The following is a 55,536-nucleotide window of genomic DNA, read 5'->3' as shown; positions in this document are numbered from 1 at the left end:
ATCCTTGGGCTGGCGGTCACGTGGCGTCCGCGGTGTCCGGCCCGTGCGGAGGAGGGTGGCCGCCTGGGTGACAGTTGCCTGCGCCGATATAATCGGTGTTACGCCAACCGTTGCGATTACGCAATTGTATTGCGACGGCCTCATCACTGACGGCGTCACCACTTCTGAGGCGGGGGTCCTGCGGATGAGTCTGAGCACCACACTGGGGATCGACGCGCCGATCGTCCTCGGCCCGTTCGGCGGTCTGTCCTCCGTCGCCCTGACCGCGGCCGTGAGCGAGGCCGGTGGCCTCGGCTCCTACGGTCTGTACGGCTACGACGGGGCGCGCATCCGCGTGGTCGCGGCGGAGCTGCGGAAGGTCACCGGCCGTCCGGTCGCGCTCAACCTGTGGCTGCCGCACCGGGAGGCCGGCGAGCACGACACGCTCGACCGCGGAGAGTTCGACCGGGCCGTCGCCGGGATGGCCGAGCTCTTCGCGCAGGCCGGGGTGCGGCCTCCCGAGTGGCCGGTCGCACCGCTGCCCGACTTCGACGAGCAGGTGGAGGCTGCGCTCGACGCGCGGCCGGCCGCGCTCAGCTTCGTCTTCGGCGTCCCGTCGCCTGCGGTGGTCGAGGAGGCCCACAAGCGCGGCATCGTCGTGATCGGCGCGGCGACCACGGTCGCGGAGGCCCGCGCCCTGGAGGCGGGGGGAGTCGACGCGATCGTCGCGTCCGGCGCCGAGGCCGCGGGGCACCGGCCGTCGTTCCTGCTGGAGCCCGAGCGCAGCATCGTGGGCGGCCTGTCGCTGATCCCCCAGGTGGTCGACGCGGTGAGCGTCCCCGTGATCGCGGCCGGGGGCATCGCCGACCGGCGTGGGGTGGCCGCGGCGTTCGCGCTGGGGGCGTCCGGCGTGCAGGTGGGGACGGCCTTCCTGGCGACGGCGCAGTCCGCGGCGCCCGCCGTCCACCGCGAGCGGATCCGCGCGGCGCTGCCCGCCGACACGGTGCTGACCCGGGCGATGAGCGGCCGGCTCGCACGCGGCCTCCCGAACCTCGCCGTCCGGGCGATCGAGAGCAGCGGGGCCGGGGCGACCTTCCCGCTGCAGAACATCCTCACCGGCGTGTTCCGCCGCGCCGCGTCGGCGGCCGAGCGGCCAGAGCTGCTGTCGCTGTGGATGGGGCAGAGCGCCGGGCTCTCCCGCTTCGATGACGCCGCAGACGTGTTCGCCGAGCTTGCGGCGGGGGTGCCGGATGACGCACGCTGAGCCGTCCCGCACGCACCGCGTCGTGCGCCCGCCCATCCTCTACGCGGGCACGCCTGTCATCCTGCTCGCTTCGGTGAACGACGACGGCAGTCCCAACCTCGCGCCCGCGTCGTCCTACTGGGCGCTCGGGCAGATGCTCGCGCTCGGGCTCGAGACGGAGGGGCACACGCTCGCGAACCTCGAGGACCGGCCGCAGCTGACCGTCAGCTTCCCGTCGCCGCCGCTCTGGCCGGCGGTGGAGCGCATCGCCGACCTCACCGGACGTCGGGAGGTCCCCGCGGCGAAGGCCGGACGGTACACGCACCACGCCGACAAGTTCGCCGCCGCGGGGCTCACGCCGCAGGCCTCCGACCTGGTCGGGCCGCCGCGGGTGGCCGAGTGCCTGCTCCAGCTCGAGGCCGAGGTGCGGCGGATCATGCCGGGCGTCACAGGGGAGTACGCCATCGCCGAGGCGGAGGTCGTGCGCGTGCACGCCGACCGGCGGATCGTCGCGGACGGCGACCACATCGACCCGTTGGCGTGGGAGCCGATCGTGTACAGCTTCCGGCACTATTTCGGGATCGGGCAGCCGTTGGGGGCGCGCGGGGGTGCACCGGCGGCGACCGCGCCCGTGGCGACCGACGCCGCGTCGGCCTTCGACGTGGACGCCTGGGAGCTCTGGGAAGTCGGCGGCGACTCCGCCTGCTGGCTCGCCTCCGTCTGCCCGGAGTGCGGGGCGATGCGCGAGGGGGACGGTCCGTGCCCGCGCTGCGACGCGGAACCGCCGGACTGATTCCTAGATCCCGGCGGCGCCCGGGAGCAGCAGCGTGAACCGGCCGTCCGCGCTCGGCAGGTCGCCCGCCGCCAGCGCGAACGCGCGGAAGGAGGCCGCGGCCGCGTTCCGCTCGCCCGGCTCCATCCCCGCGAGCACCTCGGCGAGGGCCGAGCGCCGGTGGCCGATCACGCGCTCGACGAGCGCGCTGCCCTCCGGGGTGAGCGCCACGCGCACGAAGCGCCGGTCTTCCGGATCCTCGGTCCGCGTGACCAGCCCCAGCCGGACGAGCTTCTCGCAGGTGCGGGTCGCGTTGGACGCGTGCACGCCGAGCTCGGCTGCCACGCCGCCGAGGGTCTGCGGTCCACGGGTGGCGACCATCACGAGCACCCGGAGCTGCGGCGAGGTGACGATGTCCTCGACTTCGGACACCGACCGGGCGGCGACCCGCATCATCACGTCGGCCGCCTGGAGGGCCGCGTCGACGTCGTCCGCGTGCTGTTCTTCGTGGTCCACCCTCCAGTTCTACCGTGCATCGCGGCGCGCGCGCACCAGTGCGCGCGTGGGGGCCGGTCGCGAGCGGTCCTGAATCCGACGTGCGAACACGCTCCGAGTGCCCGGCGACCCCTACCGGACGGGTTGCGATTGCGGGACAATTGCGCTATCGCAACTAAGGAGGCGATCGTCATGGTCGAAGCACAGGACCGCGACGTGGTCGAAGGCCGGTACACCCAGGCCCAGCCCGAGACGGCCGAAGGGCGCGTCGTCCACGGTCAGTACACCGAAGGAGAGGGGCACCTCGGCCCCGACACCGAGGTCGTCGGAGCCTACGTGGGCTCCGAGCGCGAGGGGAGACCGCCCCTCGTGCGCAGCACCCACCAGCGGAGTGGAAACTATCCGAAGGCGGAGCACGAGGAGGCCGACGCGACCGCTGCGTCCGACGGGAAGGGGTAGCCGCCAGGGCGGAGCGCCCTGCCACCTTCAGTGGGGCGTTCCGTCCCCGCGCGCCCCGGGGCGCTAGGCCCGCCCCGACTTCACGCTCACCACCCCGTCGATGCGGCCCAGCTCAGCGAGGAGGCGGTCGGCCTCCTTCCGCGTGCCCCGGATGTGCACGGCGAGCTCCAGATCCCGGTCGGGGCGCCGGCGGAGGTCCTCCACGCTCGTGTGAAGGTTGTCCGCGGCCAGTCGGTCCATCACCGCGCCGAGCGGTGCGCCGGACGCGTCGACGCGCACCACGAGCCGGCTCTCCCCGCGCTGCCGGATCAGTCGCTCGGCGGTCGGCAGTGTGCCGAGCGCGACGAGGTGGAGGGCCGTCCCGGCGAGAGCGAGCAGGGGCAGACCCGCGCCGCACGCCATGCCGACGGCGGCGGTCATCCAGATCGACGCCGCCGTGGTGAGGCCGACCACGTTGCCGCGGTTCACGAAGATCACGCCGGCGCCGACGAACCCGATGCCGGTCACGACCTGCGCCGCGATGCGCGCCGGGTCGGTCGCCGGCAGGCCGAACGTGGTGAAGCCGAATGCCGACACCAGCGTGAACAGCGCGGACCCGAGCCCGACGAGGATGTGCGTGCGCAATCCGGCGCTCTTGAACTGGCGTTCGCGCTCCACACCGATGACGGCCGATAGCACGAAGGCGAGCAGCAGCGCCACGAGTTGCGGCACGAGCGCGCCGGAGGGCAGCCAGCCGCTCATGCTGCGCTCCCGGTCCGTGCCTGCTCCTGCTCGGGGACCCTCCCGCTCATGGGCGGAGTCTAGGAGGGCGCGGCCTCCGTGGCACCCCCTGGCGCCCCGCCCGGCTGCGACCGCCGTCGCACGAACACCAGCAGGCACAGGTGCACAACCGCCAGCGCGCTCGCCACCCCGACCGCCGCCAGCCAGCTCGCCGGGGTGGTCCCCGTGCTGAACAGCAGCCCGAGCACCGTGGTCGCCACGATCGCGCCCACGTAGCGCGAGGTCTGGAAGATTCCCGCGGCGACGCCCGCGTCCTGTGGTCGGGCAGCGGCGTAGAGCGCCTGGTTCATCCCGATGCTCACCACGCAATAGGGGATGCCGAGCGCGGCCGTGATCAGCAGCACCACCCACGGCGCCGTCGTCGCGGCCGCGAACCCGAGCAGCACCGCGCCCACGATCAGGGCCGCGGCGCCGGTGAGCAAGGTGGGGCGCAGCCCGACGCCCTCGATCGCCCGCGCGGCAAGGGGAGTGACCGCGATCGTCACGGCCGCCAGCGGGAACATCAGCAGACCGGTCACCCCCGCCGAGTACCCCGCGTGCTCCTGGAGGTACTGGGGGAGGCCGAAGAACGCCGAGTAGTACACCGTGTTGAACACCGCGAAGCAGAGGTAGACCATCAGCAGCCGGTGGTTCGCGCCGAGCAGCCGCAGGTCGAGGAACGGGTGCGCTGTACGCAGCTCGCGCCACACGAACAGTGCGCCGGCGATCGGCACCAGGGGGAGCAGCCACCAGAGCGGCTGCGGCCGCAGGTCGAGCAGGAACACCAGCAGCGCGGTCAGCGTCGCGATGAAGAGGAGGATGCCCGGCACATCCGACTCCGCCACCACCCGGCGCAGCGGAACACGCTCACGCGGCGCGTCGCGGGGCGCGAAGAACCGGACCCCCAGGAAGGCGAGCACCGCGAGCGGGACGTTGACCCAGAAGATCGCCTGCCAGCCGAGGAAGGTGACCAGTGCGCCGCCGAGCACCGGTCCGATCGCGGCGCCCGAGGTGTTGGCGATCTGGATGCGACCGAGCAGCCGCGGCGTCCCGACGCGGGTGCGCGCCGAGACCGTCCGGAGCATCGCGATCGCCGACGGGAACGCGGTCGCCGTCCCGATCGCGAGCGCGACCCGGCCGACGCAGACCGCGGCGAACGACGACGAGAACGGGGTGAGAGCGCACGCGAGCACGACCACCAGCATCCCGAACAAGAACAGCCGGCGCGGCCCGAACCGGTCGGCGAAGCGCCCCATCAGCGGCTGTCCCGCGGCGGAGGCCAGGTAGAAGGACGTGATCACCCAGGTCACCGTCGTCACCGTCACCTGGAAGTCGCGCTGCAGCGGCACCAGCGCCACGGCGATCATGGACGAGTTGAGCGGGTTGAGCAGCGTTCCGAGGCTGAGGGAGGCCACCGCCCAGCCCGTGCGGGCGTTGTCGGGCGGTGCGTCGGTCACCCGTCCACCCTACGCGCGGCGCGGGTGGCGTCCTGCGCGGTGCGGCGTCCCTCGCTCCTGCTCGCGCCGCCTCAGTCGTCGAGGTCGGCCGTGGTGAGCGGGATCGTGGAACGGTACGGGTAGGCGGGCATGGACGAGAACTGCTCGTCGTCGTCCAGTTCGTAGACGTCGTAGGCGAGCGCGCCGGCGAAGAGGGTGGCGACGCGGATCTCGCCCGGCGGACACCCTCCGATCAGGGGCACGACCACGACGCTGTCCAGGGTGCGGCGGTCCTCGTAGAGGAGCGCCGCTTTGATGGTTCGCGTGAGAGCGTCCATGACCAGACGCTACGCCGCGCCGGGGCGACATCTTGACGACGCGCGGGCGGACGGCGAAAGTGAGAATCGGAGGAAACGCCCGAGAGGACACCGATGGGAACGCTGATCTACGACGGAGCCGACGGCTTCACCTTCGACGACCGGGTGCTCGCCCACCTGCAGGCGGTGATCGCCACGAAGCTGCGCCGGCGCGAGGGATTCCTGCTCATCTGGGCGGATCGCACGGGCGGCACCGAGCCGACCCTCCGCTCGATCTGGCTCGACCCGTCGATCAGCCTCCAGTTCGCGTTCACGCACAACACGCTCCCGGAGCTCAACCGGGAGTGGCTGGCGATCCTCACCGAGAAGGCGAACGGCAACGGCGGCCTGATGCTGGAGGACGAGCTCCGCGCCGAGATCCGCCAGGAAGTCCCCGAGGGGACGTATCGCGGGTCGCGCGCGAAGAAGCAGGCCGACTGAGATGGGCAAACTGATCTACGGCGCCGGACGCGAGTACGAGTTCGACGACAGGACGCTCTCGCACGTCAAGATCGCGCTGGTCACCAAGCTGCGCCGCCACGAGAGCTTCCTGCTGAACTGGGAGGTCCCGGTCGAGCAGGGCGGCGGCCGGATGAGCCTCTGGATCAGCCGCGAGATCCCGCTGGCCTTCGTGTTCAACGGCTCCCGGCCGCCCGCGCTCAACGAGCGCTGGATGGAGGCGCTGCTGCAGACGAGCCAGCGCACCGGGGGAATGGTGATCATGCCGGAGGACTCGGTGGAGGGCGGGGGGCCGGTCTAGGCGTGAGGGGCCGCTGAGCGCCCGCTGCGAGACAGCCCCGAAGGCCGCCAACCGGCCTACCATCGAAGCATGGACAAGGTGGAGGGCCGGCTCGGCACTCGCGCCGAGCGAGCGGCCGAATGGCTGGACGCCAAGCTGCTCCCGGTCCTCGGTCCGCCTCCGCTGGGCCCCTACGACCAGGAGGCACCGAGGACGGAAGCCGCGACGTGCCCGCTGTGCGGCAGCCGGATCGACGAGCACGGGATCGAACGGGACCACGGTCACGCGTTCCTGATCTGCCCGGCGCCCGCGCGCACGCAACTGCAGGTCGAATAGGCGACCGGTTATGAGCGCTTACGGCGCGGCCGCGAGCGTCAGGGGGAGGTGCGCGCCGCGCGGGGCGGCGGGGCCAGCAGGAGGGGGATCACCCCGTACGCGAAGGCGGCGAACAGGAGAAGGATCCACGCGCCGAGGACGGCCTGGTACGGGTCGCCGGCGTGGAGGGTCAACCAGGTCGACACCAGCCATTGGGCCGCGGCGATCGCGGAGACGCTGCCGGTCGCGAGGAGGACGAGGCGGGTCGCGAGCGCCGGGAGCCGCGGGAGCATAGCCGCGGCCGCGCCGAGGAGCGCGGCGATCGCCGAGACCGCGAACGTCGCCGCGAAGAACTCGTGCGTCGGCGTCGCTCGGTCGGCGGGTCCGCTCGACGACCAGTGCGTGCCGACGGCCTCCGGGAGGTCGGCGCCCCACGCCGCGCGGAACCAGAGGGCGAGAGCGGCCGGGGCGAGCACCGTCGCCGCGGCCGCGACGCGTCTCGCGGTCCCCTCGGACATGCCGCCTCCTCCCGTCTGAGAGACCCCGAGCCTCCCTTCGGCGAAACTACCAGCCGCCGGCCCTGCGCCTCCCCGGCCCGCGGGCATAGGCTCGCCCCATGCGGCACGGTTACGAGTCCCCCCAGGAGCCCGTCGGTCTGAATCCCGTGTTCTCACGGCCTGGGGAAGCGACCGAGTTCGCGCGGTTCACGCTCCCGGACGGGGAGTCGCTGCCGGAGACGGCGTTCCAGGTGGTGCACGACGAGGCGATGCTCGACGGGAACGCGCGGCTGAACCTGGCGACCTTCGTCGGCACCTGGATGGAGGATCAGGCCGGGCGGCTGTACTCCGAGGCGGTCGACAAGAACATCGTCGACAAGGACGAGTACCCGCAGACCGCCGCCATCGAGACGCGGTGCTGGCGGATGCTCGCCGGGCTGTGGAACGCGCCGGATCCCGAGCGGTCGATCGGGACCTCCACCATCGGGTCCTCGGAGGCGTGCATGCTCGGCGGCCTCGCGCTCAAACGGCGCTGGCAGCAGCGGCGGCGCGCGGCCGGGCTGTCGACCGAGAAACCCAACCTCGTGATGAGCGCCGCCGTGCAGGTGTGCTGGGAGAAGTTCTGCAACTACTTCGAGGTGGAGCCGCGGTTCGTCCCCATCTCGCTCGACCACAGGACGCTCGACGGCGAAGGGCTCGAAAGGTACGTGGACGAGAACACCATCGGCGTCGTCGCGATCATGGGCGTCACCTACACCGGGATGTACGAGCCGGTGCAGGCCATCAGTGACGCGCTCGACGCGATCCAGAAGAAGACGGGGCTGGACGTCCCCATCCACGTCGACGGCGCGTCCGGGGCGATGGTCGCGCCGTTCATCCAGCCCGACATCGTCTGGGATTTCCGGCTGGAGCGAGTGGCCTCCATCAACACGTCCGGGCACAAGTACGGGCTCGTCTATCCCGGGATCGGCTGGGTGGTGTGGCGGGAGGCCGACCTGCTTCCGGAGGAGTTGATCTTCAAGGTCAGCTACCTCGGCGGCTCGATGCCCACGTTCGGGCTCAACTTCTCGCGTCCGGGCGCCCAGGTGCTGTTGCAGTACTACCAGTTCCTGCGGCTCGGGTTCGACGGCTACAGGCGCGTGCAGACGGCCTCCCGGGACGTCGCACGCTACCTGGCCGACGAGGTGCGGTCGCTGGGGCGCTTCGACATCTGGACGGACGGCAGCGACATCCCGGTCGCGGCCTGGCAGCTGAAGGCCGGCCACGACGCGCCCTGGACGCTCTACGACCTGTCGATGCGGCTGCGGACGCGCGGCTGGCTGGTGCCCGCCTATCCGATGCCGGAGGCGCTCACCGATGTGACGGTGCAGCGCGCGGTGGTGCGCAACGGGCTCAGCCGCGACCTGGCGGGCGGCCTGTCGGACGCGATCCGGACGAGCGTGCAGGAGCTGGACGAGCTGAAGGCGCCGATGCCGGGGCCGGACCGGGTGGCATTCCACCACTGAGCGGCCCGCGCGCGCGTCACGGCAGCAGCGCGATCTTCCCTCCCGGGTGTCCCTCGGCGAGGAAGCGCAGCGCCTCCGGCGCCTCTGCGAGCTGGTAGGTGCGCGCGATCGGGACCTGCAGCCGTCCCTCGGCGGCGAGCGCCAGCAGTTTCGGCCGGACCGCGTCGCGGAAGGCGGCGCTCTCGGGCTGCGCTCCGAAGATCGCGTGGAAGCCCTCCTTCTCAGCACGTCCGGAGGCGACGATCGTGACGATGCGGTCGCGGTCCTCCACCAGCTCGAGCGAGACGTCGATCGCCTCGTCGGTGCCGACTGTGTCGAGCGCGGCGGCGATCGGGCCCTGCGCGGCGTCCCGCACCCGGTCGGCGAGGCCGGGACCGTAGGCGACGGGGATGCCGCCGAACCGCCGCACCCGCGCGAAGCTGCCCTCGCTCGCGGTGCCGATGACGTGCGCGCCGAGTTCGGCGGCCTGCTGCAGGACGCTCACGCCGACCGCGCCGGACGCGCCGTGCACCAGGATGGTGTCCCCGGCGCCCACGTGCGTGACGTCGAGCATCTGCGCCGCCGTCGCGCCGGCCAGCATCAGGTTGGCGGCCTCCTCGTCGGAGAGCGCCGCCGGCTTGGCGAAGACGTCGGCAGCCGGGACCGTGACCTCTGTCGCGTAGCCGCCTTGGATGCGGAACGCGACCACGGCGTCACCGGGCGCGCCGCCGCCCGAGGCGAGCTCGGTGCCGGGGCCGAGCTCCACCAGCTCGCCCGCCAGCTCGTAGCCGATCGGGACCGGCAGCTCCAGGCCGGGACGGGGTCCGGCGACGTGCTTGTAGTCCGCCGGGTTGACACCGGCGGCATGCACCCGGATCCTTGCCTCGCCCGGTCCCGGACGGGGGACCTCCCGCTCGGCGAACGTCCACGTGTCGGGGGAACCCCACTGCTCTGCCAACCACACTCGTGCCATGCCGCCCAGTCAACGCGTGGAGTCTGGGTGGAGGCTCCGTGTGGCGGGCGCGGTCAGGACGCGGGCGCGTGTGGGCGGCTGCGGGTGAACCAGGCTGCGCCGCGGCCGACCCAGAGCGGCAGCGCGATGGCGACCGCGAGTCCCATCGAGAGGATGCCGGCGACGGGCTGGGTGGTGAGCGCCGTGAACACGCCGACCCCGAGGTGCACCACGCTCGCCAGGAGCACGATCACGCGCGCGAGGTCCGCGCCGCGGAAGACACCGAATCCGACTGCGAGGTACGCGACGGCGACGATCAGGTAGCCGATAGTGGAGACCAGGATGTTGCCGGTCTCGTTGGCGGGGAGGACGCCGCGGATGGCCGCGAGGATGATCAGCAGCACGCTGAGGATCAGCTCCACCGTCCCGACCAGCCAGCAGAGGACTGCGACCGCCGTCACGACGCCGGGACGGTTCTCGCCGGTCATGACGCCGAGACCGTGTCGGTGGCCTTGCCGCTGTGCCGGGCGCGGCGCGACCGGGTGGGCGCGAGCCGGAGCACCTGGGCGGTGGAGCTGTCGTCGAGCTCGACCAGGTAGTTGCGCGACTTGATGAAGTCGCTGAACGACCGGTAGCCGAGCGCCTTCTCGCTGAACGACGGATCCATGCGTTTCATCTGGCTCTTCACCGACGAGGAGTGCAGCCACTCTGTGTCGTCCTTCTCGTGGCCGAGCTGCATCGCGCGGGCGAGGAGGCGGGTGGCGACGACCTGCGGGTCCTCTGTGGTCTCCTCCTCGGCCTCCGGCTCGGTGGTCGCGGCCTTGCGCTTGCGGGCGGGACGCTTCGCAGGCTCGGCGGCGTCGGCGGGCTGTTCGGTGGCCGCGCTTTCGGCTGCGGTCGTCGCCGAGCGGCCGGAACGGCCCCGGGACGTGCCCGCGGGGGCGGCCTCCGGAGCCGCGTCGGTCTCTGCCGCGTCGGTCTCCAGCGCGTCGGTCTCCGCGGCGGCGGTCTCCGCGGCGGCGACGTCGGTCTCGGCCGCCTCGTCGCGGGCGATGCCGGGGAGATCGTCGTAGCTGACGAACTCGTCGCACGCGGCCGCGAGAGAGCGCGCGGTCGACCCGGCGACGCCGATGCCGATCACGTACCGGCCCAGGCGCTTGATCCGCTGCGCCAGCGGGATGTAGTCGGAGTCGCCCGCCACGATCACGACGTGGGTGAGTTCGGGGAGCCGGAAGAGGTCCTCCACGGCGTCGACCGCCAGCCGGATGTCGGCGCCGTTCTTGGCGTAGGCCGCGGCCGGGAACAGCTGCACCAGGTCGACGGCGCGGCCGACCAGCTGGCCGCGGTACTCGGCGTTCACGGCGGCGGACCAGTCGGCGTAGGCGCGGGTGAGCACCAGGGTGCCGAACGACGACGCGAAGTCGATGACCGCGCCGAGGTCGACCCGCGCCTCCGCGAGCTTCGCGACGAAGGCCGGTTTGGGCTGCGTGCCCGACTTCTGCCGGTCGCGCATGAACGAGCCGCGGCCGTGCACCTGGTCGTAACGGGAGATGACGATGTTGTCGAAGTCGATATAGACCGCGACGCGGCCGTCCCCGGGTTCGCTCATGCTGTCACGATATCCCGCCGCCCGGCTCCGGCCCCAGTCGCCATGTCGGCAACGGAGGACTTCGGCGGCGACACGCCGGAGAAACGCAGCGAACGGAGGAGATCGGGGTGCGCGGCGGGCGGAAGTCCTCTGTTAGCGACGGGCTGGGGGTGGGCGGCGAGGTCGGGCACGCGTGGCTGACGGAGGAGATCGGGCCTGGGGACGGCCCGATCTCCTCCGGTGGCTGCTTTGCGGCGGCGTGGCGAGCGGAGTCTCTTCCGCTCGCCACGCGAGTCAGCGGGTGTGGCGGTCGGCGACGGTGAGCGCGGCGTCGATCGCGGCGAGGCCGCGGCGCAGCTCATCCTCCTCGATCACCAGCGGAGGGGCGATGTGGATGCGGTTGAAGTGCGTGAACGGCCAGACGCCCGCCGCCTTGCACGCCGCCGCGACCTCGCCCATCGGGGCCGCGTCCGCGCCTGCGGCGTTGAACGGCACCAGCGGCTCGCGCGTCTCGCGGTCGCGCACCAGCTCCAGCGCCCAGAACAGGCCGCGGCCGCGGACCTCGCCGAGCGACGGGTGCCGGTCGAGCCAAGCGGTGACCTCGGGCTCCACGACGCGCTCGCCGAGGTCGCGGACACGCTCCAGGATGCCGTCGCGCTCGAACACGTCGAACGTCGCGACGCCCGCCGCGCAGGCCAGCGGGTGGCCGGAGTAGGTGAGGCCGCCCTGGAACGAGACGTCGTCGAAGAACGACGCGATCGCGTCCGAGATGACAACGCCGCCGAGCGGGACGTAGCCGGAGTTGACGCCCTTCGCGAAGGTGATCAGGTCGGGCACCACGTCGAACGCGTCCACAGCGAACCACTCGCCGACCCGGCCGAAACCGACCATCACCTCGTCGGCGATGTAGACGATCCCGTACTTGTCGCACAGGGCCCGCACGCCGGCGAGGTAGCCGGGCGGCGGCACCAGCACGCCGTTGGTGCCCACGATCGTCTCGATGATGATCGCGGCGACGGTGGCCGCGCCCTCCAGGACGATGACGCTCTCGAGGTGCTCCAGCGCGCGCTGCGTCTCCTCCTCCGGGGTGGTGGAGTGGAACGCCGAGCGGTACAGGTACGGGCCGAAGAAGTGCGCCACGGACGGGTCGCTCGGCTCGTTCGCCCACCGCCGCGGGTCGCCGGTCAGCGAGATCGCCGTCGCGGTGCCGCCGTGGTACGAGCGGTACATGGACAGCACCTTGCGCCGTCCGGTGACGCGGCGCGCCATCCGCACGGCGTACTCGTTCGCGTCGGCGCCGCCGTTGGTGAAGAACACCCGGTTCAGGGTGCCCGGCGCCACCCGGGCGATCCGGCGGGCCAGCTCCCCGCGCACGTCGTTCGCCATCGACGGCTGGATGGTCGCGAGGCGACCGGCCTGCTGCTGGATCGCGGCGACGAGGTCGGGGTGCTGGTGGCCCAGGTTGAGGTTGACCAGCTGCGAACTGAAGTCGAGGTACGCGTTGCCCTGGTAGTCCCAGAACGTGGAGCCTTCCCCCGCGGCGACCGGCAGCGGGTCGATCTGCGCCTGCGCGCTCCAGGAGTGGAAGACGTGGCTGCGGTCGTCGCTGCGCACCTGGGTCTCGGCGTCGGCGTCCCCGAAGGAGTGCGAGACGCCACGGCGGTCGGTGAAGCCGGTGCGGACGGTGGTGTCGATGGTGTCGGTCATATCGGTGACTTCTCTCGAGATGCTCAGGAGTTGCCGGGGAACGCCAGCTCGATCTTCGAGTGGACCGGGTCGGGCCAGCGCGTCGTCACGACCTTGCTGCGCGTGTAGAAGTGGAACGACTCGGGGCCGTAGATGTGCGAGTCGCCGAACAGCGAGTTCTTCCAACCGCCGAACGAGTAGGCGCCGATCGGCACCGGGATCGGGACGTTGATCCCGACCATGCCGACCTCCACGTCGAACTCGAACTGCCGGGCGGCGCCGCCGTCGCGGGTGAACAGTGCGACGCCGTTGCCGTACGGGTTGGCGTTGACGAGCGCGACCGCCTCCTCGAAGGTGTCGACGCGGACGACCGAGAGCACCGGTCCGAAGATCTCGTCGTCGTAGACCGCGGTGCCCGGCTTCACGTGGTCGACCAGGCTCACGCCGACGAAGAAGCCATCGGTGTCGAACCGCTGCGCCGTCCCGTCGACGACGACCGTCGCGCCCTGCTCCGCGGCCTTCGCCACGTAGGAGGCGACCTTGTCGCGGTGCTCGCGGGTGATGAGCGGGCCCATCTCGCTGGCCGGGTCGGTGCCCGGGCCGATCGCGAGGGAGCCGAGGCGGCGCTGGATGGCCGGGACGAGCCGGTCGCCCGCCTCGCCGACCGCGACCAGGACGCTGACCGCCATGCAGCGCTCGCCCGCGGAGCCGTAGGCGGCCGAGACGGCGGCGTCGGCCGCGGCCTCGATGTCGGCGTCCTCCAGGACGACCATGTGGTTCTTCGCGCCGCCGAGGGCCTGCACGCGCTTGCCGTTGGCCGCGGCGCGCTGGTAGATCGAGCGGGCGATCGGCGTGGAGCCGACGAAGGAGACGGCAGCGACGTCGGGGGAGTCGAGCAGCGTGTCGACGGCCTCCTTGTCGCCGTGCACGACGTTCAGCACGCCGGCCGGGAGGCCCGCCTCGGCGAACAGCTTCGCCAGGTAGACCGAGGCCGACGGGTCCTTCTCGCTGGGCTTGAGGACGACGGTGTTTCCGCACGCGATCGCGCTCGCGACCATCCACAGCGGCACCATGACCGGGAAGTTGAACGGCGTGATGCAGGCGACGACGCCGACCGGCTGCTTGACGCTGTGCACGTCGATGCCGGTGGACACCTGCTCGCTGTACTCGCCCTTGAGCTTGTCGATCAGGCCGGACGCGAACTCGACGTTCTCGAGGCCGCGGGCGATCTCGCCTGCGGCGTCGGACAGCACCTTGCCGTGCTCGCTCGTCACGATCGCGGCGAGCTCGCCGCGGCGCTCGGTGAGGAGGTGGCGGAGACGGAACATCACGTCGGCCCGCTTGGTCAGGCTTGTGGCGCGCCAGCCGGGCAGCGCGGCCTTCGCCGCGGCGATCGCGGCTTCGGTCTCTGCGGCGCTGGCGAGCACGACGTCGTGCTGCCGCACGCCGGTCGCGGGGTCGAAGACGGGGCCGAGGCGGGCCGGGTCGCCGGACTCCTCGCCGTTCACGAAGTGGCGGATGAGGGCCACGGGATCCTCCTGGAGGTGCTGCGCCGGACGGATTGCCCGGCGGGGAAGTAGGCTTGCATTCCCCATGATCACAGAGCGGAGGGGCGAACGATGAGGCCAGATCGTCGGGCGTTCGGGCAAGACGACACAGTTCGTCCGGGCGCGGAGCGGATGGTCCTGCCGACCGTGCGCGAGGTGCTGCGGATGGACCCGGTGGCCGACGCGCTGCCGGAGGTCGTCGCCGGCGAGGACGGCCTCGACACGCTCGTCCGCTGGGTGCACGTCGCCGAGACCGCGGACGTGGCGCGGCTGGTCTCCGGGGGTGAGCTGCTGCTGGCGACCGGGCTCGGCTGGCCGCGCGACGTCCGCGCGCTGCGGGCTCTCGGCCGCGACCTCGTCGAGGCCCGGATCGCCGGTCTCGTGCTCGAACTGGGCGAGCGCCTGCCCGAGGCGCCGGCGCCGCTGGTGGAGGAGTTCCGCGCGGCCGGGCTGCCCTTCGTGGTCCTGCACCGCGAGGCGCGCTTCGTCGCGGTCACCGAGGCCGTGCACGCGCGGATCATCGACGACCAGTCCGTCGCGCTCCGGGCGAGGGACGAGATCCGGGAGCTGTTCACCGGGCTCAGCCTGCGCGGCAGTCCGGCCGACTTCATCGTGGCGCAGGCGGCGCGCGTGCTGGGCTGCCCGGTGGTGCTGGAGGACACCGGCCACCAGGTGCTCGTCGCCGAGAACGTCGGCGACGGCGAGGCCGAGCTGGAGCGCTGGGAGCAGCGCTCGCGGGCCGCGCATCGGGGCGCCGGGGAACCGGGCTGGACGCTGACGCCGGTGGAGGCGCGCGGGATGCGCTGGGGCCATCTGGTCGCACTCCCGGGCGAGCCGCACCCGGCCGGCCGGTCGAGCGTGCTGGAGCAGGCGGCCGTCGCCCTGGCGCTGAGCCGGCTGGCCGACCGCGACGAGGAGGAGTGGACGCGCCGCAGCCACGACGCGCTGCTGCGCGCGCTGCTCGGCCGGCGATTCGCGGGCGACGGCGGCATGGCCGCGCGGTTCGAGGCGTCCGGCTTCCCGGTCGCCGAACGGATGCTGGCCGGTGTGGCGGTGCGCACCCGGTCGGGGCGGGTCGAGGCGGACGCGGCGGCTCGGGCACTGGAGGCGGCGCGCGCGGCAGGAGCGGAGTCCATCGCGGCGCCGCATCCCGCCGCTCCCGGGCTCCTCGTGGTGGCCGTGTCGTCCCGGCCGGGGCGGCCGGGCGCCGACGCGGTCGCCGACGCGCTCGCCGGAGGGGACGCGGCGGTCGTCGGGGTCGGTTCGGACGCGCACGGGATCCCCGGGCTGCTGTCGTCGGTGGAGGAGGCCGTCGAGCTGACCGGCCGTGGCGGCGGCGGCAGGGGCAAGCACGCCGTCGTGCAGCGCGCGGAGAGCCGGCCGCTGCTGCGGTTGGTGACGGCGTTCGGCGACGACCCGCGGCTGCAGGAGTACGCCGAGCGGATGCTGCGCCCGCTGATCGAGTACGACCTCGCCAACGACGGCGACCTGATCGAGGTGCTGCGGGCGTATCTCAGTCACCCGGGCAACCGCACGCGCGCCGCCGCCGCGAGTCACCTGTCCCGGTCGGTCTTCTACCAGCGCATCGCGCTCATCGAGGACCTGCTGGGGCTCGACCTCGACGACGGCGAAACCGTCGGCGCGCTGCACGCCGCCGTGCTCGCGCGCCGCGTCCGGCGCTGAGCCCCGCGCGATTCGGCACGAATGTCGCGTTTCGCCGCGTCATTCCCCGCATTCGGCACGAATCGCGTGGGGCGTGACGCAGGCTGAACCGCGTCAGTCCGCGGTACTCTTTCCCCGATCGGCCGTCTGGAGCGGCCGGCGGCGCGAGAGGAGCACGACGTGGGGTCAGCCGCCCGGGTGACGATCGGCGGCCTCGCCGACCGGCTGGGCCTGTCCAAGGCGTCGGTGTCGTACGCGCTCAACGGCCAGCCCGGTGTGAGCGAGGAGACGCGGCGGCGCGTGCTCGACCTCGCCGACGAGCTCGGCTGGCATCCCAGCTCCAGTGCCCGTGCACTCTCCCGCGCCCGTTCCGACGCGATCGGCATCGTGCTGCGCCGCGATCCCGGACTGCTCGGCACCGAGCCGTACTACATGAGCCTGCTGGCCGGGGTGGAGGCCGAGCTCGCCGAGAGCGGGCAGTCCCTGCTGCTGCGGATGGTCGGCACCTCGGACGGACAAGACCTGGCGGCCTACCGCCGCTGGAGCGCCGAGCAGCGCGTGGACGGCGTGATGCTCTTCGACATCGTCGTGGGCGACCCGCGGCCGGCCCTTCTCGACGAGCTCGGGCTGGCGTTCGTGCTGCACGGCAACGACGAGAGCCTCGCGCCGGGGCGCGTGCTGCTCTACGACGCGCGGGGCGACGCGCGCATCCTGGTCGACCATCTGCACGCGCTCGGCCACCGTCGCATCCTGCACCTGCAGGGCCCGGCGGATCTCGAGCACGAGCGGGACCGGGCCGACGCGATCGCGCGGTTCGCCGCCGAGCTCGGGATGGAGGCGGCCTCCGAGCCGTCCGAGTACTCCATGGAGGCCGGCGAGCGCATCGCCGCCGCGCACGCGGGCGACCCGTCGCTGACCGCGCTGGTCGCCTCCAGCGACCTCCTCGCGCTCGGCGCGCAGGCTGCCCTCGGCCGCGCGGGCCGCGACGACGTGGCCCTGGTGAGCTGGGACGACTCCCTGATCTGCCGCCTCGGCTCCCGCCCGCTGACCGCGCTGGCGCGGTTCCCGGAGGAGCAGGGCAGGCGTGCCACGCGGATGCTGCTGGACGAGCTCGCGGGCGTCGAGACGGCGACGCGCACCGCGCGCGCCTCCGAGCTGGTCGTGCGCTCGACCAGCGTCCGCGCTGCCGGCTGACCGCCGGCCCCGTCCGCCGACACGCCCGGAAACGTATCCGATATACCCCCAAAACCAGGGGTGTCAACGCTTGAGGTCACTGAACCGGTTCAGTTATAGTCGCCCTGGCGCGACGTGCGCTCCCCGGGGACGGGAGCGGCAGCGCCCATCAAGAGACGAAGGAGTCACAATGAGGAAACGCGTCATCGCCGCCGCAGCGCTGGCGGCCACGATCTCGCTCGTGGCGGCGGGCTGCAGCAGCAACGGTTCGACATCGTCGGCCAGCGGGTCGACCATCACGTACTGGGCGAGTAACCAGGGCACCAGCCTCGACAACGACAAGCAGGTCCTGACGCCGGTGCTCGACGAATTCACCAAGAAGACGGGGGTGAAGGTCAAGCTCGAGGTGATCGGCTGGAACGATCTGCAGACGCGTATCCAGACCGCCGTCACCTCCGGCCAGGGCCCGGACGTCCTGAACATCGGCAACACCTGGGCCGCCTCTCTGCAGGCGACCGGTGCGTTCCTGCCGTTCGGCGACAGCGAGATGAAGGCGATCGGAGGCAGCGACAAGTTCGTGAAGACCGCCCTCGAGACCGGCGGCGCCCCGGGCAAGACCGTGACGAGCGTCCCGCTCTACGGGCTCGCCTACGGCCTGTACTACAACAAGAAGATGTTCTCCGACGCCGGAGTGCAGCCGCCCACCAACTGGGAGGAGCTGGTCGCCGACGCCAAGAAGCTGACGAGCGGCACGCAGTACGCCTTCTCGCTCGCGGCCGGCAGCTACACCGAGAACGCGCACTTCGCGTTCATCAACTCGGCCCAGAACGGCGGCTCCTGGTTCGACAGCAAGGGCAACCCGACGTTCACCAGCCAGGCGAACATCGACGGCGTCAAGCGCTACCTCGACCTGATGCAGACCGACAAGGTCGTCAACACCTCCAACGCCCAGTACGACAACGGCGTCCAGGCGGTGAACGACTTCGCCACGGGCAAGGTCGCGATGATCCTCAGCCAGAACAACGCGGACAGCTCGATCGTCGCCAACGGGATGAAGTCCGACCAGTACGGCGTCGTGCCGTTCCCGTCGCCCCAGGGCGGCAAGCCCGTCGCCAGCCACGTCGCCGGCATCAACCTGTCGATCTTCAAGAACACCAAGAACAAGGACGCCGCGCTCGAGTTCGTCAAGTTCATGACGAGCGAGTCGACCCAGACGACCCTCGGCAAGCCGTACTCCAGCCTGCCGGTGCTGAAGGGCGCCAAGGCGGTCTTCACCGACAACCCGGACGAGGCCGCGACGTTCACGAAGATCTACAACACGATGTCCAAGCCGCTGCCGCTGGTGCCGGCCGAGGACCAGTTCGAGAACACCGTCGGCAAGGCCATGAACGCCATGTTCGCCAAGATCGCCACCGGAGGCACTGTCTCCGACTCCGACATCAAGTCGGCTCTGAGCACGGCTCAGGACCAGGTGAAGCAGTCGATCGGCGGCTGAGGCCGCCACCGCGACGGCCGGGCGGGAGCACCCTCCCGCCCGGCCGCCGCACCCACCGAAGGAGTTCCATGTCGACGACGACATCCGTCCGGACCAGCCCCGCCGAGGCGCCGGCACCGGCCAAGACGCGCCGCAAGCGGCCCAAAGGCTGGTGGCTTCCGCTGGTGCTGCTGGCGCCGGCCATCATCTTCGAGCTGCTCATCCACGTCATCCCGATGCTCACGGGTATCTGGATCAGCTTCCTGCAGCTCACCAAGTTCTTCATCGCCAACTGGAGCGAGGCGCCGTTCGTCGGCCTCAAGAACTACCAGGTCGCGCTGGACATCAACACGTCCATCGGCGCCGGCCTGCTGACCTCGTTCCTCATCACCTGCGGGTTCACGATCCTCGTGGTCGGGCTGTCCTGGGCGCTCGGGATGGCCGCGGCCGTGGCCCTGCAGGGGAGGTTCCGCGGGCGCGGGTTCTTCCGCACCCTCTTCCTCGTGCCCTACGCGCTGCCGCTCTACGCGGGCATCATCACGTGGAAGTTCATGCTCCAGAAGGACACCGGGGCGGTCAACCACTTCCTGTTCGACAACCTCGGCCTGCCGGGGCAGAAGCCGTTCTGGCTGATCGGCGACAACGCCTTCTGGTCGATCGTGATCGTCGCGATCTGGCGGCTCTGGCCGTTCGCCTTCCTGATGCTGATGGCCGGCCTCCAGTCCATCCCGGACGAGGTCTACGAAGCCTCCGCGGTGGACGGCGCCAAGCCGTTCCGGCAGTGGAGGTCGATCACCCTGCCGATGCTGCGGCCGGTCAACGCCGTGCTGCTGCTGGTGATGTTCCTGTGGACGTTCAACGACTTCAACACGCCCTACGTGCTGTTCGGCAACGCGCAACCCGCGGCGGGCGACCTGATCTCGTTCCACATCTACAACGCGTCGTTCCTGACCTGGAACTTCGGCTCGGGAGCCGCGATGAGCGTGCTGCTGCTGATCTTCCTGCTCATCGTGTCCGGCGTCTATCTGATCGTGCTCAACCGGAGGAACCGCCATGCGTGAGACCGTCTCGTCCAAAGTCTTCCGCTGGGTCGTGGTCGTCTTCCTGACCCTGTTCACGGCGGTGCCGCTCTACGTGATGATCACCTCGTCGGTGAAGCCGCTGTCGGACGTGCAGGGCGCGTTCACCTGGTGGCCGACGAACATCACCTTCCAGCCCTTCATCGACATGTGGTCGACGGTGCCGCTGGCGTCGTACTTCGTCAACAGCGTCATCGTCGCCAGCGCAGCGACCGTCCTGAGCCTGATCATCGCCGTGTTCGCCGCCTACGCGGTGTCGCGCTACCGGTTCAAGGGCCGCAGCGTGTTCACCACGACGGTGCTGTCCACGCAGATGTTCCCCGGCGTGCTGTTCCTGCTGCCGCTGTTCCTCATCTTCGTGAACATCAATCAGGCGGTCGGCATCCAGCTGGTCGGCACCCGCTGGGGCCTGGTGATCACCTACCTGACGTTCGCGCTCCCGTTCGCGATCTGGATGCTCGCCGGCTACTTCGACGGCATCCCGCGCGACCTGGACGAGGCGGCGATGGTGGATGGCTCCGGGCCGATGGGCGCGCTCTGGCACGTCGTGCTGCCCGCGGCGAAGCCCGGCCTGATCGCGGTCGCGATCTACTCGTTCATGACCAGCTGGGGCGAAGTGCTGTTCGCCTCGGTGATGACGACGGACGAGAACCGGACGCTCGCGGTCGGCCTGCAGCTCTACTCGACGCAGACCAACGTGTACTGGAACCAGATCATGGCGGCCTCGCTCGTCGTGTCGATCCCGATCGTGGTCGCGTTCCTCATCCTGCAGCGGAGTTTCGTCGCCGGTCTCACCGCCGGCGCCGTCAAGTGACCCGCGGCAGCGCCGGAAACACACTGCCCCCGAAAGGAATCATGGACCGCCCCTCGCCCCTCCTCGCCGTCGACGGAACCCCTGTGGTCTGGCTCGGAGCCAACTTCTGGTCGCGCACCGGCGGCCCGCTCATGTGGAAGCGCTACGACCCGGCGGTCATCCGCCAGGAGCTGCGCGTGCTGGCCGACCACGGCCTGAACATGACGCGGTCGTTCTTCTACTGGCCCGACTTCCACCCCACCCCGGACACGCTCGACGAGGAGTGCCTGGCGAACTTCGCCGACTTCCTGAACGCGCACACCGAGACCGGGATGACGACGGTGCCGACCTTCCTGGTCGGGCACATGTCGGGCGAGAACTGGGATCCGGCGTGGCGGGAGGGGCGCGACCTCTACAGCGACGTCTGGTTCGTCGGGCGGCAGGCCTGGTACGTGCGGGGGCTCACGGCGCGGTTCGCCACGCATCCCGCGGTGGCCGGCTGGCTGCTGACCAACGAGATGCCGATCTACGGCGGGGAGGCGCCGCGCCCGATCGTGGACGCGTGGGCCTCCCTGCTGGTCGATGCCGTGCGCGCGGGAGGCGGCACCCAGCCGGTCGCGGTCGGCGACGGGGCCTGGGGCATCGAGACGACCGGTCACGACAACGGGTTCTCGGTGCGCGACCTCGCGCGGTTCACCGACTTCGTCGGGCCGCACGTCTACCGGATGGAGACCGACCAGACCCGGCAGCACCTGAAGGCGGCGTACATCGCGGAGCTGTCCGCGGTCGGCCTGCCGGTCATCATGGAGGAGTTCGGCCTGACCAGCGACTTCGTCTCGGACGAGGGTGCGGCCTCCTACTACCGGCAACTGCTCTACACGACCCTGCTCGCCGGCGCGACCGGTTGGATGGCCTGGAACAACACCGACTACGACGACCTCGCCGACCAGCGGCCATACTCGCACCACCCGTTCGAGATGCACTTCGGCATCACCGACCGGCACGGGGCGCCGAAGCCGCCGCTGCGCGAGCTGGCGCGCTTCGCCGCGGACCTCGCGGCGATCGACCTCCCGCACGCCAGGCGCACCCCGGTCGATGCCGCGATCGTCGTGCCGTCGCCCCTGGAGGCGGACTACCCGTTCACGAACGAGACCGAGCGCGCCCACATCGTCGCGACCGGCGAGCAGGCGTACGTCGCGGCGCACGAGGCGCACATCCCGGTCGCGGTGATCCGGGAGCGGGAGGACGGCGGCATCCCGGTCGGCTACGGCCTCTACCTGCTGCCGTCGGTCAAGCAGCTGTGCGCGACCTCGTGGCTGCAGCTGGAGGAGTTGGCCCGGGACGGCGCGACGGTGTACGCCTCGTACTCGCACGGCGACAGCGGCGTGCAGCGCGGGCCGTGGTGGACGAACACGGAGGCGCTGTTCGGCGTCCGTCCGGCGAGCGCCTACGGGCTCGCCGAGCCGGTGACCGACGAGGCGGCGACGATCCGGTTCGTCGCGGACTTCGGGTCGTTGCCGGCCGGGACGGTGCTGACGTTCCCCGCCGCAGGGAACGAGAACGGCCGGACCTACCTGCCGGTTCGCGCGACCTCCGGAACCGTCGTCGCGGTGGACGCGCACGGCCGCCCGGCGATCGTGGTCAAGGAGCACGGCGCGGGCCGCGCGGTGCTGTCTACCTACCCGCTGGAGTACTTCGCTTCCGCGCGTGCGCGCGGCAACCCGGAGGAAACGTGGCGGCTCTACGACGCGCTGGCCGCAGTGGCCGACGTGGAGCGGGACGTGCGCCTCGACGACCCGCGGGTGTTCGTCGACACCCTCGTGCACGACGACGGACGGCGCTTCGCCGTGTTCGTGTCGCAGCACGCGTCGCCGGTCACGGTGCGGCCGCAGGTGGCGGGGGAGCTGCGGACGCTGGCGGGCGAGCCGTCGGCCGAGCTTCGGCTCGACCCGTACGGCGTCGCGGTGCGGGAGGTCGTACTGGACTGACTGGGCGCTCTGCTACGGTCGAGCCATGACGTTCGGGGGAACTCGGCGGGCCGTCGCAGCCGGCGTGATCGCGGTGTGCCTGTCGGCGGTTCTGGGCGGATGCTCGACCGATGCGGCGCCGACGAAGCCCGCGACGACGGACGTCGCGGCCCCCACGACGACGCCGACTGCCACGCCCACCGCGGAACCCAGCGGGGACGCCGAGACCGCCGAACAGACTGCATGGACGGCGTGCGCGGCAATCGCCCAAGACGAGTACGTGTCGAAGAATCCCGGTTCGAGCATCGAGCCCTTCCTGGCGTCCAGAGACACCTTCCAGGATTTCGGGGACGGCGTGCCGCGCATGATGGTCGGCGTCCATCCTGCTCAACCTGTCGCCGGCTCCGGAGGGATCGTCGTCGTCTGCACGATGTCCGACAAGGGCCACGCGGCGACAGTGGCCTCCTGGACGATCAAGGACGTCTGACCTAGCCCTTTCGGCGTTCCGGTCAGGAGCCCGCGGGCGCGTGCCGCTCCAAGAAGTCGTAGACCTCCGTCGAGTCCACACCCGGGAACGTCCCGGTCGGCAGCGCGGCGAGCAGCGACGTGGGCGTGCGGGCCGCCGGCCACGCCATCCCCTCCCAGCGGTCCGCCAGCGCCCCCGACGGCCGGCGGCAGCACGACTCGTCCGGGCAGCGCGACACCGCCCGGTGCGTGGTCTCCCGGCCGCGGAACCACTTCACGTGCGCGAACGGAACGCCGACGCTCACCGAGTAGTCGCCCTCCTTGGCCTTCTCGATGCGGGAGGTGCACCAGAACGTCCCGCGCGGGGTGTCGGTGTACTGGTAGTACGGGCTGAACCGGTCGGCGACGTCGAAGACCGTCCGGGCGGTCCAGCTCCGGCAGACCGGCGTGCCCTCGATCGCGCCGAGCGCGTCTGAGGGGAAGGCGACCGAGTCGTTCTCGTAGGCCTTGATGATGGTGCCCGACTCGTGCACCTTCATGAAGTGCACCGGGATGCCGAGCCGCGCGGTCGCCAGGTTGGTGAACCGGTGGCAGGCGGTCTCGTACGACACCGCGAAGGCGTCGCGGAGGTCCTCCATCGAGATGCGGCGGAAGTTCTTGGCCTCGGTCAGGAACGACACCGCGTCCTTCTCCGGAAGCAGCAGTGCGGCGGTCAGGTAGTTGGTCTCCACCCGCTGGCGCAGAAAGTCGGCGTAATTTCCGGGCTCATCGTGGCCGAGGAGCTGGGAGGCGAACGCCTGCAGGATGGGGGAGCGGGAGTCCCGGGAGGCCGACTGCTCGGTCGGCAGGTAGATGCGGCCGTTGCGCTTGTCGGTCACCGAGCGGGTGGAGTGCGGGAGGTCGCCGACGTAGTGCAGTGAGAAGCCGAGACGGTCGGCCATGTCCGCAACGGTCTGGTGCGAGACCGGGCCGCCGGTGTGCCCGACGGCGCCGAGCAGGTCGGCGGCGATGGCCTCCAGGTCGGCGAAGTAGTTGTCGCGGGCGCGCATCGTCGCGCGCAGCTCGGCGTTGGCGCGGCGGGCCTCCTCCGGGGTCGCCGCGCGCTCCTTGTGGAGGCGCGCGACCTCCTGGTGCAGGGCCAGGATCGCCCGCAGAGTCGCGTCGGGGACCGCCTTGGACACGCGCACCGGCTCGATGCCGAGGGCGCCGAACACGGGCCCGCGCTGGGCCCGCTCGACCGCGATCTCCAGCGCCGCGCGCTCGTCCGGGGCGTCGGGGGCGAGGAGGTCGTCCACGGTCACACCGAGGGCGGCGGCGATCGCGCGCAACTGGGCGAGGCGCGGTTCCCGATTGCCATTCTCGATCGCGGAGACCTGGGAGGGTGCCCGGTCGATCGCGGCGGCCAGCGCCTCCAGAGTCATCGCCTTCTCGAGGCGGAACGCGCGCACGCGCCGGCCCAGGGTGAGCGCGTCGGCTCCCATGGGCTCGTCGTCGATCCGGACAGCGGTGTCGGTCATGCAGGCCATGGTGACACTCCCGCGAAGTTCTAGCAAACAGAAGAACCCGTGAATTTCTGTCGACGGATCTTCTCCAGACGTGTTGCGGCCGGGCCACGATCGTGTCATCCGATCCGACCAATGGAGGTCACGACATGAACACCGCAGCCCGTCCCGGCGACACCACGCAGACCGCCGCCGAGCTCCGCCTCGAGTGGGACGCCGACCCGCGCTGGTCCGGCATCCGCCGCGACTACACGGCCGAGGACGTCGTGGCGCTCCGCGGCCCGGTGCGCGAGGAGCAGACGCTCGCCCGTCGCGGCGCCGAGAAGCTCTGGCAGCTCATCCAGCGCGACGGCAAGGGACCGGACGCGAAGTGGGTCGCGGCGCTCGGCGCCCTCACCGGCAACCAGGCCGTCCAGCAGGTCCGCGCCGGCCTGGAGGCCATCTACCTCTCCGGCTGGCAGGTCGCCGCCGACGCCAACCTGTCCGGCCAGACGTACCCCGACCAGAGCCTGTACCCGGCGAACTCGGTGCCGGCGGTCGTCCGCCGGATCAACAACGCGCTGCTGCGCGCGGGCCAGGTGGAGGGCGTCGACGGCCCGGTGTCCGACTGGATGGCCCCCATCGTCGCCGACGCGGAGGCCGGCTTCGGCGGTCCGCTCAACGCCTACGAACTCATGCACGGGATGATCCAGGCCGGCGCCGCGGGCGTGCACTGGGAGGACCAGCTGGCCAGCGAGAAGAAGTGCGGTCACATGGGCGGCAAGGTGCTCATCCCGACCGGGCAGCACATCCGCACCCTCAACGCCGCGCGGCTTGCGGCCGACGTCGCCGGCGTCCCGACGATCGTGATCGCCCGCACCGACTCGCTCGCCGCGACGCTGCTGACCAGCGACCACGACGAGCGCGACCGGCCGTTCCTCACCGGCACCCGCACCGCGGAAGGATTCTACGAGGTGCGCAACGGCATCGAGCCGGTCATCGCCCGCGGCCTCGCCTACGCGCCGTACGCCGACCTGCTCTGGGTGGAGTCGGCCGAGCCGGACCTGGAGCTCGCGCGCCGCTTCGCCGAGGCGGTGCACGCGCAGTTCCCCGGCAAGAAGCTGGCCTACAACTGCTCGCCGTCGTTCAACTGGCGCAAGCACCTGGACGACGAGACGATCGCCCGGTTCCAGCGCGAGCTGGCGGCGATGGGCTACGCGTTCCAGTTCATCACCCTCGCGGGCTTCCACGCCCTCAACTACTCCATGTTCACGCTCGCCAAGGACTACGCCGACCGGCAGATGAGCGCGTACGTGGACCTCCAGGAGGCCGAATTCGCCTCCGAGAGCTCCGGCTACACCGCCACCCGCCACCAGCGGGAGGTCGGCACCGGCTACTTCGACCGCATCGCGACCGCGCTCAACCCCGACAGCGCCACCCTCGCCCTCGTCGGCTCCACCGAACAGCACCAGTTCTAACCACCACACCCCTCCCACGCCATCGATCCCGGAGTTCTGTACGCCGACACGCCGCAAAGTGCGTGCGCAACTCCGGAACGGATGGCGGGGGAGACGAGAAGGAGACAACGACCATGATCCAGATCACCGGTCCCCGCGTCGACGGGACCGACGACATCCTGACCCCGGAGGCGCTCGCCTTCGTCGACCACCTGCACCAGGCCTTCGCCGCGCGCCGCCAGGAGCTCCTGCTGGAGCGCCAGCGCCGCCGCGAGGAGGCCGGCAACGGCCGCGACCCGCGCTTCCTCTCCGCCACCGCGGCGATCCGGGAGGACCCGCACTGGCGCGTCGCCGGCGCCGGCCCGGGCCTCGAGGACCGCCGCGTGGAGATCACCGGCCCGACCGACCCGAAGATGGCGATCAACGCCCTCAACTCGGGCGCCCGGGTCTGGCTCGCCGACCAGGAGGACGCCACCAGCCCCACCTGGGCGAACGTCGTCGGCGGCCAGCGCACGCTGTACGACGCCGTCCGCGGGCAGCTCGCCTTCACCAGCCCCCAGGGCAAGGACTACCGGGTCACCACCCCGCACGAGCACACGCCCACGATCGTGATGCGCCCGCGCGGCTGGCACCTGGTCGAGAAGCACCTCGCCTTCACCGACCGGGCCGGGCGCACCGCCCCGGCCAGCGCCTCCCTCACTGACTTCGGCCTGTACTTCTGGCACAACGCCGAGGAGCTGGTCGCGTCGGGCCGCGGCCCGTACTTCTACCTGCCCAAGCTCGAGTCGCACCTGGAGGCGCGGCTGTGGAACGACATCTTCGTCTTCGCCCAGCAGCGGATCGGGATGCCGGTCGGCACGGTGCGGGCGACGGTCCTCATCGAGACCATCCCGGCCGCGTTCGAGATGGAGGAGATCCTCTACGAGCTGCGCGACCACTGCGCCGGCCTCAACGCGGGACGCTGGGACTACATCTTCTCGATCATCAAGACGTTCCTCGGCCGCGGCAAGCGCTTCGCGTTCGGCGACCGCAGCGGCATCACGATGACCGTCCCGTTCATGCGGGCGTACACCGAGCTGCTGGTCGCGACGTGCCACAAGCGCGGCGCACACGCGATCGGCGGGATGAGCGCCTTCATCCCGAACCGCCGGGACTCCGAGGCGACCGAGCGCGCCCTCGCGCAGGTCGCCGACGACAAGCGGCGTGAGGCCGGGGACGGCTTCGACGGGACCTGGGTCGCGCATCCCGACCTCATCCCGACGGCGCTCGCCGAGTTCGACGCCGTGCTCGGCGACCGGCCGAACCAGGTCGCACGGCTCCGCGAGGATGTCCACGTCACGGCCGCCGACCTGCTTGACATCACGTCGGCGGGCGGCACGGTCACCGACGCGGGCGTGCGCTCGAACGTCTCGGTCGCCCTCCGCTACATCGAGGCGTGGCTGCGGGGCACCGGCGCCGTCGCCATCGACGGGCTGATGGAGGACGCCGCGACCGCGGAGATCTCCCGCTCGCTGCTGCGGCAGTGGATCGAGAACCGGGTCGTCACCGCCGAGGGGACGCCGGTCGACCGCGCGCTGGTGGCCGGGATCCTGGCCGAGGAGTGCATCCGGCTCAGCTCGGACGCGCGCGCCGCGGGGGTGGCGGACCGCTTCGACGACGCCGCCGAACTGCTGGCCGAGGTGTCGCTGGCGGAGGAGTTCCCGACCTTCCTGACCATCCCGGCCTACACCTGGTTCCTGGTGGACGAGGCGGAGCGGCCGGGTGACCTCGAGGAGCTCCGGGAGCTGGCGCCGGCCGTCTGAACCGGGCGCGGCCGGCGCCGACGGCTGTGGTTGCCGTCACCGGGGGTGGTGCTCGAGATACCTCTCGAGCACCACCCCCTGATTCAGTTCCGGGTCGCGCGCGCCGACCAGCAGCGTGACGACCGGATGCGTGTCGCCCAGCTCGCGGAGCTGGGCCACCGCCGGGTTCGCGTCGAGTTCGGCGTCGTACCGCGCGGTGAACTCGTCGAACAGCGGCGCCTCGTGGTGGAACCAGCGCCGCAGCTCGGTCGAGGGCGCCACGTCCTTGAGCCAGAGGTCCACCTTGGCCTTCTCTTTCGTGAGGCCGCGCGGCCACAGCCGGTCGACCAGCACGCGGAGGCCGTCCTCGACGGCGGGCGGGTCGTAGACCCGCTTGACGCGGAACACCATCGGGGGCCTCCTACAGCATCGTGAGGGTCGGCTCCTCGTCGGTGCCGACCGGGAAGTGGGCCAGGAAGACGACGCCCTCGGGCCCGGCGTCGAAGCGGGCGATCCGGGCGCCCTCCTCCTCGTAGAAGGTGTCGCCGACCTCCAGGGTGACCGCGGGTCCGCCCTCGACCTGGTAGATCGCGGAGCCGCGCTCGATGGAGCCGACCACCGGGCCGTTGTGCAGGTGGAGGCCGCCGACGACGTCCGGCTGCATCGTGATGCGGCGGGTCTGGATGCGGCCCACCGGGCGCGGATTGGCGAGGGTCACGTCCTGCACGATCTCCCGCTCGACCGGTGGAACGTCCTCCGCGCTCACAGCGGCGCCAGCAGCGCGCCGCGGAGGCTGTCGCTGAGTCCGGGCGGGACTTCCACGGCGACGCCCAGCGCCTGGATCGCGCGGCTGAAGTAGTTGCGGGCCGCGGCGGCAAGAGTGATGTCGACGATCTCGCGGTCGCTGAAGCCGAGCTCACGCAGGCGCTGTGAGTCGGCTTCCGTCATGGATGCGGAGTCGGTGCTGATCCGCCTCGCATAGTCCATCATGGCGACCTCGGCCTCGCTCAGGCCGGCGTCGTGGAAGTCCCGGGCGACGGCCTCCACCTCGTCGGCGTCCATCACCGCGAGGGTCTTGCGGCCGTGCGCGAGGCGGCAGTGCTGCGAGTGCGTGCCCTCGGCGGCGGCGAGGGTGACGAGCTCGAAGCGGCGCACGCCGAGCTGGGCGATGATCGCCCGGACCAGCTGCTCCCAGGCGCGGTACGCCTCGGGATTGACCGCCATCACGCGCGTGTACTCGGCCACGTAGCCGAGATCGCGTTCGTCCTTCGCGTAGATCTCCGCGACGTCCCCGGTCGCCTCGCCGGGGTCGACCGTCTCGATGATGGCCATCGTTCCTCCTCGCACGTCGCCGGATGGCAACTCGCGCCACTCATCGTGCCACCGCGGGACCGCCGGTGCCAGGGGAGCGCTCAGTGCGCGAAGGCCGCCTCCGAGGGCGTGTCCGCCGGCTTGCCGATGAAGAACGAGCCGACGACGCCGAACAGCGAGATGATCGCCGCCGCGAAGAACGCCGAGCGGATGCCGCCCGCGGTGGCCGCGTCGAGCGACGCGCCGCCGGACGCGAGAGCCGCGGTCTGCGCGGACAGCACCGCGACGAGCAGCGCCGTGCCCGCGGCGCCGCCGACCTGCTGGATCGTGCCGAGGATCGCACTGCCGTGCGAGTACAGGTGCGGCGGCACCGCGCCGAGTCCGGCCGTGAAGAGCGGCGTGAACATCAGCGCCAGGCCGAGGCTCATCGTGATGTGCGCGATGAGCACCAGGTAGATCGGGGTGGTCTCGGTCACCATCGTGAGCCCCCACATCACCAGGCTGACCAGGATCGCTCCGGGGATCACCAGCGGGCGCGGGCCGATCCGGTCGTAGAGCCGGCCGACGAACGGCGCCGCGAGGCCCATCACCAGGCCGCCTGGGAGCAGCAGCAGCCCGGTGCCGAGGACGTCGAGGTGCAGCACGTGCTGCAGGTAGAGCGGGAGGACGATGACCACGCCGAACAGCGACGCCGTCGTGATCGCCATCAGCACGATCGCCACGGTGAAGATCGGGCTGCGGAAGGTGCGGAGGTCGAGCAGCGCGCGGTCCGTGCGCTGGAGCAGGAGCTGCCGGGTGACGAACGCCGCGAGCGCCACGACGCCGACCGCGAGCGAGCCCCACAGCATCGGCCCGTTTCCGGCGGCCGCCGGCCCGGTCTCGCCGCTCAGCGTCAGCCCGTAGACGAGGCCGCCGAAGCCGAACGCCGACAGGATGACCGACAGCACGTCCACCCGGCTCTTCCGGGTCTCGGTGACGTTCTCGACGAACCTGATCCCGATGAGCAGCATGACGAGGGCAATCGGAAGCACGATAAGGAAGATCCAGCGCCAGGCCAGGAAGTTGAGGATGACGCCGGAGATGGTCGGGCCGATCGCGGGGGCCACCGAGATGACGATGGAGACGTTGCCCATCGTTCGGCCGCGCAGCGCCGGAGGCACCAGCGTCATCAGCGTGGTCATCAGCAGCGGCAGCATGATCGCGGTGCCGCACGCCTGGATCACGCGGGCGACGACCAGGATGCCGAACCCGGGCGCGACAGCGGCGACCAGCGTGCCGAGCGAGAACAGCGACATCGCGGTGATGAAGACCTGGCGGGTGGTGTACCGCTGCAGCAGGAACCCGGTGATCGGGATGACCACGGCCATCGTCAGCATGAAGGCGGTCGAGAGCCACTGCGCGGCGAGCGCGTCGATGTGGAGGTCGTCCATCAGCTTCGGGATGGCGACGCTCATGATCGTCTCGTTGAGGATCACGACGAACGTCGCCGCGAGCAGCAGCCAGATCACGCGCTGGTCGCGCGGCGCGATGCGCGGCTGCGCGCCGACCGTGTCCCCCCGGGACCCGTTCGGCGCTTCGGTGTCGATGGCGTCGGCGCGAGGCTCAGGTGAGGTCTTCTCAGTCACTGGTCCACACTATCCACGACCCACGACACCGCAGGTTTCCAACACATGAACTCGCCCGCCCGTTCACTGTCCGCGTAACCCGGAATACTCGGCGCACATTCGTGACGAATGTCGCGTTTTGCCGCGCCACAAGCGACATTCGGCACGAATGTCAGGAGGCGAGGCCGCGCACTTCGCGGACGGCGGCGGCGACGGCGGGCGCGACGGCGACGAGGGCGTCCTCGGTGACGTCGGGTCCCCAGGAGAAGCGCACCGCTGTGCGGGCGACGTCCTCGGCGTAGCCGAGGGCGAGGAGCACGTGCGACGCGTCCTCGCTGCCGGCGGCGCACGCCGATCCGCTGGAGGACACGATCCCGCGGCGCTCCAGCTCCAGCAGCACCGTCTCGCCGTTCGTCCCGGGGAAGACGAAGGAGGCCGTGCCCGGCAGGCGCGCGGACGGGTGCCCGGTCGGTTCGGCCCCGGGGGTCTGAGCCAGCACCGCGGTCGTGAAGGCGTCGCGCGCCGCCGTCGCTCGGGCGGCGTTGACCTCCCGGTCGCGCATCGCCAGCCGCGCCGCGGTCGCGAGGGCGACCGCACCGGCGACGTTCTCCGTGCCGGAGCGGCGCCCGCGCTCCTGGCCGCCGCCGTGCAGCACCGGCTCGAGCGGGATGCGCCCGCGCACGTACAGCGCGCCGATCCCTTTGGGGGCGCCGATCTTGTGCCCGGAGACGCTGAGCGCGTCGACGCCGAGCTCCTTCACGTCGAGCGGGAGCCAGCCCGCCGCCTGCACCGCGTCGGTGTGGAACGGCACACCCTGAGCATGGGCGAGCGCCGCCAGCTCGGCGATCGGCTGGACGGTGCCCACCTCGTTGTTGGCGAGCATCACGCTCGCGAGCGTCGTGTCCGGCCGCAGCGCCGCCGCGAAGTCGTCGGGGGAGACCAGCCCGTCGCGCCCCACCGGCACATACGTCACCTCGAAGCCGTGCACGCGCACCAGGTAGTCGACGGAGGCCAGCACCGCCTCGTGCTCGATCGGCGTCGTCACGAGGTGCCGTCCGCGGGGCGCGCCGAGCGCGATCCCCTTCACCGCCAGGTTGTCGGCTTCCGTGCCGCCGGAGGTGAACACGACCTCCGAGGCCCGGCAGCCGAGCCACTCGGCGACGGTCGCGCGCGCGGCGGCCAGGGCGCGCGCCGCGGACTCGCCGACCGCGTGGTGGCTCGACGGGTTGCCGAAGTCGCCGGTGAGGTACGGCCACATCGCCTCCAGCACCTCACGGCGCACCGCGGAGGTCGCGGCGGCGTCGAGGTAGAGGCTGCCGGTCATGCGTTCTCCAGCACCACGTCCAGGCCGAGGTCGAGCGAGCGGACGCTGTGCGTGAGCGCGCCCGAGGAGATCACATCGACCCCGGTCTCCGCGATGTCGCGCACGGTGGCGAGGCTGACGTTGCCGCTGGCCTCCACGATCGCGCGGCCGCCGACGATCGCGACGCCCTCGCGCAGCTCGTCCAGGGTGAAGTTGTCGAGCATGATCGTGTCCACCCCGGCCGCGAGCACCGGCTCGATCTGCTCGATGCGGTCCACCTCGACCTCCAGGTGCGTGGTGTGCGACAGCTCGGAGCGCACCCGCCGGAGCGCGTCGGTCACCGACAGCCCGGACTGGGCGGTGAGGATCGCGAGGTGGTTGTCCTTGGCCATCACCGCGTCGGAGAGGGAGTAGCGGTGGTTGTGGCCGCCGCCGTTGCGCACGGCGTGACGCTCGAAGGCGCGCAGGCCGGGCGTGGTCTTGCGGGTGTCCACGATCCGCGCGGAGGTGTGCGCGACCTCAGCGACGAAGGCCGCGGTGAGCGTCGCGATCCCGGACATCCGCTGCACGAAGTTCAGCGCCACGCGCTCGCCCTGGAGCACCGAGCGAGCGGGGCCGGTCACCGTCGCGAGAGTGTCGCCCGCCTCGAAGGCGTCGCCGTCCGCAACCGCCAGCTCGACCTCGATCGCCGGGTCGGTGAGCGTCATCGCGGCGGCGAAGACCGCACCTCCGGAGAACGTCCCGGGCTCGCGTGCCGAGAGCCGCGCCGTGGCATATGCCGTTTCGGGAATGAGCAGCTCGCTGGTCAGGTCGCCCCACGGCGCGTCCTCGGCGAGAGCGGCTCGGACGACGTCGTGGATGGTCTGGCGGGTCAGCATGGAACGGTCACCTCGGTAGGAACGGACAGCGGCGCGAGCACCGTGTGGCGGGGCGTGCCCACCGCCGGCAGCGGGAAGTCGGAGCGGAAGTGGGCGCCGCGCGACTCCTCGCGCGACAGGGCGGCCGCCACGACGAGGCGGCCGAGCTGCAGGAGGTTCGCGTTCTCACCGGGTGCGGGCATCCGGATGGAGGCGAGCGCGCGGGCGGCGCGCTGGAGACCGGCGCGGTCGCGGTGCAGGCCCGCGCCGGACCAGAGGAGAGACTGGAGCCGCGCGCGGTCGAAGTGCTCTTCGCCCGCGGCGAGCTCCCGCGGATCCGACTCGGAGAGGCCCGGCCCGGCGGCCCAGGCGGGCGGTTCGGCCCACGGCTCGCCGATCGCCTCCGCCGCGCGGTGGGCGAACACCAGGCCCTCCAGCAACGAGTTCGACGCCAGCCGGTTGGCGCCCTGCGCGCCCGTGCAGGCGACCTCCCCGACCGCGAACAGCCCGGGGACGCTCGTGCGACCCTGGATGTCCGTGACGACGCCGCCCATCGCGTAGTGCGCGGCCGGCGTGACCGGCACCGGCTCGCGGGACCAGTCGATCCCGGCGCCGCGGCAGGCGGCGTCGATGGTGGGGAAGCGGCGCGCGAGGAAGTCCGCGCCGAGGCCCGTGGCGTCCAGCACGACCGGGAGGCCGTCCTGCGCGGCCATCTCCACGGCGATCGCGCGGGCGACGACATCGCGCGGCGCGAGTTCCGCGTCCGGGTGCACGTCGAGCATGAACCGCTCGCCGCGCGCGTTCCGGAGTACCGCTCCTTCGCCGCGCACCGCCTCCGACACCAGGAAGGTGCGCGAGCCGCCGTCCGCGGACGGCAGCCGCAGCGCGGTCGGGTGGAACTGCGTGAACTCCAGGTCGGCGAGCAGCGCGCCGGCCCGGTAGGCGGCAGCGACACCGTCGCCGGTCGCGATCTCCGGATTCGTCGTGTGCGCGTAGAGCTGCCCCCAGCCTCCCGTCGCCAGCACGACAGCGTCGGCGTCGAGTTCGGTCTCAGCGCCGTCCGCCAGGCGCAGCGCGACCCCGGAGGCCGCGCCGTCCGTCACGAGCACGTCGCGGAGGAACGCGCCGGTGATCACGCGGATGCCGGCGGCGCGCACCGCGGCGTCCAGCGCACGCTCGATCTCGGCGCCGGTCGCGTCGCCGCCCGCGTGCAGGACGCGCGCGCTCGAGTGCGCGGCCTCCAGCCCGCGGGCGAGCTGAGTGCCGTCGCGGTCGAAGGCGACCCCGAGTGCGATCAGCTCGCGCACCCGGGCCGGCCCGTCGCCGCAGAGCGCCTCCACGGCCTCCACGACGTTGAGACCGGCGCCGGCGCGCAGCGTGTCCGCGACGTGGTCGGCCACGCTGTCGTCGGAGAACACGGCCGCGGCGATCCCGCCCTGCGCGTACCGCGTGCTGCCGTCGGCGATGCCGCCCTTGGTCACGATCGTCACGTCGTGGCGCTCGGCCGCCCGCAGTGCGGCGACGAGTCCGGCGATCCCGCTCCCGACGACGACGACGCGGGCCATGTCAGGCCGCCATCGTCGTGTCCGGCCGGGCGGCGAGCATGCGCTCCAGCGCCACCCGGGCGGGCGCGGCGACCTCGTCGGCCACGCGCACCTGGTTCACGATTTCTCCGCGCACCAGGCCCTCCAGCACCCAGGCGAGGTAGCCGGGGTGGATGCGGTACATGGTCGAGCACGGGCAGACCACCGAGTCGAGGCAGAAGATGGTGTGTTGCGGGTACTCGGCCGCCAGCCGCTGGACGAGGTTGATCTCGGTTCCGATGGCGAAGGTGGAGCCCGCCGGCGCCGCCTGGATCGCCTTGACGATGTAGTCGGTCGAGCCGTACTCGTCGGCGGCGTCCACGACCTCCATCGGGCACTCGGGGTGCACGATCACCCGTACACCCGGGAACTCGGCGCGGGCGTGCTCGATCTGGCCGACGGTGAAGCGCTTGTGCACCGAGCAGAAGCCGTGCCACAGGATGACCTGCGCCTCGCCGAGGGCCGCCTCGTCGTTGCCGCCGAGCGGCTTGCGCGGGTTCCACAGCGGCATCCGCTCCACGGGGACGCCCATCGCCTTGGCGGTGTTGCGGCCGAGGTGCTGGTCCGGGAAGAACAGCACGCGCTGCCCGCGCTCGAACGCCCACTGCAGTACGGTCGCCGCGTTGGACGAGGTGCAGACGATGCCGCCGTGCTCGCCGCAGAACGCCTTGAGCGCCGCCGACGAGTTCATGTAGGTGACCGGGATGACCGGGACGCGGCCATCGGCGTCCGGCTCGGTGCCGTACAGCTCTTCGAGCGCCTCCCAGCACTCCTGCACCGAGTCGAGGTCGGCCATGTCGGCCATCGAGCAACCGGCGGCGAGGTTGGGGAGGATGACATTCTGCTCCGGCCGCGACACGATGTCCGCGGTCTCCGCCATGAAGTGGACGCCGCAGAAGACGATCGTCTCCGCTTCAGGGCGCGCCTTGGCGAAGTTGGCCAGCTGGAACGAGTCGCCGACGAAGTCCGCGAACTGCACGACCTCGTCGCGCTGGTAGAAGTGGCCCATCACCGCGACGCGGTCGCCGAGGGTCGCCTTGGCCGCGCGGATGCGCTCGGCGAGCTCCTCCTTCGACGCGGTGCGGTACTCCTCGGGCAGCTCGCCCTGCTTCGGCGCGAAAGCGGGGATCGGGTCGTCCTGGGAGGCGCCAGGACCGTACGAGGGGGGAGCGGAGTCGAACAGCCAGGGCCCGTCGACGAGCTCCGGGGCGCAGGTGGCGCCGTCGATGCTGCCGCTCGAGATGAGCTGGATGGTGGTGTCGACCGATGCGATGGTCATGACTGCTCGCTTTCCGGGGTGGGACGGTGCTCCGCTGCGGAGCGGTGCTGGCGCAGGCCGAACGGCGGCTGCTGCCGGGGGAGCGGCCCCGCGTCGGCGAGGTCGATCGAGTCGTTGTAGCGGTAGAGCCGGGGCGGCCGGTGCCGCGTGCCGGTCAGGTAGTCGCCGGTGGCGACGACGGCGCCGGAGGACTCGATGGTCCGCCGGAAGTTGGCCGGGTCGAGCGGGCGGCCGAGCACGGCCTCGTGCACCTCGCGCAGCTGCGCGAGGGTGAAGCGCTCGCCGAGGAAGGCGTGCGCGATCCGGGAGTACTCCATCTTCGTGCGCAGCCGCCAGAGCGCGTACTCGACGATCAGCTTGTGGTCGAAGGCCAGCTCGGGGAGGTCGTCGGCGGAGAACCAGCCGACGTTCTCGCCGGAGGTCGCGGCCTCCGCCTCCGCGCTGCCGACCAGCGCCCAGTACACGATGGAGACCACGCGCTCGTCGCCGGGGGAGCGCACCGCGTCGCCGAAGGTGTAGAGCTGCTCCAGGTAGCGCGGGGCCAGGCCGGTGGTGTCGGCGAGGGTGCGGGCGGCCGCGTAGGCGAGGTCCTCATCCACCCGGAGCGGGCCGCCGGGCAGCGCCCAGCGCCCCTCGAACGGCGCCCGGATGCGGCGGACGAGCGGCAGCCAGACCTGCGCGCGGCCCCCGGTCAGCTCGTCGGAGCGCAGCGCGAAGATGACCGTCGAGACGGCGAGCATCGCACTCGCGCGTTCGTGCTCGGCCATCACAGCCTCCCGTCCGACTAAAGGTCACCGTGACCCTAAGTTGCGGACCATCTTAGTGTCATCGTGACCAGAACACCAAATGGGCCTCGACGGCCGCTGCGCGCGCGCCCGTCGCCCGGACCCGTTATGCTGGCCCAGTCAACTGAATACCGGGCCAATCAGGCCGATGCGGGAGAGTCGCGCGCGCGAGCGGGCGGCACCGAAGGAGCAATCCTCCCCGACAATCTCTCAGGTACGCGTACCGCATCGGACTGGCCACTCTGAAAAGCAGGGCTGCACGCTGGCCCTCGCCCACGGTGAAAGCCTCGACCGCAGCAGCGGCCTGGGTGAAACTCTCAGGCCGGATGACAGAGGGGGAGTTCTTCACACGGAGCGCGCAGCGCGCTACCGTTCATCCCTCCGGCGACGGCCGGCGAACGGAGAACTCATGAGCTCGCACGACAGCCAGACCGATGACGCCGGGACCAACGACCCAGCGCCCCACGACGCAGCGACCGCCGCACCGGAACGCACCTCCCCGCTGCACGACGCCCACACCGCCGCGGGCGCGTCCTTCACCGACTTCGCCGGCTGGCAGATGCCGGTCCGCTACTCCAGCGACCTCGCAGAGCACCACGCGGTGCGCACCGCCGCCGGCCTCTTCGACCTCTCGCACATGGGCGAGATCGTCCTGATCGGCCCGGAGGCCGGGCAGGCGCTCGACTACGCGCTCGCCGGCAAGCTGTCCTCGCTGGCGCTCGACCAGGCGAAGTACAGCATGCTGCTCTCCCGCGCCGGCGGCATCCTCGACGACCTCGTCGTCTACCGCACCGGCGACGACCGCTACATGGTGGTGGCGAACGCCTCCAACCGGGAGGCCGTGGCCGAGGAGCTGCGCGACCGCACCGCCCCGTTCGATGTGGAGGTCTACGACGAGAGCGACGATATCGCCCTGATCGCAGTGCAGGGTCCCGCCGCCCTCAGCATCCTGCTCGCGACCCCCGGCTTCCACATCGAGGGCGACGACTTCGCCCAGCGGGTCACCGACCTCAAGTACTACTGGAGCGTCCCGGCCGAGTTCGAGACGCACCCCGTGCTCGTCGCCCGCACCGGCTACACCGGCGAGGACGGCTTCGAGCTGTACATCGCTCCGGACAACGCGCGCGCTCTGTGGGACGCCCTTCTGGAGTCCGGTCGGGAGCAGGGCCTCGTGCCCGCGGGCCTCGCCAGCCGCGACACGCTGCGCCTGGAGGCCGGCATGCCGCTCTACGGCCACGAGCTCGGCCTCGACACCATGCCCGCCCAGGCCGGCCTCGGCCGCGTCGTCAACCTCGCCAAGGACACCGATTTCGTCGGCCGCGCCGCCAGCGAGGAGGGTCCGGACGCCGAGGCGCGCGTGCTCGTCGGCCTGATGGGCCACGGCAAGCGGGCAGCCCGTGCCGGGTACCCGGTTCTCGCCCCGGCCGCCGACGGCGCGGAGGAGGAGGTCGGGGTCGTGACCTCCGGCGCCCTCTCGCCGACCATCGGCGTCCCCATCGCCATGGCCTACGTCGCGCCGAAGTTCGCGCGCCCGGGCACCGAGCTGCACGTCGACGTGCGCGGCAGCAGCCTCCCGTTCACCGTCACCGCCCTCCCCTTCTACAGCAGAAAGAAGCACTGACATGGCCGCAGAGCAGGACCTGAAGTACACCGCCGAGCACGAGTGGCTCCTCGTCGAGGGCGACACCGCGACGGTCGGCATCACGAGCTATGCGGCAGAGAAGCTGGGCGATGTCGTGTTCGTCGAACTCCCCGCGGAGGGCAGCGACGTCGCCTCCGGCCGCGTGGTGGGCGAGATCGAGTCGACCAAGTCGGTCGGCGAGCTCTTCGCCCCGGTCGACGGCACCGTCGCCGAGGCCAACCAGGCCGTGGTCGACGCGCCGGAGCTGGTCAACAGCGACCCGTTCGGCGAGGGCTGGCTCATCAAGGTGACCTTCACCGAGCTGCCGGACGGCCTCCTCTCCTATGACGAGTACAAGGCCCTCACGGGCGAGTAAGGCAACCGCGAGAACATGAGCGACCAGTTCCAGACGCGTCACATCGGCACCGACGGCGACGCGCAGCGATCCATGCTGTCCGCCCTCGGATACGAATCCGTGGAGGCCCTCGTCTCCGCCGCCGTGCCGGACACCATCCGCACCGCCCCCGGCCGCGTCTCCGCGCTGCCCGCCCCGATCAGCGAGCGCGCGGCGCTCCGCGAGCTGCGGGCGCTCGCCGCGCGCAACACCGTGAACCGCAGCCTGATCGGCCTCGGCTACTACGGCACGATCACCCCGGCGGTGATCAAGCGCAACGTCCTGGAGAACCCGGGCTGGTACACGGCCTACACGCCGTACCAGCCGGAGATCTCCCAGGGCCGCCTGGAGGCGCTCATCAACTTCCAGACCATGGTCTCCGACCTGACCGGCCTGGACACCGCCAACGCCTCCATGCTCGACGAGGGCACGGCCGTCGTGGAGGGCATGCTGCTGGCCCGCCGCGCGTCCAAGGCCGCCGGCGCGAAGTTCGTCGTGGACGCCGACACCTTCCCGCAGACCCTGGCGCTACTGCGCAACCGCGCGGAAGCGGTCGGCATCGAGCTCGTCGTGCTCGATCTCGCCGCCACTCCGGCCGACGCCCCGGAACTGCAGGAGGCCTTCGGCCTGTTCGTGCAGTACCCCGGCGCCTCCGGCCGGGTGTGGGACCCGTCCGCAGTGATCGCGTCCGCGAAGGCCGCCGGCGCCGTCGTCGTGGCCGCCGCCGATCTCCTCGCCCTCACCCAGCTGACGTCCCCGGGCGAGCTCGGCGCCGACGTCGCCGTCGGCACCAGCCAGCGCTTCGGCGTCCCGATGGGCTTCGGCGGTCCGCACGCCGGCTACATTGCCGTCCGGAAGGGCCTGGAGCGCCAGCTCCCCGGCCGCCTGGTCGGCGTCTCGCAGGACGCCATCGGCAAGCCGGCCTACCGGCTCACACTGCAGACCCGCGAGCAGCACATCCGCCGTGAGAAGGCGACCTCCAACATCTGCACCGCCCAGGTGCTGCTCGCCGTCATGGCCGCGATGTACGCCGTGTACCACGGCCCGTCCGGCCTGCGCGCGATCGGCCGCCACGTGCACCTCTCCGCTGTCGCCGTCGCCGCCGCGCTGCGCGCCGCCGGGGTGGAGGTCCGCTCCCGCTCGTTCTTCGACACCCTCGTGGTGGAGGTGGACGACGCGGCCACGGTCGTCGCGCGCGCCCACGAGCGCGGCCTCCTGCTGCACGCGGTCGATGCCGGACTGGTCTCGCTCAGCCTGGACGAGGAGTCCTCCGCCGACCTGCGCGACGGGGTCTTCCCGCTCGGCGACCTGATCGCGGTCCTCGGCGGCACGGTCGACGGCGAGCCCGAGCTCGTCTTCGGCTCCGAGCCGTCGTTCGAGGCGGCGCTCGCCCGCACGTCGGACTTCCTCACGCACCCGGTGTTCTCCACGCACCACTCGGAGACGGCGATGATGCGCTACCTCCGCCAGCTGCAGGACCGGGATTACGCGCTCGACCGCGGCATGATCCCGCTGGGATCGTGCACGATGAAGCTCAACGCGGCCACCGAGATGGAGGCCGTGACCTGGCCCGAGTTCGCCGCCCTGCACCCGTTCGCCCCCGCGGCGGACGTGGCCGGCTCGCTCGAGCTCATCGACCAGCTGGAGGGCTGGCTGGCCGACGTCACCGGCTACGACACCGTGTCGCTGCAGCCGAACGCGGGCAGCCAGGGCGAACTGGCCGGCCTCCTCGCCATCCGCGGTTACCACCGCTCGCGCGGTGACCTCCAGCGCACCGTCTGCCTCATCCCGCAGTCGGCGCACGGCACCAACGCCGCGTCCGCGGTGCTCGCGGGCATGAGCGTCGTCGTCGTCGCGACCGACGAGCTCGGCAACGTGGACCTCGACGACCTGCGCGCGAAGATCGCGGCCAACGCCGACACCCTCGCCGCCCTGATGATCACGTACCCGTCGACGCACGGCGTCTACGAGCACGAGGTCGTCGCGATCACCTCCGCGGTGCACGAGGCCGGGGGACAGGTCTACGTCGACGGCGCCAACCTGAACGCGCTGCTGGGCTACGCCCGGTTCGGCGACTTCGGCGGCGACGTCAGCCATCTCAACCTGCACAAGACCTTCTGCATCCCGCACGGCGGCGGCGGCCCCGGCGTAGGCCCCGTGGCGGCGAAGGCGCACCTCGCGCCGTTCCTGCCCGGCCACCCGCTCGCGCAGGACGCGACGCACGTGCTGGTGGGCGGCTCCGACGGCCGCATCGAGCACGGTGGCGGCCCGGTCTCCGCCGCCCCGTACGGCAGCCCGAGCATCCTCCCGATCTCGTGGGCGTACGTGCGGATGATGGGCGCGCAGGGCCTGGCGGACGCCACCGGCGCCGCGGTGCTGGCGGCCAACTACGTCGCCGCGAAGCTGCGCGAGCACTTCCCGGTGCTGTACGCGGGCGACAACGGCCTGGTGGCGCACGAGTGCATCCTCGACGTCCGCCCGCTCACCGAGCGCACCGGCGTGACCGTGGACGACGTGGCCAAGCGCCTCATCGACTTCGGCTTCCACGCGCCGACCATGTCGTTCCCGGTCGCGGGCACGCTGATGGTGGAGCCGACCGAGAGCGAGGACCTCGCCGAGCTCGACCGCTTCGTCACCGCGATGATCGCGATCAAGGCCGAGGCGGACGCGGTCGCCGCGGGGGACTGGCCTGCGGACGACAACCCGCTGCGGAACGCTCCGCACACCGCGGAGTCGGTCGCGACCTCCACGTGGGACCACGCCTACACCCGCGAGCAGGCCGTCTACCCGGTGCCGACCCTCGTGCGCAACAAGTACTGGCCCCCGGTGCGCCGCATCGACCAGGCCTACGGCGACCGCAACCTGTTCTGCGCCTGCCCGCCGCCGGAGGCGTTCGCCTAGCGCAACCCCGAGAACGCTGTAACCGCCGAGCCACGGATGTCCGTGGCTCGGCGGTTTGCGTTTGTGCGGGGAAATGCTTGCAAAGAAATTCTACTAGGTGTGATTGTAGAGGAAGGGTGTTAGTCTCCCTTCAGTGGCCCGCGGCGGTGTGCCGGTCTCCGAATGAAAGGTGTCTTGTCATGCGGCACCGCCTCGTGATGAGGGCTCGCACACGACTGTCGCTTGTCATGGGCATGGCTGCCCTTGTCGTCGGTCTGAGCGGGTGCGCATGGGGAGGAAGAGCAGTGAACACGGAGACCAATCTCGCGAATCAGAGGGAGGCCGCCATTGCGTTTCTCGAGACGCAGGGTGGCGTGGAGAAGATCAGGTTCACCCAAGAGGGCGGCAAGCCCGGCCTGGGTGCCTCCTGGAGAGCCAACGCCGTCATCACGATAGCGGGCGTTGAGTATCACGAGATCGTCGGTATCGGTGTTCTGGGGGGCGATCCGTTGCCTGGCATAGTTTCATCTTCGAAACCAAACCCTGCGCTGCTGGTCTTCAGCGACGGCTCGTCCGAGTTCATCGAAATGGCTAGCGCTGAAGACTGCGCGAGGTCACCCGAGCTGGTGGGGCCCAAATGACCAGGGTTATGAACCGGTGGGCTCTAACGGTGGGGATCTGGGCGGCGCTCGCCACCGGGCTAAGCGCTTGTGCATCGGGAGGAAGTGAAATGGACACGTCGACGAGCCTGGCCAACCAGAGGAAGGCAGCGGTCGCGTTCATCGGTGATAAGCGAGGCGTAGAGAAGATCCGCTTTACCCGAGAAGGTGGGCAGTCGGGGCTGGGTGCGCCCTGGGCAGTAAACGCGGTGATCACGCTGGGCGGGCGGGAATATCAAGCCATCCTCGGGGTCAACTCGGGCTCCGGGGTTTCGGAACCGCTGCCGGCCATTCCAGCAGCGGAAGCACCGACTTCGGTTTCAGTGACTTACAGCGACGGCAGTACGGAGGTGATCGAATGACCACCGCAGAGGACTTCGCGTCCATCGCATCTGCGTCGTATCTCGTAGATTCCCTGGCGCAGGATCCGCCGGTAACGGAGATGTGCATCTTTCCGCCCGACGATACCGGCAAGCAGCAATTCCAGGTCTTCGACACCGCCACCGACCGGGCCAACGGGCTTCCAGCGCGTGGCGGTGGCTCCCGTGAGGGTCGGAAGACGAGAGTCGTGGGCCGTTTGGTTCTATCGGCAGGGATAGGGGCGGCACTCGCCGCTGCTCTGAGCGGGTGCGCGTGGGGAGCAAAAGAAGTGAACAGGGAGACCAATCTCGCGAATCAGAGGAAGGCCGCGATCGCGTTCCTCGAGACACAGGGTGGCGTGGACGAGATCAGATTCACCGAAGAGGGTGGACCGGCGGGCTTCGGGGCGCCGTGGGGTGTGCCTGCCGTGGTCACCATCGACGGTCAGGAGTACAACGAGATTTTGGGAACCGACCGGTACTCGAGGATCGGAAATCCATTGCCGACCATCGCTCCCGATACGGCACCTGCAGCGGTGACTGTGATCTACAGCGACGGGGCATCCGAGGTGATCGAATGACGCCAGAAGACTATGCGTCGATTGCGGGTCAGTCGTACTGGGTGGATCCGCTAGAGCGCAACCAGTCGCCAATCAGCGGTGTGGACTTCTTGACGGCCGAGGGAAGGCAGAAGCTACAGGTCATCGACACAGCCACCGACCCGGCCACCGGCTTCCAGGGCATGGCGGTCGTCCCCGTCGTCGACGGCCTCCCCAACTACTCCCACGTCTACATCGCCTTCGCCGGCACGAACCCCGACGACCGCGCCGATGCCGTGGCCGACTTGGTGTCCGTGGTGGGCCGCCGCACGGGCGAGGGTACGCAGGTTCGCGAGGCCGAGAAGTTCGCGGAGCGCGTGCAGGAGCGGCTCGCCGCCGACGGGAATTCCGGCGCCCGCATCGAGACGGTCGGCCACTCTCTCGGCGGCTACCTCGCCCTGTACGTCGCGGCCGAAAACCACTGGCACTCGACCACCTTCAACGGTCCCGACCCGTGGGGAGCGCTGTCGCCGCAGGCGAAGGAGTGGGTCCAGGCGGAGCGGAAGAAGGGTAAGGCCCCGCTGACGAACTACGTGAACCAGTTCGACCTGGTCGGGAACTTCCTGGGCCACGGAACGGGCGCCGGGGTCTTCATCGAGGACGACCTGTGGAAGGGCGTGATGGAGCATCACGATCTGGGGGCCGCGTTCACCTTCGATCCCACCACCGGCGGCATGCTCGGTGTGGGCGGCAGGAGCCGGACGGTGGAAGAGATCGCGGAGCTGGCGGACATCGCCGTTCCCGGCCACGGGCAGGCGCTTCGCGTTCTCGACGGGATCGTCTCGACCGTCCACGGGGTCGGCGCGGTCACCGCGGGAGCGACGTTGTCCGGTCTCGTCGTCGCGGTGGACACGGTCGCGGCTCTGGGGCTGGCGTCGAGCGTCGGTGGTGTCGCGACGCACCTCCAGACCATCAAGGACGTGAACAACGGCCTCGTCCCCGCGATGACCACGGCACTCACCGACGCGAAGAGCACAGCCGCCCAGCTCTATCCATTGGTGACGGAGGCGGACATCGAGGAGTGCGTGCGAGCCCACGGCCTCCAGGTGGAGAAGAACATCGACGAAGAGGCGGTGGCCGCCGTGAACGACCTCGTGGACGACCACCTCGACACGGTGAGGCGGATCTCGCGCGGCGTGATGAACACGGTCACGAACGCGTTCGAACAGGACGCGGCCTGGGCACGCGCCTACGCTCTCGGTCCGATGGGAGGGTCGTGATGTCGTGGCTGGGTGAGCTCATCGAGGAGGCGGTGAAGGACGTGTCCGGCACGCTGGACTCGACCATCCACGCGATCGACGGCGCCGTCCATCAGGCGGCGAAGACGCTGCTGGACGCCGCCCTTCCGCCGGTGGTCCACACGCAGTACGCGGTCGTGAAGAGCACCAACTGGCTGGTCATGGAGGGAGCCGTCACCGCGGTGAACGTCACCCTCGGCCGAGCGAACGTCGCCGCCGCGCTCTCCGGCGCCGTCGAGAAGAAGGTCACGAGCGGTCTCGAGCACATCGCGTCGAAGAACGACTACACCCGGGCCGTGGACAGCATCACCCCATGACGCGCGACGAGCACCGCACCCGGGGCGAGCTGGAGGAGACGCACCGCGAGGAAGAGGCTCTCGCGCGCCGCCGGGTCGAGCAGGCCGACGAGTACGTCTCGTACTACCGGTCGCGGATGCGGTCGATGGAGGAGGGCTTCTACGAGCTCGCCCGGCAGGGCGCGGCCGACGACCCCCGGTTCAAGGCGGTGTTCGCACAGCTCTCGAACGAAACCGACGACAACATCCGATCGGCTGCCGCGGTGGTCGCCCGCCTGGACGAGGACTACCGAGAGCTACAGGTCCGCCACGCGCGCGAACTCGAGGACTTCCACGAGCGCCGGCGAGAGCAGGACCGGCCGGGAGGCTGACAGGCCGGCGCAGCCCGTCTCAGCCGAAGATGTGCGGCCACAGGGCGACCGCGAGGGGATATCCGACGAAGGAGACGATGTCGATGATGACGTGCGCGACCACGAGAGGCATGACCCGGCCCCAGCGCGTGTAGCACCAGCCGAAGACGACGCCCATGATCGCGTTGCCGACGAACGGGCCGAACCCCTGGTAGAGGTGGTAGCTCCCGCGGAGCAGCGCGGCGGCGACGATGATCCACCATCGGCTCCAGCCGAGCTGGCGCAGCCGGGTGAACAGGTAGCCCACCACGATCACCTCCTCCTGGAGGCCGGCCCGCAGCGCGGCGAAGACCAGGATCGGCACCGTCCACCAGTGCGTGTCGAGCGGCGACGCCTGCACCTGGACGGTGAGCCCCAGCACCCGGCCGAGCGCGTAGAACAGGATGCCGGGCACCCCGATCACCAGGAACAGGACCACACCGCCGCCGAGGTCGCGGCCCGGGCGGCTGAGGTCGAAGCCGATCCGGCGGAAACCGCTGCGCTGCGGCTGCCAGAGCAGGAAGATCACCAGCGCCACCGCGAACAGCGGGAACGCGTTATTGAGGAACTGGTACAGGAAGTCGAAGACCTCCCGGCTGGACTGCGACGGATTCACCTGCGCGGTCTGATTGGACAGGGGAGTGCGCTGCGTGGACCGGTCGATGATCGTGACGATGGAGTAGACCGCCGACTGCCCGAGCGACAGCCCGAGGACGATCGCGACCTCCCACCACACGCGGGGCCGCTCCCCACGCCCGACCGGGGACTCGCCGGTCCAGGTGGGTAGACCGGGCGTGGTTCGACCCGGCCGGACCGCTTCAGTGCTCATATGTGCATCCTGCCAGGCCCGGGCGGGCTGGGGCATCCGCACACGCCTCCACGAAATCCGTACGCCGATCGGCGGAACTGCACGGTTTCTTGCGTTTGACGCTCCAGTGCCACCGAATTCGTGGCGTACACGCAAGAATCCACCGACTGAGTTACCACTGTGTAACGTTTTCCAGCCCTATTTTGCATTCACCCTCAACGGTACCTAGGGTCATTCTTATCCCGCGGGGTACGGGGCTCTCGCATGCCCGTGCTACCGCACACTTCGCACAGGAGGAACATTGCACATCAAGGGAAGAAAGGTCAGGTACGCGGTCAGCGCCGTCGCCGTCGCCGGCGTTGCAGCGCTCGCGCTGTCTGCCTGCACCACGACCGGCAGCACGGGGACCTCGTCCGCGGCCAAGGGCGGCACCGTGACGGTCGCTGTCGTGAACGACTTCACCTCGTTCAACTCGCAGACCCCGCAGGGCAACCTGGACACCAACGGCCAGGTCGGGTACCTGGACGGGTCGTACGGTACTGGCTTCCAGTACATCGACAACAACTACAAGATCGTCCACGACAACAAGTTCGGCAAGTTCGAGAAGCTCTCGGACAACCCGCTCACGGTCAAGTACACCCTGAACAAGAACGACAAGTGGTCCGACGGCCAGCCCGTCACCGCTGACGACATGGTTCTCGCGTGGGCGATCGCCTCCGGTCACTACGACTCCGCGACGCTGGACGACAAGGGCAACGTCACCAGCGGCACCCAGTACTTCCAGATCGCGGGTTCCACCGCCGGCGTCGACTCGACCGACTTCCCGACCATCGGCGACAACAACACGTCGATCACCCTGAAGTACGCCAAGCCGTACGTGGACTGGGAGCTGGTCAACCCGATCGCGCAGCCCGCGCACATCGTGGCCAAGAAGGCGGGCCTGTCCTCCGCCGCCGACCTGACCAAGCTGCTCAAGGGCCTCCCCAAGGGCGACCCGAGCAAGCCGGCCCCGGCCGACCCGACCCTCAAGAAGGCCGCGGACTTCGTGAACACCGGTTACGACGTGACCGCGTTCCCGACCGACAAGGACCTGCTGGTCTCCTCCGGCGCGTTCGTCGTGTCGTCGTGGACCCCGGGCCAGTCCCTCACGATGGAGCAGAACAAGTACTACGCCGGCGGACTGAAGCCGAACGTGGACAAGATCGTGTTCCGCATCATCCCGGACGCCAACGCCCAGGTCACCGCTCTCCAGAACGGTGAGGTCGACATCATCAACCCGCAGGCCTCGGCCGACACGCTGACTGCCCTCAAGCAGACCAGCGCGAAGGTCCTGACCGGCGACCAGGCGTCGTACGACCACCTCGACCTGAACTTCGGTTCGCCGGTCTTCTCCGACCCGAAGGTTCGTGAGGCGTTCCTCCTGACGATCCCGCGTCAGCAGATCCTCGACTCGATCGTCACCCCGGTGAACCCGAAGGCCAAGGTCCTCAACTCGCAGATCTGGCTGCCGAACCAGCAGCCCGAGTACGGCGACTCCGTGAAGAACAACGGTTCGAGCAAGTACGACAAGGTGGACATCGCAGGCGCCAAGGCGCTGCTCGCCGGTGCGACCCCGACCGTCCGCATCCTGTACAACACGAAGAACCCGAACCGAGTCGACGAGTTCCAGGCCATCTCGACGTCGGCCGCCAAGGCCGGCTTCAAGGTCGTCGACGCGGGCTCGCCGGACTGGAGCAAGCTCCTCCCGGGCGGTAACTACGACGCGTCGCTCTTCGGCTGGATCAGCCCGGGCGCCGGCACGTCGCAGATCCCGCAGCTGTTCACCACCAACGGTGGCGGCAACTACAACCGCTTCACCGCGGCGAACGACGACGCTGTGGCCACCCAGACCACGCTCGACACCAACAAGCTGGTCTCGCTGGAGAAGAACATCGACAAGACCGCCTTCGCGCAGGGCTACGGTCTGCCGCTGTTCCAGCTGCCCGGTGTGTTCGGCGCCACCAACCGTGTGGAGGGCGTGAAGTACAACGGCAACCAGAACGGCGCGTTCTGGAACTTCTGGGAGTGGACCGTCAAGTCCTCGACCGCGAAGTAACGCTCGACAGTGAGAGTGCCCGAGGGATCCTCGGGCACTCTCCTGCACCGGGGCGTCGGCTTCCAGTCGACGCCCCGGTATCATGTAGTCGGCGGTCGTGATCCGACCGTTACCTCGAATTCGCGCCAGGCGAAGCTCCCCCCCCCCCGCTCCGCCGCCCAACCCGACAATGGCGCGCCCTGTCAGTGAAGGTTTTGAACCTATGGCGAGTTTCATCCTGAGACGCCTGCTTGTCTCAGTGCTCATCATCATCGCCGCTTCGTTCCTGATGTACATGCTGGTCGCCTACAGCGCCGACCCGCTCCAGGACCTGCGAAGCAGCAACAACCCCAACAAAACGCAGCTCATCAACGCGCGTATCCAGCTCCTCCAGCTCGACGTGGTCCCGCCCCTGCGGTGGCTGCTCTGGCTGGGAGGCGCGGCCAAGTGCCTGATCCCGTTCGCGAACTCGTGCGACCTCGGATCGACCATCTCGAACGCCAAGGTGGTGGACATCCTCCCGCAGGCGCTGTCCTCGACCGTTCAGCTGGTCACCGTCGCACTGATCCTCGCGATCCTCTTCGGTGTCACCATCGGCATCGTGACCGCCCTGCGGCAGTACAGCGGACTCGACAACGTCGTCACGTTCCTCAGCTTCTTCCTGTACTCCCTGCCGGCGTTCCTGGTGGCCGTGCTCCTGAAGGAGTTCGTCGCCATCGGATTCAACAACTTCCTGGTGAGCCCGACGATCCCATGGTGGGTGGCAGCGTTGATCGGCGTGGTCGCCGGCCTCGTCTGGCAGTCGCTCATCGGAGGCGACATGCGTCGCCGTGCTCTCACGTTCGCCATCTCCGGCGTCGCGACGGCCGGCGTCCTCCTGCTGATGAGCGCGACCAACTGGTTCCTGCACCCGGGTCTCGGCCCCGTCGTGATGATCATCCTGGTCGCCGGGACCGTCACCGGGGCGACCGCTCTGACCGCCGGGCTGCAGAACCGTCGCGCGCTGATCTCCGCGAGCATCGCGGGAGCTGTCTCCCTGGTCTGCTACTTCGGGCTGCAGTGGCTGTTCAACATCTCGACGCCGGCCACGATCGTCATCCTGGCGATCGTCGCGATCCTCGTGAGCCTCGCGATCGGCTGGCTGGTCGGCGGGTACGACCGCGGCCAGAACATGCGCGTCGCGGTGATCGTCACGGTCGTGTCGGGCTTCCTGATCCTCGTCGACCGCTACATGCAGGCGTGGCCGACCTACTTCCAGGACACCAACGGGCGCCCCATCGCGACCGTCGGCTCGTCGACGCCAGGCCTGACAGGCGACATGTGGGTGACGGGTCTCGACACCTTCACCCACCTGTTCCTGCCCACCATCGCGCTGCTGCTGATCTCGTTCGCGTCGTACACCCGCTACTCGCGGGCCGGCATGCTCGAAGTCCTCAACCAGGACTTCATCCGCACCGCGCGGGCCAAGGGCCTCCCGGAGCGGACCGTCGTGGTGCGGCATGCGTTCCGCAACATGCTCATCCCGATCACGACGCTGGTCGCCTTCGACGTGGGCGCCCTCCTCGGTGGTGCGATCATCACGGAGGATGTGTTCGCGATCCCGGGCATGGGCTCCCTGTTCAATCTGGGACTGTCGCGCGGCGACTTGAACCCGGTGATGGCCTACTTCCTCGTCATCGCGATCATGGCGATCTTGTTCAACTTCCTCGCCGATCTGTCCTACGCCGCACTCGACCCGAGAGTGAGGGTCCGCTGATGGCCACCACTGAAGTCATCATCGCCGACGAGCTGCAGGAGCCGAGCTCCCCGCCCGTCAGCCAGGGGAAGCTGATCTGGAAGCGCTTCCTTTCCAACAAGATCGCCGTCGCCAGCGCGATCCTGTTCATCCTCATCGTGCTGTTCTCCATCTCCGCGATCGGCATCGGGCCGATCCCCGGCTGGTGGAAGTACAACTACGTCGAGCTGAACGACCAGGTCGCGCACGGTTCCCCCAGCTTGGAGCATCCGTTCGGCCAGGACCGCATCGGTAAGGACTACTTCGCTTTGACGATGCGGGGCATCCAGAACTCCGTGCTGGTGATGATCGTGCTCGGCCTCATCGCGAGCGTCGTCGGTGTCGTCGTCGGCGCGATCGCGGGGTACTTCCGTGGCGTGGTCGACGCGATCCTGATGCGCATCACCGACGTCTTCATCGTGATCCCGGCGCTGGTCATCGGCTCTGTCGTCGGCCACACGTTCGGCGGCCTCGGCGCGTTCTTCCTCGCTCTGATGCTCGGCTTCTTCTCGTGGATGGGCATCGCGCGCCTGGTACGAGGCGAGTTCCTGTCGCTCCGGGAGCGGGAGTTCGTCGAGGCGGCGCGCGTCGCGGGCGCCTCAGACACGCGGATCATCTTCAAACACATCCTGCCGAACGCCATCGGCGTCGTCATCGTGTCCTCGACCCTCATCATGGCCTCGGCCATTCTGCTCGAGACCGCGCTGTCGTTCCTCGGCTACGGCATCCGGCCGCCGGACGTCTCGCTCGGCCTCCTGATCAGCTCGAACGAGTCGGCGTTCCAGACGCGTCCGTGGCTGTTCTGGTGGCCCGGCTCGTTCATCGTGATCCTCGCCCTGCTGGTCAACTTCGTCGGCGACGGCCTGCGCGACGCGTTCGACCCGCGCCACCGCCGGTTCAACCTCCGCAAGATGCGTGAGGAGGAGCCGGAGCCCGGCGAGGACGACTTCGGCGGACCCCGCACGGGCGCAGCCCTCGCGGAGGACGTGCTGTGACATCCGCCCGCGCTGCGCTGCTGGTGGCCTCCTCAGGCCACCAGCAGGGCGGCGAGCGTGCCGGCCGTCAGCACGGTCAGCACGGCCAGCGACACGATGTGCCAGCGGATCGTCACGGGCGTTTCGTCCGCGAGGCCGCTGTCGATCGTTCCGTCCTGCTGAAGCTGGGTCCAGCGGCGCCGCACCACCTCGGCCGCGGCGCCGGACTCGGTGTTCAGCAGGTCGCCGGGACGGCGCACGCTGTCCGCGACGTTCGGTTTGCCGACGCGGCCCTTGGTCTCCTGGCGGGTGGCGCGCAGCGTGCGCGCCGTTCCCGGAGCCGGCGCGGACCACACCGGGAACTTGTGTCCCGGCGTGTAGAGGGTGAGCGCGTACTTGGTGTCCACGTGGATGAGGGCCTGCCACGGGATGTCGACGGTGCGCGTGACGTTGATCACCTCGATGCCCTCGTCGCCGACCGTGAGACGCGGACGCCACAGCAGCGCCCAGCCGATGAAGGCGAACAGCGCGCACGGCACGACGTAGAGCAGGCGCACATCGTGCACGCTCACCAGAAGGCCGACGATCAGCGCGGCAGCGGCCGCCCAGATCACAACGGCAAGGACCCGGTTGAACCGGGACACGAAAACCTCGCGCTCGGCGGGGGAGACGTAGGGCATGGGTCCATGCTCTCACCCCGCACCGTCTCCACAACGCCCGAGCGCGCCCCCGAAAGGAACCACGAATCATGACCGAGAACACCACCGGTGGGGCCGGGGTCGTCGTCGGCGCCCCCGTGCTGGAGGTCACCGACCTGTCCGTCGACTTCGGCGTCGACAACGTCTGGGTGCCCGCGGCCAAGAAGCTGAACTACTCGATCAAGGCGGGGGAGGTGCTCGCCATCGTCGGTGAATCCGGCTCCGGCAAGAGCGCGAGCTCGATGGCGATCCTCGACCTCCTGCCCGAGAACTCCCGCGTCCGCGGCTCGATCAAGCTGGAGGGGCGCGAGCTCACCGGCCTGACCCCGCCGCAGATGCGCCGCGTGCGCGGACGCCAGGTCGCGGTGATCTTCCAGGAGCCGATGACGGCGCTGAACCCCGTCTATACGGTCGGCTCCCAGATCGTCGAGACGCTGCGCATCCACTTCGGGATGTCGCCGCACGAGGCCAAGGAGCGCGCCCTCGAACTGCTCGACATGGTCGAGCTGCCCGACCCCGTGAAGGCGTTCAACTCGTACCCGCACCAGCTCTCCGGCGGCCAGCGTCAGCGCGCGATGATCGCCCAGTCGATCTCCTGCGACCCGAAGCTGCTCATCGCGGACGAGCCGACCACGGCGCTCGACGTGACGGTGCAGGCCGAGATCCTGGAGCTCATCCGCAGCCTCCGCGACCGCCTCGACAGCGCGATCCTGCTGATCACCCACGACATGGGCGTCGTCGCCGACCTGGCCGACAACATCGTGGTCATGCGGAAGGGCGACATCGTCGAGACCGGCACCGTCAAGCAGGTCTTCGACGCTCCGCAGCACCCGTACACGATCGCCCTGCTCAACGCCGTGCCGCACCTCGGCCAGCGCGAGGACGAGGAGATCGACACGACCGCCGCCCTCGCCGCCGGAACCGAGCACCCGGACGCCGAGTACGCCGAGCGGATCCGCGTCAACGAGCGCCTCGCCGCTGCCGCCGCCCAGGAGGCGGAGATGGACAAGCGGAAGGTCGTCGTCGACTTCGAGAAGGTCGCGATCGAGTACCCGAAGCACGGCCGCGTTCCCGCGTTCCGCGCCGCGACCGACATCGACCTGAGGATCCACGAGGGCGAGGTCGTCGGCCTGGTGGGCGAGTCCGGCTCGGGCAAGACGACGCTCGGCCGCGCCGCGATCGGCCTGCTGCCCATCCACTCGGGCAAACTCGTGGTCGCCGGCCAGGACATCAGCAAGGCGGGCCGCGACGAGATCCGCAAGCTGCACCGCAACGTCGGCATCGTCTTCCAGGACCCGTCGTCGTCGCTGAACCCGCGCCTCCAGATCGCGGACTCGATCGGCGAGCCGCTCCGTCTGGCGAAGGGGCTCAAGGGCGCCGGTCTGGCGAAGGAGGTCGACCGCCTCCTGGACAGCGTCGAGCTGCCGCGCGCGTACCGCAGCCGCTTCCCGCACGAGCTGTCGGGCGGCCAGAAGCAGCGCGTCGGCATCGCACGCGCGCTGTCGCTGAAGCCGCAGGTCCTGATCGCGGACGAGCCGACCAGCGCGCTCGACGTGTCGGTGCAGGCGCGCGTGCTGGAGCTGATGCAGCAGCTCCAGAAGGAGATGAACTTCGCGTGCCTGTTCATCACCCACGACCTGGCCGTCATCGACGTCCTCGCCGACCGCATCGCGGTGATGCACCACGGCGCCCTGGTCGAGGTCGGCACCCGCGACGAGATCCTCCGCTACCCGAAGGAGGCCTACACCCAGCGCCTCCTGGCCGCGGTCCCGCTGCCCGACCCGGAGCAGCAGCGCGCCCGCCGCGCTCTGCGCCTCGAGCTGCTGGCCGCGGGCTCGGACGAGGTCGTGCCGGTCAACGAGGGGCTTCCGCAGGAGCCGGAGCCGCCGGTGGCGCAGGGACTGTAGTCGTCGAGAGCGGAAAGTGGGCCGCGTCGTTGGACGCGGCCCACTTTCTTTTTCTTCGCACGCCGACGATCGTAGGGTCGGGAATCAAAAATGTCAATCTAACAAAAAGAACTTGCAACGCCAGTCGCGGAACCCTAAGGTCTGAAGTCGACCCCCCTCCAGGAGGAAACCGTGCCCATCAGACTTCTCGGCCGTTCCGCCGCCGCACTCGCCGCGGTCGGCGCGCTCGCGCTCACCGCCTGCAGCGGTCCCGACACCGCGTCGACGGCCGACACCACCGCCATCGTGACCGCGAACGGCAGCGAGCCGCAGAATCCGCTCGTCCCGACCAACACGAACGAGGCCGGGGGCGGCAAGATCATCGACGCCGTGTTCTCCGGCCTGCTGGCCTACCAAGCCGACGGCACGCCGGTCAACGACGTCGCGCAGTCGATCGAGACGAGCGACTCGCAGCACTTCACGATCACGATCAACGGCGACCGCACCTTCAGCAACGGCGAGAGGGTCACCTCGCGCTCCTTCGTGGACGCCTGGAACTACGGGGCGAAGCTGAGCAACGCCCAGCTCCTGAACTCGTTCTTCGAGGACATCGAAGGCTTCTCCGGCGAGGAGGACACCGAGCTCACCGGCCTCACCGTCGTGAGCGACACCGAGTTCACCGTCGATCTGACGTCGAAGGTGTCCGACTTCCCGCTCCGGCTCGGCTTCTCCGCCTTCTACCCGCTGCCCAGCGTCGCCTTCGAGGATATGAAGGCCTTCGGCGCGCACCCGATCGGGAACGGTCCGTACAAGCTCGCGAACGCGAAGGCCTGGAAGCACGACGAGAGCATCGAACTCGTCGCCAATTCCGGCTACCTCGGTCCGCGCAAGGCGAAGAACGGCGGGCTGCGCATCGTCTTCTACGCCTCGCTGGAGTCCGCGTACGCCGACCTCAGGTCGGGCACACTCGATGTCCTGGACGCGATCCCCGACGCCGAGCTCGGGACGTTCGAGAAGGACCTCGGCGACCGGGCGGTCAACCAGCCCGCCGCGGTCTTCCAGAACGTCGCGATCCCGGAACGGCTCGCGCACTTCGCGGGGGAGGAGGGCCGGCTCCGCCGCCAGGCCATCTCGCTGGCGATCGACCGGCCTGCGATCACGAAGGTCATCTTCGACGGGACGCGGACGCCGGCCAAGGACTTCACGTCACCGGTCGTCCCCGGCTGGTCCGGCTGGCTCGACGGCTCCGGGGTGCTCGACCACGATCCGAAGAAGGCCAAGCAGCTTTGGGCCGACGCCGACAGGATCTCGCCGTGGACGGGCTCCCTCCGCATCGCCTACAACGCCGACGGCGGCCACAAGGGCTGGGTCGACGCCGTCGCGAACAACCTGAAGAACACGCTCGGGATCGACGCGAAGGGCGACGCCTCGCCCACGTTCGCGCTGCTCCGCACGGCGATCACGGACCACACGATCGACTCGCCGTTCCGGACCGGCTGGCAAGGCGACTATCCGGGACTGCTCACCTTCCTCCGCCCGGCATACGGCACGGGCGCGCTCTCCAACGACTCCGGCTACGCGAACCCCGAGTTCGACGCCCTGCTCGCGAAGGGTCTGGCCGAGCCGGATGTGGAGGCGGCGAACGCCGACTTCCGGGCGGCGCAGGAGCTCCTGCTGCGCGACCTCCCCGCCATCCCGCTCTGGTACTCGAACATCACCGGCGGCTTCAGCGAGTCGGTCGGCCACGTGACCTTCGGGTGGAACTCCGTCCCGCTCTACGAGCAGATCACCAAGCACGCCGCGCACTAGCGCCGACATGATCCGCTTCCTCGGCTTCCGGCTGCTGCAAGCCGTCCCGGTGCTGCTGGGCACCACGCTGCTGATCCACTTCCTCGTGTTCGCGCTGCCCGGCGACCCGGTCGTCGCCCTGTTCGGCGACCGGACGCCGAGCCAGGCGGTCCTCGCGGAGCTGCGCAGCCGGTACCTGCTCGACCAGCCGTTCCTCGTCCAGTACCTCCACTACCTCGGCGGCATCCTGCGGGGGGACTTCGGCACGTCGTTCTCCGGCGAACCGGTGAGCGAGATCCTGGCGCGCACCTTCCCGGTCACGCTGCGGCTCGCGCTGCTCGCGATCGCGATCGAGCTGGTGTGCGGCGTCACGGTCGGACTGGTGAGCGGCCTGCGCAGGGGCCGGCTGTTCGACACGAGCGCGCTCGTCGTGAGCCTGGTCCTCATCTCGGCGCCGGTCTTCGTGATCGCGTTCGTGCTGCAGTACGTCTTCGGGATCTGGCTCGGCTGGGCGCGGCCGACCGCCGGGCCGGGGGCGCCGCTCCAGGACCTCGTCCTCCCGGCTGTGGTCCTGGCGGCGATCGGCTTCGCCCAGATCGCGCGGCTCACGCGCGCGTCGGTCATCGACACGGACGGGATGGACTTCGTGCGCGTCGCCGCGGCCAAGGGCTTGCCGCGCCGCCGGATCGTGCCGGTGCACGTTCTGCGCAACTCGCTCATCCCGGTGATGACGTTCCT

The 55,536-nt window shown here is 70.4% G+C and carries 53 protein-coding genes and 2 riboswitches (1 of these 55 cut by a window edge); of the genes, 31 read left to right on the top strand and 22 right to left on the bottom strand.

What is annotated here, in order from left to right:
- The first annotated feature begins 184 nt into the window (after positions 1 to 184).
- Positions 185 to 1,243 (top strand): NAD(P)H-dependent flavin oxidoreductase, encoded by a 1,059-nt coding sequence (locus tag AC1ROW_RS11925; protein ID WP_493019126.1) that lies wholly within the window; start codon positions 185 to 187, stop codon positions 1,241 to 1,243.
- Positions 1,230 to 2,015 (top strand): flavin reductase family protein, encoded by a 786-nt coding sequence (locus tag AC1ROW_RS11920; protein ID WP_493019125.1) that lies wholly within the window; start codon positions 1,230 to 1,232, stop codon positions 2,013 to 2,015. The genes AC1ROW_RS11925 and AC1ROW_RS11920 overlap by 14 nt, the downstream gene beginning before the upstream one ends.
- A 3-nt stretch (positions 2,016 to 2,018) precedes the next feature.
- On the opposite strand, the gene AC1ROW_RS11915 is transcribed toward AC1ROW_RS11920, so the two are convergent.
- The gene (locus AC1ROW_RS11915) at positions 2,019 to 2,510 is read right to left on the bottom strand and encodes a MarR family winged helix-turn-helix transcriptional regulator (RefSeq protein ID WP_493019124.1); all 492 of its coding nucleotides are present in this window, start codon (positions 2,508 to 2,510) and stop codon (positions 2,019 to 2,021) included.
- 171 nt (positions 2,511 to 2,681) lie between these two features.
- Here AC1ROW_RS11915 and AC1ROW_RS11910 point away from each other — a divergent pair, with 171 nt between their 5' ends.
- Positions 2,682 to 2,948 carry a hypothetical protein gene (locus AC1ROW_RS11910; RefSeq protein WP_493019123.1) on the top strand — a complete coding sequence of 89 codons (267 nt, stop codon included), beginning with the start codon at positions 2,682 to 2,684 and terminating at the stop codon, positions 2,946 to 2,948.
- Between the two features lie 63 nt (positions 2,949 to 3,011).
- On the opposite strand, the gene AC1ROW_RS11905 is transcribed toward AC1ROW_RS11910, so the two are convergent.
- The 3 genes from AC1ROW_RS11905 to AC1ROW_RS11895 form a co-directional block, all read right to left on the bottom strand.
- Positions 3,012 to 3,689, bottom strand: a complete 678-nt coding sequence (locus tag AC1ROW_RS11905) for an MgtC/SapB family protein (RefSeq protein ID WP_493019122.1) — start codon at positions 3,687 to 3,689, stop codon at positions 3,012 to 3,014.
- 59 nt (positions 3,690 to 3,748) lie between these two features.
- A complete protein-coding gene (locus AC1ROW_RS11900) occupies positions 3,749 to 5,164 on the bottom strand; it encodes an MFS transporter (RefSeq protein ID WP_493019121.1) in 1,416 nt (471 codons plus the stop codon).
- A 71-nt stretch (positions 5,165 to 5,235) separates the two neighbouring features.
- On the bottom strand, positions 5,236 to 5,481 hold the full coding sequence (locus tag AC1ROW_RS11895; protein WP_493019120.1) for a hypothetical protein: 246 nt from the start codon (positions 5,479 to 5,481) through the stop codon (positions 5,236 to 5,238).
- A gap of 93 nt (positions 5,482 to 5,574) precedes the next feature.
- Between AC1ROW_RS11895 and AC1ROW_RS11890 the strand changes: the two genes are divergently transcribed.
- From AC1ROW_RS11890 to AC1ROW_RS11880, 3 genes are all read left to right on the top strand, one after another.
- Positions 5,575 to 5,940 carry a DUF7882 family protein gene (locus AC1ROW_RS11890; RefSeq protein WP_493019119.1) on the top strand — a complete coding sequence of 122 codons (366 nt, stop codon included), beginning with the start codon at positions 5,575 to 5,577 and terminating at the stop codon, positions 5,938 to 5,940.
- 1 nt (position 5,941) lies between these two features.
- The gene (locus AC1ROW_RS11885) at positions 5,942 to 6,259 is read left to right on the top strand and encodes a DUF7882 family protein (RefSeq protein ID WP_493019118.1); all 318 of its coding nucleotides are present in this window, start codon (positions 5,942 to 5,944) and stop codon (positions 6,257 to 6,259) included.
- 69 nt (positions 6,260 to 6,328) lie between these two features.
- Positions 6,329 to 6,574, top strand: coding sequence for a hypothetical protein (locus AC1ROW_RS11880; RefSeq protein WP_493019117.1), 246 nt, complete (start codon positions 6,329 to 6,331; stop codon positions 6,572 to 6,574).
- 38 nt (positions 6,575 to 6,612) lie between these two features.
- Here the strand turns inward: AC1ROW_RS11880 and AC1ROW_RS11875 are convergent, their stop codons facing one another.
- Positions 6,613 to 7,071 (bottom strand): hypothetical protein, encoded by a 459-nt coding sequence (locus AC1ROW_RS11875; protein WP_493019116.1) that lies wholly within the window; start codon positions 7,069 to 7,071, stop codon positions 6,613 to 6,615.
- A 98-nt stretch (positions 7,072 to 7,169) separates the two neighbouring features.
- Between AC1ROW_RS11875 and gad the strand changes: the two genes are divergently transcribed.
- Positions 7,170 to 8,555, top strand: a complete 1,386-nt coding sequence (gene gad, locus AC1ROW_RS11870) for a glutamate decarboxylase (RefSeq protein WP_493019115.1) — start codon at positions 7,170 to 7,172, stop codon at positions 8,553 to 8,555.
- 16 nt (positions 8,556 to 8,571) lie between these two features.
- Here gad and AC1ROW_RS11865 read toward each other — a convergent pair whose 3' ends face one another.
- The 5 genes from AC1ROW_RS11865 to AC1ROW_RS11845 all read right to left on the bottom strand — a co-directional run bounded on the left by AC1ROW_RS11865 (position 8,572) and on the right by AC1ROW_RS11845 (position 14,289).
- Positions 8,572 to 9,507 carry a quinone oxidoreductase family protein gene (locus AC1ROW_RS11865; protein WP_493019114.1) on the bottom strand — a complete coding sequence of 312 codons (936 nt, stop codon included), beginning with the start codon at positions 9,505 to 9,507 and terminating at the stop codon, positions 8,572 to 8,574.
- Positions 9,508 to 9,560: 53 nt separating this feature from the next.
- Entirely contained in the window at positions 9,561 to 9,974 is a 414-nt protein-coding gene (locus AC1ROW_RS11860; RefSeq protein ID WP_493019113.1) for a hypothetical protein, read from the bottom strand.
- Positions 9,971 to 11,095: an NYN domain-containing protein gene (locus AC1ROW_RS11855; RefSeq protein WP_493019112.1), complete on the bottom strand. Its 1,125-nt coding sequence runs from the start codon at positions 11,093 to 11,095 to the stop codon at positions 9,971 to 9,973. The genes AC1ROW_RS11860 and AC1ROW_RS11855 overlap by 4 nt, the downstream gene beginning before the upstream one ends.
- Positions 11,096 to 11,368: 273 nt before the next feature.
- Positions 11,369 to 12,781, bottom strand: a complete 1,413-nt coding sequence (locus tag AC1ROW_RS11850; protein ID WP_493019111.1) for an aspartate aminotransferase family protein — start codon at positions 12,779 to 12,781, stop codon at positions 11,369 to 11,371.
- A gap of 23 nt (positions 12,782 to 12,804) precedes the next feature.
- Positions 12,805 to 14,289, bottom strand: coding sequence for a CoA-acylating methylmalonate-semialdehyde dehydrogenase (locus tag AC1ROW_RS11845; protein WP_493019110.1), 1,485 nt, complete (start codon positions 14,287 to 14,289; stop codon positions 12,805 to 12,807).
- 90 nt (positions 14,290 to 14,379) lie between these two features.
- Here AC1ROW_RS11845 and AC1ROW_RS11840 point away from each other — a divergent pair, with 90 nt between their 5' ends.
- From AC1ROW_RS11840 to AC1ROW_RS11810, 7 genes are all read left to right on the top strand, one after another.
- Positions 14,380 to 15,990 (top strand): PucR family transcriptional regulator, encoded by a 1,611-nt coding sequence (locus AC1ROW_RS11840; RefSeq protein WP_493019109.1) that lies wholly within the window; start codon positions 14,380 to 14,382, stop codon positions 15,988 to 15,990.
- Between the two features lie 159 nt (positions 15,991 to 16,149).
- Complete coding sequence (locus AC1ROW_RS11835) at positions 16,150 to 17,163, top strand: LacI family DNA-binding transcriptional regulator (protein WP_493019108.1); 1,014 nt, start codon at positions 16,150 to 16,152, stop codon at positions 17,161 to 17,163.
- Positions 17,164 to 17,332: 169 nt separating this feature from the next.
- Positions 17,333 to 18,637, top strand: a complete 1,305-nt coding sequence (locus AC1ROW_RS11830; RefSeq protein WP_493019107.1) for an ABC transporter substrate-binding protein — start codon at positions 17,333 to 17,335, stop codon at positions 18,635 to 18,637.
- Positions 18,638 to 18,705: 68 nt separating this feature from the next.
- Positions 18,706 to 19,677, top strand: a complete 972-nt coding sequence (locus AC1ROW_RS11825) for a carbohydrate ABC transporter permease (protein WP_493019106.1) — start codon at positions 18,706 to 18,708, stop codon at positions 19,675 to 19,677.
- Positions 19,670 to 20,509 carry a carbohydrate ABC transporter permease gene (locus AC1ROW_RS11820; RefSeq protein WP_493019105.1) on the top strand — a complete coding sequence of 280 codons (840 nt, stop codon included), beginning with the start codon at positions 19,670 to 19,672 and terminating at the stop codon, positions 20,507 to 20,509. Before AC1ROW_RS11825 ends, AC1ROW_RS11820 begins: the two co-directional genes overlap by 8 nt.
- 41 nt (positions 20,510 to 20,550) lie before the next feature.
- Positions 20,551 to 22,476: a cellulase family glycosylhydrolase gene (locus AC1ROW_RS11815; RefSeq protein ID WP_493019104.1), complete on the top strand. Its 1,926-nt coding sequence runs from the start codon at positions 20,551 to 20,553 to the stop codon at positions 22,474 to 22,476.
- A gap of 25 nt (positions 22,477 to 22,501) precedes the next feature.
- The gene (locus AC1ROW_RS11810; RefSeq protein WP_493019103.1) at positions 22,502 to 22,942 is read left to right on the top strand and encodes a hypothetical protein; all 441 of its coding nucleotides are present in this window, start codon (positions 22,502 to 22,504) and stop codon (positions 22,940 to 22,942) included.
- Positions 22,943 to 22,964: 22 nt separating this feature from the next.
- Here the strand turns inward: AC1ROW_RS11810 and AC1ROW_RS11805 are convergent, their stop codons facing one another.
- Entirely contained in the window at positions 22,965 to 24,437 is a 1,473-nt protein-coding gene (locus AC1ROW_RS11805) for a helix-turn-helix domain-containing protein (protein WP_493019102.1), read from the bottom strand.
- 134 nt (positions 24,438 to 24,571) lie between these two features.
- Between AC1ROW_RS11805 and aceA the strand changes: the two genes are divergently transcribed.
- On the top strand, positions 24,572 to 25,879 hold the full coding sequence (gene aceA, locus AC1ROW_RS11800) for an isocitrate lyase (RefSeq protein WP_493019101.1): 1,308 nt from the start codon (positions 24,572 to 24,574) through the stop codon (positions 25,877 to 25,879).
- Positions 25,880 to 25,992: 113 nt separating this feature from the next.
- Positions 25,993 to 27,660: a malate synthase A gene (gene aceB / locus AC1ROW_RS11795; protein WP_493019100.1), complete on the top strand. Its 1,668-nt coding sequence runs from the start codon at positions 25,993 to 25,995 to the stop codon at positions 27,658 to 27,660.
- Between the two features lie 36 nt (positions 27,661 to 27,696).
- Here the strand turns inward: aceB and AC1ROW_RS11790 are convergent, their stop codons facing one another.
- From AC1ROW_RS11790 to AC1ROW_RS11750, 9 genes are all read right to left on the bottom strand, one after another.
- Complete coding sequence (locus AC1ROW_RS11790; RefSeq protein WP_493019099.1) at positions 27,697 to 28,050, bottom strand: DUF488 domain-containing protein; 354 nt, start codon at positions 28,048 to 28,050, stop codon at positions 27,697 to 27,699.
- Between the two features lie 10 nt (positions 28,051 to 28,060).
- Positions 28,061 to 28,405 carry a cupin domain-containing protein gene (locus AC1ROW_RS11785; RefSeq protein ID WP_493019098.1) on the bottom strand — a complete coding sequence of 115 codons (345 nt, stop codon included), beginning with the start codon at positions 28,403 to 28,405 and terminating at the stop codon, positions 28,061 to 28,063.
- On the bottom strand, positions 28,402 to 28,971 hold the full coding sequence (locus AC1ROW_RS11780; protein ID WP_493019097.1) for a peroxidase-related enzyme: 570 nt from the start codon (positions 28,969 to 28,971) through the stop codon (positions 28,402 to 28,404). The genes AC1ROW_RS11785 and AC1ROW_RS11780 overlap by 4 nt, the downstream gene beginning before the upstream one ends.
- Positions 28,972 to 29,051: 80 nt before the next feature.
- Positions 29,052 to 30,536 carry an MDR family MFS transporter gene (locus AC1ROW_RS11775; protein ID WP_493019451.1) on the bottom strand — a complete coding sequence of 495 codons (1,485 nt, stop codon included), beginning with the start codon at positions 30,534 to 30,536 and terminating at the stop codon, positions 29,052 to 29,054.
- 190 nt (positions 30,537 to 30,726) lie between these two features.
- Positions 30,727 to 31,878 (bottom strand): cysteine desulfurase family protein, encoded by a 1,152-nt coding sequence (locus AC1ROW_RS11770; protein ID WP_493019096.1) that lies wholly within the window; start codon positions 31,876 to 31,878, stop codon positions 30,727 to 30,729.
- Positions 31,875 to 32,735 carry a carboxylating nicotinate-nucleotide diphosphorylase gene (nadC, locus tag AC1ROW_RS11765; protein ID WP_493019095.1) on the bottom strand — a complete coding sequence of 287 codons (861 nt, stop codon included), beginning with the start codon at positions 32,733 to 32,735 and terminating at the stop codon, positions 31,875 to 31,877. The genes AC1ROW_RS11770 and nadC overlap by 4 nt, the downstream gene beginning before the upstream one ends.
- Positions 32,729 to 34,279: an L-aspartate oxidase gene (gene nadB / locus AC1ROW_RS11760; RefSeq protein ID WP_493019094.1), complete on the bottom strand. Its 1,551-nt coding sequence runs from the start codon at positions 34,277 to 34,279 to the stop codon at positions 32,729 to 32,731. The genes nadC and nadB overlap by 7 nt, the downstream gene beginning before the upstream one ends.
- 1 nt (position 34,280) lies before the next feature.
- Complete coding sequence (gene nadA, locus AC1ROW_RS11755; RefSeq protein WP_493019093.1) at positions 34,281 to 35,576, bottom strand: quinolinate synthase NadA; 1,296 nt, start codon at positions 35,574 to 35,576, stop codon at positions 34,281 to 34,283.
- Positions 35,573 to 36,343 carry an NUDIX hydrolase gene (locus AC1ROW_RS11750; protein ID WP_493019092.1) on the bottom strand — a complete coding sequence of 257 codons (771 nt, stop codon included), beginning with the start codon at positions 36,341 to 36,343 and terminating at the stop codon, positions 35,573 to 35,575. The genes nadA and AC1ROW_RS11750 overlap by 4 nt, the downstream gene beginning before the upstream one ends.
- Positions 36,344 to 36,502: 159 nt before the next feature.
- Positions 36,503 to 36,597: riboswitch (glycine riboswitch) on the top strand.
- Between the two features lies 1 nt (position 36,598).
- Positions 36,599 to 36,701, top strand: a riboswitch (glycine riboswitch).
- Between the two features lie 69 nt (positions 36,702 to 36,770).
- Between AC1ROW_RS11750 and gcvT the strand changes: the two genes are divergently transcribed.
- From gcvT to AC1ROW_RS11705, 9 genes are all read left to right on the top strand, one after another.
- The gene (gene gcvT / locus AC1ROW_RS11745; RefSeq protein ID WP_493019091.1) at positions 36,771 to 37,982 is read left to right on the top strand and encodes a glycine cleavage system aminomethyltransferase GcvT; all 1,212 of its coding nucleotides are present in this window, start codon (positions 36,771 to 36,773) and stop codon (positions 37,980 to 37,982) included.
- Position 37,983: 1 nt separating this feature from the next.
- Positions 37,984 to 38,358 (top strand): glycine cleavage system protein GcvH, encoded by a 375-nt coding sequence (gcvH, locus tag AC1ROW_RS11740; protein WP_493019090.1) that lies wholly within the window; start codon positions 37,984 to 37,986, stop codon positions 38,356 to 38,358.
- Between the two features lie 15 nt (positions 38,359 to 38,373).
- Positions 38,374 to 41,277: an aminomethyl-transferring glycine dehydrogenase gene (gene gcvP, locus AC1ROW_RS11735; protein ID WP_493019089.1), complete on the top strand. Its 2,904-nt coding sequence runs from the start codon at positions 38,374 to 38,376 to the stop codon at positions 41,275 to 41,277.
- Positions 41,278 to 41,561: 284 nt separating this feature from the next.
- Positions 41,562 to 41,897: a hypothetical protein gene (locus AC1ROW_RS11730; RefSeq protein ID WP_493019088.1), complete on the top strand. Its 336-nt coding sequence runs from the start codon at positions 41,562 to 41,564 to the stop codon at positions 41,895 to 41,897.
- Positions 41,898 to 41,986: 89 nt separating this feature from the next.
- A complete protein-coding gene (locus tag AC1ROW_RS11725; RefSeq protein WP_493019087.1) occupies positions 41,987 to 42,277 on the top strand; it encodes a hypothetical protein in 291 nt (96 codons plus the stop codon).
- Complete coding sequence (locus AC1ROW_RS11720) at positions 42,274 to 42,855, top strand: hypothetical protein (protein WP_493019086.1); 582 nt, start codon at positions 42,274 to 42,276, stop codon at positions 42,853 to 42,855. The genes AC1ROW_RS11725 and AC1ROW_RS11720 overlap by 4 nt, the downstream gene beginning before the upstream one ends.
- Positions 42,852 to 44,093: a molybdopterin-binding domain-containing protein gene (locus AC1ROW_RS11715; RefSeq protein ID WP_493019085.1), complete on the top strand. Its 1,242-nt coding sequence runs from the start codon at positions 42,852 to 42,854 to the stop codon at positions 44,091 to 44,093. Before AC1ROW_RS11720 ends, AC1ROW_RS11715 begins: the two co-directional genes overlap by 4 nt.
- Positions 44,093 to 44,428 (top strand): hypothetical protein, encoded by a 336-nt coding sequence (locus tag AC1ROW_RS11710; protein ID WP_493019084.1) that lies wholly within the window; start codon positions 44,093 to 44,095, stop codon positions 44,426 to 44,428. Before AC1ROW_RS11715 ends, AC1ROW_RS11710 begins: the two co-directional genes overlap by 1 nt.
- A complete protein-coding gene (locus AC1ROW_RS11705) occupies positions 44,425 to 44,778 on the top strand; it encodes a hypothetical protein (RefSeq protein WP_493019083.1) in 354 nt (117 codons plus the stop codon). The genes AC1ROW_RS11710 and AC1ROW_RS11705 overlap by 4 nt, the downstream gene beginning before the upstream one ends.
- A gap of 19 nt (positions 44,779 to 44,797) precedes the next feature.
- Here AC1ROW_RS11705 and AC1ROW_RS11700 read toward each other — a convergent pair whose 3' ends face one another.
- Entirely contained in the window at positions 44,798 to 45,625 is an 828-nt protein-coding gene (locus tag AC1ROW_RS11700) for a CPBP family intramembrane glutamic endopeptidase (protein WP_493019082.1), read from the bottom strand.
- A 280-nt stretch (positions 45,626 to 45,905) separates the two neighbouring features.
- On the opposite strand from AC1ROW_RS11700, the gene AC1ROW_RS11695 reads away from it, so the two are divergent.
- The 3 genes from AC1ROW_RS11695 (at position 45,906) to AC1ROW_RS11685 (ending at position 50,447) form a co-directional block, all read left to right on the top strand.
- On the top strand, positions 45,906 to 47,699 hold the full coding sequence (locus AC1ROW_RS11695) for an ABC transporter family substrate-binding protein (RefSeq protein ID WP_493019081.1): 1,794 nt from the start codon (positions 45,906 to 45,908) through the stop codon (positions 47,697 to 47,699).
- A 202-nt stretch (positions 47,700 to 47,901) separates the two neighbouring features.
- A complete protein-coding gene (locus AC1ROW_RS11690) occupies positions 47,902 to 49,434 on the top strand; it encodes an ABC transporter permease subunit (RefSeq protein ID WP_493019080.1) in 1,533 nt (510 codons plus the stop codon).
- Positions 49,434 to 50,447: an ABC transporter permease gene (locus tag AC1ROW_RS11685; RefSeq protein ID WP_493019079.1), complete on the top strand. Its 1,014-nt coding sequence runs from the start codon at positions 49,434 to 49,436 to the stop codon at positions 50,445 to 50,447. The genes AC1ROW_RS11690 and AC1ROW_RS11685 overlap by 1 nt, the downstream gene beginning before the upstream one ends.
- A gap of 32 nt (positions 50,448 to 50,479) precedes the next feature.
- On the opposite strand, the gene AC1ROW_RS11680 is transcribed toward AC1ROW_RS11685, so the two are convergent.
- Positions 50,480 to 51,106: a PH domain-containing protein gene (locus AC1ROW_RS11680; protein WP_493019078.1), complete on the bottom strand. Its 627-nt coding sequence runs from the start codon at positions 51,104 to 51,106 to the stop codon at positions 50,480 to 50,482.
- Positions 51,107 to 51,174: 68 nt separating this feature from the next.
- Between AC1ROW_RS11680 and AC1ROW_RS11675 the strand changes: the two genes are divergently transcribed.
- The 3 genes from AC1ROW_RS11675 to AC1ROW_RS11665 all read left to right on the top strand — a co-directional run.
- A complete protein-coding gene (locus AC1ROW_RS11675; protein WP_493019077.1) occupies positions 51,175 to 53,031 on the top strand; it encodes an ABC transporter ATP-binding protein in 1,857 nt (618 codons plus the stop codon).
- A 171-nt stretch (positions 53,032 to 53,202) separates the two neighbouring features.
- Complete coding sequence (locus tag AC1ROW_RS11670; protein ID WP_493019076.1) at positions 53,203 to 54,819, top strand: peptide ABC transporter substrate-binding protein; 1,617 nt, start codon at positions 53,203 to 53,205, stop codon at positions 54,817 to 54,819.
- A 7-nt stretch (positions 54,820 to 54,826) separates the two neighbouring features.
- Positions 54,827 to 55,536, top strand: partial view of an ABC transporter permease gene (locus AC1ROW_RS11665; RefSeq protein WP_493019075.1) — the 5' portion only. Its footprint extends 220 nt past the window's final position; 710 of the gene's 930 nt are visible here — the first part of the coding sequence; its start codon is at positions 54,827 to 54,829; its stop codon lies beyond the right edge, outside the window.

The organism is Leifsonia sp. GW821-FHT13C09, assembly GCF_058806435.1.
Note: the sequence above shows the minus strand (reverse complement) of the source record. Positions and strands in the feature narration are given on the sequence as shown.

What these genes read in the sequence shown, in the direction of transcription:
- AC1ROW_RS11925 (WP_493019126.1), top strand. Translation starts at nt 185, where the DNA reads ATGAGTCTGAGCACCACACTGGGGATCGACGCGCCGATCGTCCTCGGC.
- AC1ROW_RS11920 (WP_493019125.1), top strand. Translation starts at nt 1,230, where the DNA reads ATGACGCACGCTGAGCCGTCCCGCACGCACCGCGTCGTGCGCCCGCCC.
- AC1ROW_RS11910 (WP_493019123.1), top strand. Translation starts at nt 2,682, where the DNA reads ATGGTCGAAGCACAGGACCGCGACGTGGTCGAAGGCCGGTACACCCAG.
- AC1ROW_RS11905 (WP_493019122.1), bottom strand. Translation starts at nt 3,689, where the DNA reads ATGAGCGGCTGGCTGCCCTCCGGCGCGCTCGTGCCGCAACTCGTGGCG.
- AC1ROW_RS11895 (WP_493019120.1), bottom strand. Translation starts at nt 5,481, where the DNA reads ATGGACGCTCTCACGCGAACCATCAAAGCGGCGCTCCTCTACGAGGAC.
- AC1ROW_RS11890 (WP_493019119.1), top strand. Translation starts at nt 5,575, where the DNA reads ATGGGAACGCTGATCTACGACGGAGCCGACGGCTTCACCTTCGACGAC.
- AC1ROW_RS11885 (WP_493019118.1), top strand. Translation starts at nt 5,942, where the DNA reads ATGGGCAAACTGATCTACGGCGCCGGACGCGAGTACGAGTTCGACGAC.
- AC1ROW_RS11880 (WP_493019117.1), top strand. Translation starts at nt 6,329, where the DNA reads ATGGACAAGGTGGAGGGCCGGCTCGGCACTCGCGCCGAGCGAGCGGCC.
- AC1ROW_RS11875 (WP_493019116.1), bottom strand. Translation starts at nt 7,071, where the DNA reads ATGTCCGAGGGGACCGCGAGACGCGTCGCGGCCGCGGCGACGGTGCTC.
- gad (WP_493019115.1), top strand. Translation starts at nt 7,170, where the DNA reads ATGCGGCACGGTTACGAGTCCCCCCAGGAGCCCGTCGGTCTGAATCCC.
- AC1ROW_RS11865 (WP_493019114.1), bottom strand. Translation starts at nt 9,507, where the DNA reads ATGGCACGAGTGTGGTTGGCAGAGCAGTGGGGTTCCCCCGACACGTGG.
- AC1ROW_RS11860 (WP_493019113.1), bottom strand. Translation starts at nt 9,974, where the DNA reads ATGACCGGCGAGAACCGTCCCGGCGTCGTGACGGCGGTCGCAGTCCTC.
- AC1ROW_RS11855 (WP_493019112.1), bottom strand. Translation starts at nt 11,095, where the DNA reads ATGAGCGAACCCGGGGACGGCCGCGTCGCGGTCTATATCGACTTCGAC.
- AC1ROW_RS11850 (WP_493019111.1), bottom strand. Translation starts at nt 12,781, where the DNA reads ATGACCGACACCATCGACACCACCGTCCGCACCGGCTTCACCGACCGC.
- AC1ROW_RS11840 (WP_493019109.1), top strand. Translation starts at nt 14,380, where the DNA reads ATGAGGCCAGATCGTCGGGCGTTCGGGCAAGACGACACAGTTCGTCCG.
- AC1ROW_RS11830 (WP_493019107.1), top strand. Translation starts at nt 17,333, where the DNA reads ATGAGGAAACGCGTCATCGCCGCCGCAGCGCTGGCGGCCACGATCTCG.
- AC1ROW_RS11825 (WP_493019106.1), top strand. Translation starts at nt 18,706, where the DNA reads ATGTCGACGACGACATCCGTCCGGACCAGCCCCGCCGAGGCGCCGGCA.
- AC1ROW_RS11820 (WP_493019105.1), top strand. Translation starts at nt 19,670, where the DNA reads ATGCGTGAGACCGTCTCGTCCAAAGTCTTCCGCTGGGTCGTGGTCGTC.
- AC1ROW_RS11815 (WP_493019104.1), top strand. Translation starts at nt 20,551, where the DNA reads ATGGACCGCCCCTCGCCCCTCCTCGCCGTCGACGGAACCCCTGTGGTC.
- AC1ROW_RS11810 (WP_493019103.1), top strand. Translation starts at nt 22,502, where the DNA reads ATGACGTTCGGGGGAACTCGGCGGGCCGTCGCAGCCGGCGTGATCGCG.
- AC1ROW_RS11805 (WP_493019102.1), bottom strand. Translation starts at nt 24,437, where the DNA reads ATGACCGACACCGCTGTCCGGATCGACGACGAGCCCATGGGAGCCGAC.
- aceA (WP_493019101.1), top strand. Translation starts at nt 24,572, where the DNA reads ATGAACACCGCAGCCCGTCCCGGCGACACCACGCAGACCGCCGCCGAG.
- aceB (WP_493019100.1), top strand. Translation starts at nt 25,993, where the DNA reads ATGATCCAGATCACCGGTCCCCGCGTCGACGGGACCGACGACATCCTG.
- AC1ROW_RS11790 (WP_493019099.1), bottom strand. Translation starts at nt 28,050, where the DNA reads ATGGTGTTCCGCGTCAAGCGGGTCTACGACCCGCCCGCCGTCGAGGAC.
- AC1ROW_RS11780 (WP_493019097.1), bottom strand. Translation starts at nt 28,971, where the DNA reads ATGGCCATCATCGAGACGGTCGACCCCGGCGAGGCGACCGGGGACGTC.
- AC1ROW_RS11770 (WP_493019096.1), bottom strand. Translation starts at nt 31,878, where the DNA reads ATGACCGGCAGCCTCTACCTCGACGCCGCCGCGACCTCCGCGGTGCGC.
- nadC (WP_493019095.1), bottom strand. Translation starts at nt 32,735, where the DNA reads ATGCTGACCCGCCAGACCATCCACGACGTCGTCCGAGCCGCTCTCGCC.
- nadB (WP_493019094.1), bottom strand. Translation starts at nt 34,279, where the DNA reads ATGGCCCGCGTCGTCGTCGTCGGGAGCGGGATCGCCGGACTCGTCGCC.
- nadA (WP_493019093.1), bottom strand. Translation starts at nt 35,576, where the DNA reads ATGACCATCGCATCGGTCGACACCACCATCCAGCTCATCTCGAGCGGC.
- AC1ROW_RS11750 (WP_493019092.1), bottom strand. Translation starts at nt 36,343, where the DNA reads ATGGCCGAGCACGAACGCGCGAGTGCGATGCTCGCCGTCTCGACGGTC.
- gcvT (WP_493019091.1), top strand. Translation starts at nt 36,771, where the DNA reads ATGAGCTCGCACGACAGCCAGACCGATGACGCCGGGACCAACGACCCA.
- gcvH (WP_493019090.1), top strand. Translation starts at nt 37,984, where the DNA reads ATGGCCGCAGAGCAGGACCTGAAGTACACCGCCGAGCACGAGTGGCTC.
- gcvP (WP_493019089.1), top strand. Translation starts at nt 38,374, where the DNA reads ATGAGCGACCAGTTCCAGACGCGTCACATCGGCACCGACGGCGACGCG.
- AC1ROW_RS11725 (WP_493019087.1), top strand. Translation starts at nt 41,987, where the DNA reads ATGGACACGTCGACGAGCCTGGCCAACCAGAGGAAGGCAGCGGTCGCG.
- AC1ROW_RS11720 (WP_493019086.1), top strand. Translation starts at nt 42,274, where the DNA reads ATGACCACCGCAGAGGACTTCGCGTCCATCGCATCTGCGTCGTATCTC.
- AC1ROW_RS11715 (WP_493019085.1), top strand. Translation starts at nt 42,852, where the DNA reads ATGACGCCAGAAGACTATGCGTCGATTGCGGGTCAGTCGTACTGGGTG.
- AC1ROW_RS11710 (WP_493019084.1), top strand. Translation starts at nt 44,093, where the DNA reads ATGTCGTGGCTGGGTGAGCTCATCGAGGAGGCGGTGAAGGACGTGTCC.
- AC1ROW_RS11705 (WP_493019083.1), top strand. Translation starts at nt 44,425, where the DNA reads ATGACGCGCGACGAGCACCGCACCCGGGGCGAGCTGGAGGAGACGCAC.
- AC1ROW_RS11700 (WP_493019082.1), bottom strand. Translation starts at nt 45,625, where the DNA reads ATGAGCACTGAAGCGGTCCGGCCGGGTCGAACCACGCCCGGTCTACCC.
- AC1ROW_RS11690 (WP_493019080.1), top strand. Translation starts at nt 47,902, where the DNA reads ATGGCGAGTTTCATCCTGAGACGCCTGCTTGTCTCAGTGCTCATCATC.
- AC1ROW_RS11685 (WP_493019079.1), top strand. Translation starts at nt 49,434, where the DNA reads ATGGCCACCACTGAAGTCATCATCGCCGACGAGCTGCAGGAGCCGAGC.
- AC1ROW_RS11680 (WP_493019078.1), bottom strand. Translation starts at nt 51,106, where the DNA reads ATGCCCTACGTCTCCCCCGCCGAGCGCGAGGTTTTCGTGTCCCGGTTC.
- AC1ROW_RS11675 (WP_493019077.1), top strand. Translation starts at nt 51,175, where the DNA reads ATGACCGAGAACACCACCGGTGGGGCCGGGGTCGTCGTCGGCGCCCCC.